The organism is Runella defluvii, from assembly GCF_014195535.1.
Classification (GTDB): Bacteria; Bacteroidota; Bacteroidia; order Cytophagales; family Spirosomataceae; genus Runella; species Runella defluvii.
On record NZ_JACIBY010000017.1, the window covers coordinates 1 to 57,316 of the forward strand.

A 57,316-nucleotide genomic window follows, 5' to 3' on the forward strand; every position below is an offset into this window, starting at 1 on the left:
TACTAACAAACGGGCATCCCCAAAAAAATGTGTCTTCTTGCGCATTTACAATATTAAAAATAAATTACGTACACTTATGGGGTTAAGGTAGGTTGTGAGAAACCCTCAACACAAATGAAAAACCCTCAACACAAGTGAGAAACCCTCAGCACCTCCTATTAATCAAAAAACAGATTTGAAATAATGACCAACAGAAAGAATACCACAATCACGATAAGGTAGTAAAACAAGTCGATAAAAGGATAGTCGTGGCGATTTAATTTATCCAACCATTTATTTAGCATAGCATTAATGAGTTAATTTTGGGGCGAGCAACCAGCAGGTTGTCGAGAAAGAGGATACTTAGCTCACAAATCTAATGCAAATTTTTGTAAATACGCCCTTCAACGAAGCGCTCCGCCACACCTTGCGCCAAGCGTTTCCTGCGGGGCATCAGTTGCTATTTAAAGTAGAACTCCCTGAGGATGAACACCGTGACGCGTTTCGTCGGGCCGATGTCATTTTGGGCAACCCACCTGCGGCGTGGTTTACGGAAGCCCCTGCTCAATTAAAATTTTGGCAACTCGAATCGGCGGGATTTGATGGGTACAAGCACCTACACCTTCCCAACGTGACGATTTGTAACCTTGCCGACTACTTCTCCGTGCCCTGTGCCGAAACCATCGTCGCAGGCATTCTCGCTTTCTATCGAGGGTTAGAAGAGCTTACCTTGTTAAAAACCGAAAAACGCTGGGTTGGCTCGCCCATTCGCTACCGTTTGGGATTACTCACAGGCAAACGAGTGGTGATTTTAGGCGCAGGGAGCATTGGCCAAACCGTCAAAAAAATGCTCTCGGGATTTGACTGTCGCCTTCAAATGGTCGCGCGCTCACACCCCGATGCCACCATTCACACTCCCGAAGCACTCCTAGCCATTCTTCCCCAAATCGACCTAGTAATCAATTGCTTACCAGGAGCGGCCAAAGGCTTTTTTACGGCAGATATGATTAACGCAATGCCTCCGAATGCTGTATTTGCCAACATTGGCCGTGGTTCTACCGTCGATGAACCAGCGTTGATAAAAGCCTTACAAGAACGGCGTCTTGCGGGAGCGGTACTTGACGTGACAGAAGTAGAGCCTTTGCCAAGTAGCCACCCGTTTTGGAGCATATCAAACGTGATTTTAACCCAGCACACGGGCGGCGGACAGGCCAACGAACAGGAAGGAAAAGTTGTTATTTTTGCCGATAATTTCCGACGCTTTACCGAAGGACAACCGCCACACAATCAAATAAACTTACAAAAAGGATACTAGGGAGTGTCGAATGCAAAGTGCAGAGTGTTGAATGTTGTCACTCGACACTCTGCACTCTCCCCTCGACATTCTGCCATCGACATTTTATAACAACGACAAGACATGGTTCTTTCCCCCGAACAAGCGCTCAAAGAAATACGCCAAAAGAAAATTCAACCGCTGTATTTTATTCACGGCGACGAACCTTATTACATTGATTTACTGGCCGATGCCCTTGAAAAAGCCGTTGTTCCCGAATCAGAAAAAGGATTTAATCAGTTTGTACTTTTTGGGAAAGATGCCGATGTTGGTACGATTCTCAACTACGCGCGTCGCTTTCCCTTTATGTCGGAGCGGCAACTGGTGTTGGTCAAAGAAGCCCAACAATCCAACGGCCTTGATACCAAAGACAAATCGGCTCTTTTGGACGACTACGCCACTCGTCCGTTGTCATCCACGGTATTGGCTTTGTGTTTTCAGGGGAATTTTGACATGCGAAAAGCCTTGCCCAAAACTTTTGAAAAACATGGCGTTTTAGTCCAGTGCAAAAAGATGTACGACAACAAACTTCCCGATTGGGTAGGTGAGCACGTACGAAGTTTAGGAGCAAAAATCAGCATCAAAGCGATTCAGATGTTGGTCGAAAATATTGGGAATGACCTCAAACGCATCACCAGCGAAATCGACAAAATCTTGCTCAACCTCACCGCCAGCGAAGAAATAACGGCGGCTGTGGTGGAAAAATACGTGGGAATTAGCAAAGAATACAATGTGTTTGAATTGCAAAAAGCGCTGATTCAACGCGACGTGATTAAGTCTAACAAAATAGCTAATTACCTCGCTGCCAACACAAAAGAAAATCCGTTACCACAGGTACTTATTATTTTGTATAACTTTTTTAGCAAAGTGCTCGTCGTTCACGGAACGCAAGACAAATCGGAAGGACACCTTGCTTCCGTGTTGGGGGTGAGTCCTTTTTTTGTGAAAGATTACCTATCGGCGGCGCGGCAGTATTCGTTGGGACACGTGGCCAAAGCCATCAAAGCCTTGCGCCAAGCCGACAATGCTTCGAAGGGGATTGAGTCAGGTTCCAAAGACGAACAAGCCATTATGCAAGAACTTGTGTTTACGATTTTGCACTAAATCAGTTGTGTGGTGTACTCGCAGTGGTGTGATTGCTCGCGATAACGTGCTCGCGGTTGCTCACAACCGCGAAAAGGGTTGCTCACAACCCAAAGAATGATAGTGGGTTGTAAGCACGATTACGGCGGGTTTTGAGAAACCCTCAGCACACAAAAAGCAGGTTTTGAGAAACCCTCAGCACGAAAAAGGCGGGTTGTGAGCAACCCGCTACACGAACAAGCAGGTTTTGAGAAACCTGCGGCACGTCAATCTTCGTCTTTGGGCAAAAGCTTAGGTTCGGCGTTTACTTCGTCATAATTGCTAAACTCCTCTAGCCGTTTTTGATTGGCTTCGGGGAGTTGCATATTTATCTTCCAATTCATAGACGCGGCCAATTGGTACATCATAAACTGAATTTGATTATTGGCAATGCGTGGTAAATCTCCCTCCAGTGCCTTTTCGTTCATAGCTTGTTTGGCATCCACCAACAAATTGGTATAATCTTCGTGGCTAAAGCGGTTCCAGATGCCATTTTCGATGTCATAAAACTTATAATCGGTATCAATGGAAAGTACCTCAGGTTCAGGGAAATACTCTATGACCATTTGGTTGGTAGTTTCATCAAGACGAAAGCGCATTTTGGCAAAATCGAAACCAACCAGCACCTTAGCTTTGGCAATCACCAAGGCTTTTTTGGAATTTTTGAACAAATACAAAAACTTTTTATCGTCCTTATAATCAAATATTTCCGTAAAGTATCCTTCAGCCATGACGACTTTAAACACCTTTTCGATCCGCTCCAGCAAAATGGTGGACGATTGGGTGGACTGACCCAATTGGGCATTTTTTCGATTGGCCACGTAAAACAAGCCATACCCCACCGCCCCGCCTAAAAGTAGGGTAATCACAAAAAACAAAAGCGTAGAAAGTCCCATAAAAAGTTGAATTTTGCGAAAGTTAAAGAAAATTTAAGTATCGTTTTTAGTCAACCAAATTTCAACCATGTTAGCATTTTTTAAACCATCCTCTCAACAAACTTACACTGATTTAGGGCTGCTTGTACTCCGCATTTTTGTATTTATTATGCTCATTCCCCACGGGTACGACAAACTACTTAGCTTCCTCGACGGCGCCAACGACTTCCCTGACCCGTTACACGTGGGGGTACGGTTCTCTCATTTTATGACCGTTTTGGGCGAAGTCTTCATTCCGTTGCTGCTCATTTTCGGGTTGTTTACGCGACTAGCAGCCGTGATCGAAATCGGACTTTTCTTGGTCATTGCTTTTGTCATTCACGGCAGCGACCCATTTGGCGACAAAGAACACGCCCTTTTGTACTTAGTCCCTTCGTTGGCGTTGTTACTCACAGGTGCGGGGAAATATTCGTTGGACGCAGCTTTGTTTAAAAAGAAATAACCCACGTCAATTCTTTGAAAGAAGCAATCGAACTAACTTAACTACTTCGATGGCTTCTTTCACGTCATGAACGCGGAGGATATTTGCGCCGTTCAGAATGGCTACCGTATTGAGGGCAGTGGTGCCATTGAGCGATTGGTCAGGCGTGATGTCGAGTTTTCGCCAAATCATTGATTTCCTAGACACACCCACCAACAACGGCACTTCCAACGCCTCAAACGCCCGCAGTTCCCGCAGCAAGACGTAGTTTTGATCTGCATTTTTGGCAAACCCAAAACCCATATCCGCCACAATGTCTTTCACGCCCAACTGACGAAGTTGGTAAATTTTAGTTTGCAATTCCCGAAGTACATCCGTCACCAAATCGTCGTATTGGTTGAGTTCTTTCATCGTTTGAGGTGTGCCACGACTGTGCATAAGAATATACGGTACGTTCAGCTCGGCGACGGCTTCAAACATCAATGGGTCGAGGTTTCCACCCGCAATGTCGTTGATAATATGCGCGCCTGCTTCAATGGACTTTCGCGCCACCGACGCCCGAAAGGTATCTATGGATATAATGGCCTCAGGGAAACGCTTACGCAGCATTTCGACCACGGGCAGCACGCGGTTAAGCTCTTCTTCTTCACTGACGGCATCGGCTCCTGGGCGGGTTGAGTGCCCACCAATGTCGAGCATCGAAGCCCCTTCCGAAAGCATTTTATCGGCTTTTTTATAGGCATCTTCTATTTGCAACACCCGACTCCCTGAGAAAAAGGAATCTGGGGTAACGTTGAGAATCCCCATCACCTGCGGAGTTGACAAGTCGAGCAACTTTCCAGCGATATTCAGCGTTTTTTTCATAATTTCGCGGCGCACACTGTGCCTTATTAACTGTTAATTGTTTTATGCAACAAACTGAGCGCGAATATCGGAGTGTTATCACTCGCTGCAAAGACATTTTTACCAAAAAGAACCAAGATTACGGCCCCTCGTGGCGAATTCTGCGTCTTCCTTCCATTACGGATCAAATTTTTATCAAAGCCCAACGCATCCGCACCCTTCAAGAAAACGGTTTTTCTAAAGTGGATGAAGGCGAAGTACCTGAATTTATCGGTATCATCAACTACTGTGTGATGGCCCTGATTCAGATACAATTAGGTGACAACAAAGGAATGGATTTTACGGCCGCGCAGCTCACCGAATTGTACGATACCCAAATGAACGAAGTACATGAATTGTTGTTCAACAAGAACCATGACTACGGCGAAGCATGGCGTGACATGCGGGTCAGTAGCATGACTGATATTATTTTGATGAAGCTATTTCGCATCAAACAAATTGAAGATAACGAAGGAAAAACGATTATTTCGGAAGGTGTAAAGTCTGGTTATCAAGACATTATCAACTATTCGGTTTTTTGTCTTATTAAACTTGGACAAGCACATTAACCTTTCATTAACAGTTACTTTTGGCTTAATTTTTGAAATTTGTAGTCAATACTGAATAGCAAACTTCCATTTTTTAGTACAAAGCAACCCAAACGAATCTAACGATAACGAATGAAAATTTTAGCCCACATTGTCCGCTTTTTAGTTGGAGGAATCTTTATTTTTTCGGGTCTAGTTAAACTCAACGACCCCGTTGGTACTCAAATCAAGCTGGAAGAATACTTCGAGGTATTTGCCACTGACATGTCATTCATGCACGATTTTTGGATGGCCTTGGTTCCGCTTGCGCTTTATTTGTCGGTGCTGATGTGCGCTGCCGAAGTTATCCTTGGCGTAGCACTTCTTGCCTCTTGGCGTTTGAAGCAAGTCAATTGGATACTGCTTGCGCTCATCGTTTTCTTTACTTTCTTAACGTTCTATTCGGCTTATTTTAACAAAGTGACCGACTGCGGTTGCTTCGGTGATTTCTTAAAACTCAAGCCTTGGACTTCCTTTACCAAAGACATTGTCTTATTGGTTTTGATTATATTCCTTATCTGGCAAAGCAAGGTATTCCGCAGCCTTCCTACAGGTTCGTTGGTGGCCTTTTCGGCTATTTTCTCCATTGCTTTGGCCATTTATGCCATTCGTTACCTCCCTCCTGTTGACTTTTTGCCTTATAAAATTGGCAACAACATCCCTCAATTAATGCAACCTTCGGAACCTCTCCGTTATAAATACATCATGGAGAAAGATGGCAAAACCGAAGAGTTTGAGAAATTCCCGACTGACACCACGTATAAGTACAAAGAAATGGTGCTTATCAACGAAAGCGCCAAACCTAAGATTACCGACTACAAGGTTTGGAACAACGAAGGTGATTTTACGCAAGAAACGTTCACGGGTAAAAAGCTCATTATCATCATCAAAAACGGCCCCGACTTGAACGTAGCAAGTTTGGCAGAAATCCGTTCGTTGATTAATTCTTTGAAAGGTACGGGGGTTGAATCCTTGATTTTAACTTCAAATAGCGACGCCGAAATTCAAGAGATTCGGAAAGCTTACGCCCTTGATATCCCTTATTACTCGGCCGATGGTACCGTTTTAAAAACCATTTCGCGTTCAAATCCAGGTATTTGGCTTATGAATAATGGTACCGTCAAAGGCAAATGGCACTACAATACCACGCCTGAGAAAGAGGAAGTGTTGGGCAAATTATAATGGTAGTCTCTAACTTCCGCTCAACTTCCCGAAAGTTTTGAACTTTCGGGAAGTTGAGCGGAAGTTCCGAAATCTGATAAATGAAAAATATTTTTTTAATAGGCCTCCCCTCTTCGGGCAAAACGACGCTCGGCAAGCAACTTGCCCGCCACGTGCGTTATCGTTTTGTGGATACGGATGTACTCATTGTCAAGGAAGAAGGAATGCCTATTCCCGATATTTTTGCCCAAAAAGGCGAAGCCTATTTTCGAGAAGCCGAAGCCCGCATTTTGCGCGCGATTCGGCCCGATTCCAAATTAGTGATTGCAACAGGCGGTGGAATGCCCTGTTTTCATGACAACATGGACTACATCAAAGCCAACGGCCTCAGTGTATTTTTGGATGTAAGCCCCGAACAAATCGTCGAACGGATTTTACGCCACTCGACCGACGACCGTCCGTTGTACCAGAAAAACGATGGTCAGTTGCTCAACAACCTACGTGAAAAATACGAATCACGCCTTGGTTTTTATTCACAGGCCGATTTTACCCTTCATGGCGATAATATTCACATTAGACAACTCCTTGACACGATTCAGCAGTATATATGATGTCAACTCTCACGGTATTTTATGTCAAATTAGTACTCGTCGTAGTATCCTCAGTCGTTATTTGGTTAGGAGCTAAAAACGACACTTTTTGGCAAAAAATCCAACAAAAACGCCAAGAGAATCGGGCCATTCTGATTGGTATTTTGGCTTTTCGTCTTCTTCCGTTTGTCATCATTTACGTATTTCTTGACCAATCGCCGCGTGGCGATGTGCCTTTTTTTTGGGGAAAAGCCACCCAAGCTTATCAGTGGAAGCTGGTTTACCGCGATTTTATTTCGTTTCACGCGCCCGTTTTTGCCTACATCATCACCTTGCCTCTTTTCCTTTGGTATAGTTCCAAAGCCATCGTGCTGTTAATGGTACTTATCGAAGCGCTCATCATTTGGCTAACTTACCTTGCCTACCAACGCCGCTCTCAGCCCGATGCCTTGAAGTCCACCTTGCTTTATATGTTGCTTTCAGGGCCGATGATTATGGTACTGCTGGGCGGCCAAGAAGATATTTGGATGTGGGGAGTTGCCGCGTGGATGATGTTGTCCTACTTGCGGAGTCACAACGACGGCTTCGGGCTAGGCGTGCGCTTTTCGACGGGACTGATTGTCATCAAAGCTACGTTTGTTTTTTGGTTTTTCCCTCTGTGGTTTTTGCTCAAAAAACGTTGGGGTTTTCTTCTCGGCATGATTGCCGTAGGCGTCCCATCCTTGGCGGTTCTCTATGCCGTTATGCAGCTTGATTTTTTGATGCCCGTACAAATGGGCACCACCAACTTGCTCACTCCCAATCTATTCACCATCTCCCGGCCGTGGCTAACGTATCTATTTGGAAGCCTCCCTACCCTCACCGTTTTTAGCTGGGCAGGCATGGTCATTACGCTATCGGTATCGGTATTGGCGGTATATCGTTTTAGAAACCTTGCCCTCGAAGATACCCTGCCCCTCGCCTATTTGGCAACTTACTTGGCCATGAGTATTTTTCAACCTACATCGGTGGGATACTACGCTTTTGCGTACTTACTTCCGTTGATGATGGAGCTGGTGGACTGGAAGAAACAACGCGATGTTGTCGTTTTGCTATTTTTAAACTTGTTGCTTGTGGTACAACCCTTTATTTTTACCCACATCAATAGTCCAACTTACGACGACTTAACGGTCTTTTCTCAACCACTTTTTATCCTCGAATACACCCTTCAAGTGCTCAATGTTGCTTGTTTTGGTTGGTATTTGTGGCAAGTGTATCGTAAAAACGTATCGTCTCCCCAACTCGCCTAACATGTTTGTCATTGTCGGAAAAACCATCATTTCATTGTTATGCGCAGGACTTGCGGGTGGGCTTATTGCGTTTCGTGCAAAAATAGAAAAGCACCTACAAAACTACGACGACCGACTTGTACTACTGCTCGCATGGGTGTTGACACGTCTGGTTCCCTTTGTTCTTATTTTTGTGGTGTTCAATCAAACCCCCTTCTCTGACCTCGATGGTTTTTTTGGACAAGCCCGCGAAGCCGTTCAGCTAAAGCTCGTTTACCGCGATTTTTATTGCATGTATTCGCCCTTCTTTCCCTACGTCAATGCCCTTGGTTTGTGGTTTTGGCTAGACAAAAAAGCCATTATTTTGGTAATGATTCTCATGGAAGGCGGCGCACTTTGGACAACCAACCGTTTTTACGCCGATACCATTTCACCTTCCGAACGGCTTTTCCGAAGCCTTTTGTACCTTTTATTGCCAGGCTCATTGGTTTTATGCGTTTTGGGAGGACAAGAAGACGTCTGGATGTGGCTCATGTTTATTGGTGCTTACCTCGTTTGGCAACGCACCCAACGTGTCGAATGGTTGGGCGTTGGGCTGGTCGTTGGGTTTTTATTTACCAAAGCCGTCTTTATTTTGGTAGGGCCTGCGTTGTTATTTCTCGTTCCCAAGCCCATTCGTTGGATTTCAGCAGCGGCAGTGGCAGGGGCTGTTTCGTTGGCCGTTCTGTACCATACCACCGAGTGGCTTTGGCTCGAACAACCCATGAACGAAGCCGCCACCCTACGCGCCCCCAACTGGCTGTCGGTGGCGAATCCCCTTACTTTTGATGTGCTGGGAGCAGGAGCCAAACGCTGGAATTGGGTAGGACTTTTGCTCACCACGGGACTTGGCACAATCCTAGCCTACCGACTCAGGCACCAGCCGTTTCCCCGTGCTTTCTCGGCGGTCTATATTGTGATTTACGGTACGATGATGATTGCGCAACAGAGTGCCTACAGCAATTACATCTTTCTGTTCCTTTTACCCTACGTTTTTCAGTGGCTCAACTTCTCTAATCGCAAGGAAGTAGGTTTATTCCTACTTTTTAACTGCCTGTGTGTGATTCACCCTTCGCTGTGGTGGCGGCTAAAAAGCCCTTATTATCACACTATTTCGGAGGTTTTCGCACAGCCTATCTATATACTCGACTATGCCCTTCAACTAGGAATTGTACTACTTACTTTCTATTTTCTTCGCCAAGTTTGGCAGAAAGCAACAGATTTTTAAGTACCTTTGCGGCTGGAAACACAAGCAAGTTCTTTTCCTTGCTGCTTATTTGCACAAACTCTCAGGACTGAATGTTAAGTCGAAGACATCTACGCATTAAGGTTTTGCAAAGCCTCTATGCTCTTCAGGCTGCCCGCGAGGCAGACTACCAATTGGCCATAGATTTCATCACGGAGTCGTTTAAGCCTGATCTCAACTCCATGACCCCTCAAGACCCCGTCAAACTAGAGGGAATGCGAAAAATAACCACGCTCTTACTCGAAGAAAATTACCGCAAAGGCACCATCCCTGACGACGACGACACGCCCGCAACGGCTGTTGTAACGGCGCGGAATGCCCTCAAGTATTACGAGGATTTGTACAAAAAAGACAAACAACGCCTTTCTCGCCAACTTACGCCCGAAGTTGAGGCCATTTATTCGGCCTATTTACTTCTGTTACAGCTATTTGTTGAGTTAAGTTTTCTTTCACAAAGCGAGCGTGAGCGTCAATACGATGACCCAGATAGCAATCCGATTGCAAAATTATCAGGGTTTGATACCAACCAAGTGGTGATTGCGTTGTCGGAAAGTAAAAAACTCGAAAGCGAATTCATCCGTCACGGTATTTCATGGGGAGAAGAAGTAACGGGGCTGATTCGTAAGATGTTCCGTGAAGTTTTTCGTCAAGACGAAACCTACCGTGCTTATTGCGCCCAAAAAACTCACACACCCGAAGAAGATCAACAATTGGTACTGTATGCGTTGAAAGAGGTGATTCTCAAAAACGAAGACGTCATCAATTTCTTTGAATTGAGAGACCTTTATTGGGGTGAAAACGGTGATTTGGCCCGTAAAATGACCAATAAAACCCTCAAGTCGGCGACAGAAGGTGGTGTGCAGATTGTCCCCCTAACCGACGACTGGGAAGAAGACCGCTCTTTTATGCAAGAATTGTTTGACGAAACCGTTAACCGTAATGATGAGTTTGAAGCGATTATCGCCGAACCACTCAAAAATTGGGACTTAGAACGTCTTTCGGCCATGGATTACTTGATTCTGAAAATGAGCGTGTCCGAAATGATTACCTTCCCTGGCATTCCAGTGAAAGTATCCATCAACGAGGCCATTGAGATTGCAAAAGATTATAGTACGCCAAAAAGTGGTAAATTTGTCAATGGAATTTTAGATACCCTCTCAAAAAACCTCATCAAAGAAGGTAAAATCCGTAAGAGCGGAAGAGGACTTTTAGACAACAAGTAAGTACAACTACCATGAATAATTCAACAAAAACATTAATTGCTTTCTTAGCGGGAGTAGCTACTGGAGCAACCATCGGAATCTTATACGCACCTGCTGAAGGACAAGTAACCCGCGACAAACTTTCGTTCCGTCTTTCAAAATACCGTGAGCAGCTTCAAGGACTTATTACTGACTTGCTCGAAGGCAAAGACTTACCCGAAAGTTTGGCCAAAGCAGAAGGTCAAAAAGTAGTGGCAGACACCCGCGAAAAAGCAGAACGCCTACTCGAAGATGTCGATCGTTTGATGGCACAAATCAAAGGACAAGCGTCTTAAATTTATCCCATTATTCACAAATCCATGAGACGTTCACTTTTTATTGTTTTGACGCTTTGGGGTTTATGGAGCTGCGGCAGTACCCAAGACCAATCGGCCTCAAGTAGCCTCGACGATAAACTCCCGAAAATTGAATTTGCCGACGATATTAAAAACGTTGATTTTGGTACCATTGCCGAAGGACAGCAAGTAGAGCGTAAATTCAAGTTTAAAAACACAGGCGATTTTCCTTTGATTATCAACAACGTGAGTGCTTCTTGTGGTTGTACCATTCCCGAATGGCCCCGCGACCCCATCGGCCCCGACGAAGAAGGAACAATCTTGGTACGTTTTAATAGCAAAGGGAAGCAAGGTCCTCAGTTTAAAACGGTGACTATTTTTGCCAATACCAATCCTGCTACCAACGATATTCAGTTTAAAGCAGACGTAACTCCCGCCCCAACGGCGGACTCAACGGCCGCCAAGTAAGACGAAAAACTTCTTAGACTTAACTTCTAACATATCACCTACGAGAATGAACAGTATTTTTTTACAAGCCGCATCTGGCCAAACTAGCATGATTTATCAGCTTGTGATGTGGGCAGGTATCATTGGAGTATTTTATTTCTTCATGATTCGTCCGCAACAAAAAAAGCAAAAAGATCAAAAGAAATTTTTGGAAGAGCTTAAAAAAGGCGACGAAGTAGTTACCATTGGTGGTTTGCACGCAACGGTTATTTCAGTATATGAAACAACCGTTACCCTTGACGTGGACGGCAAAGGCACTAAAATGAAATTCGAGAAATCTTCTATTTCGCGCAAAGCTGGAACAACTGCTTAATCGTGGCACAATTACCTGTCTCTTCAAAGCCTGCTCGTAGCCGCACCCTGATTCTTAGTCTGGTTGCGGCTACGATTATTTGGCTTTTCAACGAACTCAACAAAGACGGCTATACGCTGCGGGTTCCGTATCCTGTTAAAATTTCTTACAACGACTCGTTGTATATTCCCATTCACCCACTTCCCCAAAGTGCTAACGCCATCATTAAAGGCAGTGGCTGGACACTTCTGCGTAAATCAATCGCCTTTACCGTTCCGCCTGTTACGTACGTCATCGAAAACCCCTTGGCTACCAACTCAATCAATACCAGCGCATTAGCTGCTGCTATGAATGAGCAAGTAAAGGATGTGGACATTACACACGTAGAACTCGACAAAAATCGAATTGATTTTGAAGAACGCGTCGTCAAAACATCTATCCTTAAAGTAGATAGCTTGGGGCTCAATCTGTTTCCCAAATTTGTCGTGTCAAGTCTCATCAACCTTCGCCCCAATAAGGTGACGTTCGAGGGACCTGCGTCGTTGGTGAACGATATTGCAGATACGTTGATTGTGAAAGTTCCTGCCCAAAAAATCAGGGGGAATTACGACGAAGAACTTCCCATTCGCTATCCACAATCGCCCCTGCTAAAAACCAGCGCGGAGCGCGTTTTTGTCAGCTTTGAAGTTGCCGAATTTTTGGGAACGCCTCCTCCCGCACCCCAACCCAAAGAGCAAGAACCCGTCAAAAAGGCCACAACAAAAAAAGCCAACAAAGGGAAGAAAAAGAAATAATTGCAAAATTGTCGTCATTTGTACTTCGGCATTCATCATGGCTTTACAAATCGGAATAACAGGAGGAATAGGTTCGGGAAAAAGTATGGTATGCCGTATTTTTAAAGCACTTGGTGCGCCTTTTTACTCGGCCGATGAACGTGCCAAGTGGCTCCTCAATAACGACGAAAAGCTCAAAAAAACGGTAGAAGCGCTGTTGGGGAAAGACGCCTACCTAGCCGACGGAAGTTACAACCGCAGGTGGGTAGCGCAAGAAGTTTTTTCAAAACCCGCCCTGCTTCAGCAACTCAATGCCATTGTGCATCCAAGGGTAGGAGAAGATACCGAAGCTTGGGTAAAAAGGCATAAAAAAGCACCCTATTTGGTCAAAGAAGCTGCCATTATGGCCCGCGCAGGCCAACGCAATTCACTCGACAAAATCATCGTTGTTGAAGCCCCTGTTGCGCTTCGCGTCGCTCGGGTTTTGCAGCGAGACGCCCAACGTTCCGAAGCCGAAATCAGGGATATTATTTCGAGGCAAATATCTGATGATGAGCGACTTCAACTAGCTGATTTTGTAATCAAAAACGATGAAAGTCAACTTCTGACTCCGCAAGTGTGGGAACTCCACCAGCTATTTTGCAAAAAGCGCTAAAGGACCCATTTTTTTCAACAATTTTTGTCTCGAACTAAGCTTCTCAAAAACAAGATTTCGTCTTGCATTGATTGAATCTTACGTTCGTACAGTTCGCGCTCGCGATCCGATATCCCCAATTGCACCATCACATTACTTACTTCTTTGGCAGTAGTAGATGCCGTCTCTTTATTGGCGATAAACGAACTCCCGTCGAAGGTCAATAATTGCATAACGTCAATTTCCAGAATCTCAGCAATACGAGTGAGGTTCGAAAACGATACATCGACTTCGCCTCGTTCCAGTTTGCTGTAAGCCGTCTGTGATTTACCTAATTGAGAGGCCATGAATTCCTGTGTAAAATCACGTAATTCGCGAACTTTACGAATTTTTGTACCCACAAGTTTCATGTGAGGTACCGTTGGATGGTTTTTTAACGATATCATTTTTGGATTAGGATAGAGATTTCCTTGGTTATATACGGTTGTGTCAATTAAAAAGATTTACATGCTTAAAAAAAATTTTGGTACGTAAAAAAGTTTTCATTGGTATATAATTTGTCTAATTGAACATTATTTAGCATTCTTTATTTTCTTGGTATAATACAACAAGTACCTCCAACATTTTTCTATATTTTCTACAAATAACCCAAAAGAATGGTATGTACTTATTGGGCGTATTCGTAAAATAGTCGCTAAACGACTAAAGTAAAACCTGCGAAATTTGAATTGACACCCAAAGGCAACCATATTTGCCTTACCAATCTTCCTCTGAATATCGGCCGAATTCGCAAGGGCGTTGGTGTTTAAATCAAATAACAACCCATAAATTCAATTCAAAATGAAAACGTTAGACTTAAACTCGTACGGTGTATCTGAAATGAACAATTTCGAAATGGTAAACACGGACGGACAAACTTGCATCCCTGTTCCTACATGCGTAAACCCTGGCGCAACAGTTGGTGTGGCCATTGGCGTAGCAGTAGGTGTTACAGCTACTGTAACTGGCATCGTTGGTGGTGTAAAAGGCTCTCTTCTTGGCAAAGTGGGCAATCTCCTCGGTGGTTGCGGCTGCTAATATTTAACTTCTAAGCGAATTCCTCTTTGACTTACCCTTGGTTTGCTGAAGAGGAATTCCTCTTTTATACCCATGGCCCAGCTCCTACCCGATAGCTTTATTGACAACACAACGCACTTGTATTTACCCAAAGTAAAAGCAAGGTCGATGGTGCTGTATGCCCTTGTACTTGGCGCAGTTATAGTCCTCGGTGTTGCCGCGTTTTTTATTAAAATCGACGTTTCGTTTACATCCAGCGGTACCATTCGGTCGGTAGCCGAAAAGACGGAAGTGCGCTCGCTCGTCAGTGGTCGCGTATTGACAGCCCATGTTCGAGAAAATCAATTGGTGAAAGTCGGTGATGTCTTGCTGACCCTTGCACCCGACGCCCTTGAAGAAAAACTACGACTCAGTCACTTTCAACAATCTGAGCAACAACAACTTATCAATGACTTACACTTCCTCACCAGTCCGAAGTACGACCTAACGGACGCCTTGGGCAATCGAATGTTTAAAACATCGCTGTATGCCCAGCAGTACAATCAGCTTCAAGCCCAATTGAAGGAAAACGAAGTGCGGCGCAACAAAGTAGAAAAAGAACTCAAAGCCGATAAATATTTACACAGCGAAAAAGTGCTTGCCACCCGCGATTTAGATGCAAAACAGGCTGAATATGACCAACTTTACGAAGAATACCGTCTTTTGATTGAACGCCAAGTAAGCCAATGGGAAGCCGAGCTGAACACCGCCAAACTACTATCGGCCCAACTTAAATCCGAAGAAGGTCAGCTGGCCAAAGAGCGCCAGTTATATACCATTAAAGCGGCGGTGGCAGGCACTGTTCAACAATGGGCGGGCAAGTACGAAGGTAGCGTCGTTCAGTCGGGCGAAACGTTGGGCATCATCTCTCCCGACTCAAGCCTGCTGGTTGAATGTTACGTCAAACCATCTGACATGGGACTTTTAAAGCTCAAGCAGACCGTGCTTCTTCAGTTGGACGCCCTCAACTACCGCGAATGGGGTCTTGCCCGTGGTAGCGTGATTGACATTGCACGCGATTTTACTATGATCAACAACCAACCCGTTTTCAAAGTAAAATGCCGTCTCGATACTCCCTCCTTAAAATTACAAAATGGCTACGAAGCTCGCCTCCAAAAGGGAATGACGCTCCAAGCCCGCTTTGTGATTGTACAACGTACACTCGCGCAATTGGTCTTTGATAAAATGGAAGATTGGCTAAATCCGAATGCGAAAAGGGATTGAAATAAAACAGCACGATACCACCGACTGCGGCGCGGCTTGCCTTGCCTCAGCGGCAGCGTATTATAAATTACGAATGCCGATTGCGCGCATCCGTCAGTTTGCCCATACCGATACCCGTGGCACCAATGTAGTGGGTATGATTGAAGCCGCTAACCGCCTTGGTTTTCAGGCCAAAGGAGTCAAAGGTACGCCCGAAAGCCTCTCCAAAATCCCCAAGCCGTCGATTGCCCACGTGAGCGTTCCGTTAGTTTCTGACAGCGACGCTGGTCGTGAGGAAGAACGGGGATTGCATTACGTGGTCATTTACGAAGTGACCGACAAAAAAGTCACCTACATGGATCCTGCGGTGGGGAAAATGGTCAAAAAACCACTGAACGAATTTGTGTCGATGTGGACGGGCGTCTTGGTTCTTTTGTTGCCCAACGAGCAGTTTCAACAAGGCAACGAATCGGTGACCATCACGACTCGCTTTTGGCAACTGATTCGCCCGCACCGAACCGTGATGATTGAAGCGCTTTTTGGCGCCATTATTTATACCATTTTAGGGTTAGGCACGTCGATTTACGTCCAAAAAATCGTGGATAACGTGCTCGTTGAAGGCAACCGCAACTTGCTCAACTTGATGAGCATCGGAATGCTTTTACTCATGGTGCTCCAACTTTTTATTGGTTCAACCAAAACAATTTTCGCCCTAAAAACAGGCCAACAGATTGACGCCCAGTTGATTTTGGGCTATTATAAACACCTGCTAAAACTTCCTCAAACGTTTTTTGATACAATGCGGGTGGGCGAAATCATTTCACGCGTCAACGATGCCGTCAAAATCCGAGCCTTTATCAATGATGTTGCTCTCAATCTGATTGTCGATATTTTCATCGTCTTTTTTTCCTTTGGGTTAATGTTTACTTACGACGCCAAATTGGCATTGATGATGGCGGGTATCATTCCATTGTACGCTCTTACGTACTGGATTGCCAACCGAATCAACCGAACTACCCAGCGAAAACTCATGGAAAACAGTGCCGATTTGGAAGCACAGCTTGTCGAATCGCTCAACAACGTGGCCACTATCAAGCGTTTTGGGCTGGAAGAATACGCCAATCTAAAGACCGAAAACCGATTTGTGACGTTGCTCCGCTCGGTATATCATACTTCTACCCGCACGCTCTACCTTGGCAATGCGGCGGCGTTGATTACCAACATTTTTACCATTTTGCTCTTGTGGGTCGGGTCGGGACTTGTGCTCGACCGCCAACTTACGCCTGGTGAATTGCTCTCATTTTATGCCCTCGTTGGTTATTTTACGGGTCCCGCCGCAGGGCTTATTGGGATGAACAAAACGCTCCAAGAAGCCCTCATCGCCGCCGACCGACTGTTTGAAATCATGGATTTGGAACGAGAAACCACCGAAAATAAAGTTCCGTTGACGATTGACATGCTCGGCGACATTCGTTTTAAAGAAGTGACTTTTCGGTATGGTTCGAGAACAACGATTTTTGAGAAATTAAACCTACTTATTCCCAAAGGGAAAATTACGGCCGTCGTGGGTGAAAGTGGCAGTGGCAAATCGACGCTGTTGTCGCTTCTACAAAACTTGTATCCACTGCAAGCTGGCAATATTTACATTGGGAATTATGACATCAAGCACCTCGACAACAACAGTTTGCGCCAAATGGTAAGCGTCGTGCCCCAACAAATTGATTTGTTTGCAGGTACAGTTGTCGAAAATATTGCCGTTGGCGAATTTGAGCCCGACATGAAAAAGCTCATTTTTTACTGTAATCTCTTAGGAATCACTGATTTTATTGAGCGGCTTCCCAATGGTTTTCAGACGACATTAGGCGAACGCGGGGCCAATTTGTCGGGTGGGCAGCGGCAACGGTTGGCCATCGCCCGTGCGCTATACCGAAACCCGCATATCCTGATTTTGGACGAAGCGACCTCTGCCTTGGATTCGGTTTCAGAACAGTATGTTCAGCGTACCATTCAGCTCTTGCGTCAAGAAGGAATCACGGTTATTTTGATTGCTCACCGCATGAGCACCATCAAAAATGCCGATAAAATTGTGGTATTACACGAAGGGACGTTGGTAGAAGAAGGCACCCATCAAACGCTATTGCAAAGCCCAGTCGGCACTTATCGTCGCCTGTGGGAACAGCAAAATGGTGCTGTAATGGCCACTCACCTCAACGGCGTTGGCCATTACAGCTAACCAAAATGGCTTACCAGAAAATCCAGTAAATCAAGCTAAAAGTCACAATAACGGCAATGGCACCCATGCGGAACGATGGCGTTACGCGGAACCATTCGGTGCGTACTTCAAACGCATTTTCTTGGTTTTGGCCTTTCGATTGGGCAAGGCTAATCGCTACGTGAACCGCCGAACAAATCCAGAATACAACCCCCATACGGTTGAGGAACGGGAAGGCTGGATAAAGATTTTCAATAACCGCCGACAACGCAATACTCAACACCGCTGCGGCCAAAGCGCCATTGGCAGTGGCTTTTTTCCAGAAAAATCCGAGCAAGAAAATACTCAAAATACCTGGTGAAATATAGCCCGTATAAACCTGAATGTATTCAAAAGCTTGACCGAAATTAGCCAACAACGGACTGACAATCAAGGCAATGATAAAGGCAATCACAATTGCCACTCGCCCCGTCCATACGGTTTGTTTTTCAGTTAAGTTTTTGTTGAAAAACTTCTGGTGAATGTCTAACACGTAAATGGTTGAAATACTGTTTGCTTTCCCCGCCAAACTTGCCACAATCGCCGCCGTCAAAGCTGCAAAAGCGAGTCCTTTCAAGCCTACTGGCAATAAATTGAGCAACACAGGGTATGCATTATCGGGCTTAACGATACCGTTTTGGGTAATTCCGTTTACAATCGACGTATCGGCATTTTCTTGGAATAATACATACGCTGCAAGTCCTGGCAATACCACGATGAAAGGCATCATCATTTTCAAAAAAGCCGCAAATAACACGCCGCTACGTGCCGTATTGAGGTCGGCCCCGAGGGCGCGCTGCGTCATGTATTGATTGCAGCCAAAATAATTAAGGTTGTTTACCCATTGACCACCAATGATAAACATCATAATACCTGGAAGCTGGTTGTAGGCATCGATAAATCCACCACGCCCGTCGTGAACTTGGTATTGGCCTGGGGTAAAAATCATGTGCAAGTGGCTATCTGCTTTTTCACGAATGAGGCCAAGCCCTTCCATAATACCCGCGCCCGTTCCCACCTTGACAGAAAGCAAATCTAACGCCAAGTAGGTCGTAGCCAATCCACCAAAAATCAAACAAACGACCTGAATCACGTCGGTGTAACCAATCACTTTCATCCCTCCCAAGGTGATAATCACGGCGAAAGTGGTCAAGAAAATTGCGCAAGGCATGAATGAAAAGCCCGTCATTTTTTCCAAGCTCAATGCCCCCAAATAAATAATAGACGTGAGGTTCACAAAAATGTAAAGGAACAACCAAAATACCGCCATAATGGTAGCCAAGCGCTCATTGTAGCGCTTCGACAAAAACTGCGGCATGGTGTAAATTTTGTTGTTGAGATACATAGGCAAGAAATAAACCGCCACAATTATGAGCGCTACTCCCCCCAACAACTCATAGACAGAAATCGCAATCCCAAGCTGGAAAGCCTGTCCGCTCATTCCGATAAACTGCTCCGCCGAAATGTTGGAAGCAATAATTGAAGCCCCAATCGCCCACCACGTAAGCGAACCTTCCGCCAAGAAAAAGTCCTTGGAATCAGCGGTTTGCTTGCCTTTGTGTTTATATACCCAATAGCCGTAGCTGGATACAATGACGAAATAAATGAGGAAAATTACGTAGTCAAGGGTTTCTAGTCCTAGCGTCATAAAAAGTCAGATTGTAAGAACGGGTTCTTGATAAATGATAGGTTTACTTTTTGATTTATGTCAAAAAGACACAATTCGTTTTTTCGTACTCATTTTTCTTAAAATCATTTCAATCAGCTTTTATACTATTGTGCTTTCACACATTTCTCGGCAAACTTCGGCAATATTTTTGCATGACAAAATCCATAAACCGACCTGTGTCTTATTATTCCCAAAAATAAAAGCATTAACTTTGACCATTCTTAACTTTTTTGGCTATGAAACTTGTTCGTTTGTGGATATTTTTAGCGATGACCGTGTTGGGACTCAGTCAATGCAACGTTACTAGCACTGGCGGCGGTGATCCAACTCCCGACCCTAACATTACCAAAACGGAGCTTTTGGCAGGCAAATCCTCAAAAGCCTGGGTGTTGACAGTTTCTAAAATCAACGGAAATGATGTCTTCAATCAGACTGTTGCCTGTGTGCGTGACAACAACATGGTGTTTCGTACCGACAAAAACTATGAGTGGAACGAAGGCGCAACCAAGTGCCGTACGCAAGACGACCAAGTCTTTGAAAAAGGAACGTGGGCCTTTAACACCGCCGAAACCGAGCTTGTGCTAAACAACGAGACGAACTATAAAATCGTCAAACTCACCGAAAATACTCTCCAAGTTTCCTATACAAACGTGTTTGGAGAAACGTTGGAAATGACCTTTAAGCCTAATTAATTCTTGCAAAAACTTCTTATCGTCATTGCTGGCCCCACGGCAGTGGGAAAGACTGACTTATGCGTTCGACTAGCCCAAACGCTCGAAACAGAAGTCATTTCGGCCGATTCTCGGCAATTTTACCGCGAACTTTCCATTGGTACTGCCAAACCTTCACTGGAAGAATTGAAGGGTATTCCGCATCATTTTATCGACTCTCACTCCATTGAAACCTTGTACAGCGCGGGTTCGTTTGAACGCGATGCGCTGGCACTTTTGGAACAATTGTTTCAAACCAAAGACGTGGTGCTCCTCACGGGCGGGTCGGGTTTGTACATCAAAGCAGTGTGTGAAGGACTGGATAATTTGCCAGAAACGCCTCCCGAACTGCGCACCCAACTCATGTCCCGCCTCGAAACCGAAGGCTTGGCCGTGCTGCAAGCGGAACTCCAACAACTTGACCCCGTTTACTGCGCTACCAACGACCTTCAAAATACCCAACGGGTGGTTCGGGCGCTGGAAGTGTGTTTGCTGACGGGGAAACCTTATTCGTCGTTTCGGGAAAAACAGGTGGTTCAACGCCCTTTCCGAATCATCCAGATTGCCTTAGAACGCGACCGCGACGAATTGTATCACCGCATCGACGCCCGCATGGACCAAATGCTCGCCGCTGGCTTGGTCGAAGAAGCCCGCTCAGTCATCGCTTTTCGTGAGCACAATGCCCTGCAAACCGTTGGCTATAAAGAGATTTACGATTATTTTGACGAAGCCTACGACTACGCCGAAATGGTACGATTGCTCAAACGCAATACCCGACGCTACGCCAAACGCCAACTGACGTGGTTTAAGCACCAAGGCGATTTTCGGTGGTTTCATGCCTCCGATTTTGAAGACATTTTGTCGTATATTAGCGAGCAGCGAAATGCAGATAACGGTTAACAGATAACAATTACACGGATAACAAATCAAAGAACAAACCCTGCCATGTCAAACGAAGAAATTGTTGAAGTACTTGAACTTACCGTCAAATTAATGGAACTTCACAATGCCGATGCGTTCAAAACGCGGGCATTTGGTTCTGCCGCCTTTAACCTCGACCGCTTCAAAGACGCCGAGCTTGCCAGTCTTTCGGCCGATGAACTCACAAAAATTCAGGGAGTTAGTAAAAACATGGCGGGGAAACTCGTGCAGCTTATTGCCACGGGTCACTTGGCCGAACTCGACGAATTGTTGGCCCAAACTCCCGTCGGCGTCTTGGAAATGTTCAAAATCAAAGGCATTGGCCCCAAGAAAATTGGTACCATTTGGCGTGACTTGGGCATCGAAACCCTCGAAGGCTTGCAAGCAGCTTGCGAAAGTGGTCAAATTGCCAAATTAAAAGGCTTTGGGGAAGGTACGCAACAAAAGATTTTGGACTCGATGGCCTTCTTACGGAGTCAGGCGGGGAAACTTCGCATGGACAAAGGAGAAGCTCTTGCCACCCTTATTTTGGAAGAATTGCAGCCTCATTTTACCCAAGTGGCCATTACGGGTGAAGTAGCTCGTAAGTGCGAAATTGTGGAAACAATTCAGCTAGTAGTAGGTACCGAATCGCCCGTAGCTGCGGCCCGAATCATCGGTTCGGTGGGCTGGTTGGTACAAAATCCCAAAGAATCGTCGCCGTTTGTATGGCGTGGCAAAATCCAAGACCGCAGCCAAGCCACCGACCTTCCGCCCCAAGGCGAAGAAGTGGAAGTAAAAAAGACGCTAGAAGTAAACGTTGAAATCCAATTTGTTCAACCCGAACGCTTTGAGAACGAGCGTTTTATTTCGGACAGCGCCCCCGCTCACCTTTTTGCCAAAACCCCGTCGGGACATACATTATTATCGTTGGCCAACACCGCCCAAGCGTTTGTGTCGGCCGAAGAAATCTACCAAAGTGCAGGGCTTCCATACATCGTTCCCGAAATGCGCGAAGGCTTGGGAGAATTTGACTGGCGCAGCACCCACGCCAACGAAGACTTGGTAGAATGGTCGCACTTGCGCGGAATTTTGCACAACCACAGTACCTATTCGGACGGAAAACATAGCCTCGAACAAATGGCGCGTTTTAGTCAAGAACTTGGTTTTGAATACCTTGGCATTGCCGACCACTCCCAAACTGCGACCTATGCCCAAGGACTCAACGAAGAACGCGTAGAACAACAACACGCCGAAATCGACCGCCTCAACCAAACTTTTGCCCAAGAATTTTCGACTCCTTTTAAAATTTTGAAAGGCATCGAATCCGATATTTTGGGCGATGGCTCGCTCGACTACCCCGAAAGTATTTTGAAAACGTTCGATTTTGTGGTAGCATCTGTTCACAGCAATCTCAACATGAACCTCGAAAAAGCCACAACGCGCCTACTTCGGGCCATCGAAAACCCTTATACCACTATTTTGGGACACCCAACAGGGCGTTTGTTGTTGGCACGGGCAGGCTATCCCATTGACTACAAATTGATTATCGACGCTTGCGCCCAAAACGGAGTCGTTATCGAAATCAATGCGAGTCCGTGGCGGTTGGATTTGGATTGGCGCTGGATTCGGTACTGCATGGAAAAAGGTGTAATGCTTTCCATCAACCCCGATGCCCACGAAAAAAATGGGTATTATGACATGCACTACGGCGTGGCCGTGGGACGGAAGGGTGGTTTGACCAAAGACATGACCTTCAATGCCTTGTCATTGACCGACCTTGAAGCCCATTTAGCCAAACGTAAGAGCCGCTAAGTACTTTACTTTGATACTTTTAAAACACATAGAGCAGAATTAGAATAAACACATAGTAAACAAAGAAAGCCACAACATCGACCTTTAGATTTGTTTTCTATGTGAAAATTCTATGTGGCCTATGTGTTTTAAAATGGATGCGTAACACCTTCCCCACAACAATTTTATTTTTCTCGCATCATTTTCGCCCGATAACGCGTTACTACTAAAAGAAAACTATCTTTACGTAAACGTAAACTCCTGGCACAATGAAAAAGCTATTCTTCGGGCTTTTGATTTTCGCAACTGCGCTACAGTCTTGCAAAACCGACCCAGACCCCAACGAAAAAAATACGCTTACCCTGTCTTTTGCCAATAAAGTAGGCACGCAAGACGTGGTGTTGGGCAAAGAGTCGTACCAAAATGCCGTGGGCGAAACGTTCGGCGTAACTACCTACAATTATTTTATCAGCAACATTTCCCTCAAAAAATCGGACGGAACGCTCTATACTGTTCCGCAAGATTCGAGTTATTTTCTTATCAAAGAGTCTAATCCTGCCTCCAAAAAAGTAACCCTGCGAGGCGTTCCAGCGGGCGACTATACCGAACTTCGCTTTATGATTGGGGTCGATAGCCTTCGCAACACCATGGACATCAGCCGCCGCACGGGCGTGCTTGACCCTGGCGACGCTACCCACGATGGCGACGGGATGTATTGGTCGTGGAACTCGGGCTATATTTTCCTCAAAATGGAAGGAACTTCACCTCAAGTGGTCGCCGATGCCGCAGGAAACCGCAAATACCGCTACCACATTGGAGGATTTGGAGGTTATAATGCCAAAACATTCAACAACCTACGTACCGTAACGCTGCCGTTGGGAAGCGTAGCCGCAACCGTTGGCCCCAACCAACAACCCGTGATTGAGGTAGTGAGCGATATTTCTAAAATTTTTAACGGTACGCAAAAAGTAAGCCTCGCCCAGTACCCCACGGTGATGTTTGCCGATTATTCCAGTACAGTTGCCAACAACTACGCCAGCATGTTTAGCATCGGCAGTGTAAAAGATTAACCACGCATGAACAAGTCGTTTCTCGTTGTCGGTGCTATGGCTTTGTTTGGATGGGCGGCGTGTCGGCAATCGTCGTCACCCACGCCCGACCCCACTACGCCCACGACCGAGACGCTGGAACTGACTCAGCCGAGTTACTTCCCACCGCTGGTGTATGACCTCAAGGCCAACCCGCTTACCTACGACGGGTTTCAGCTAGGTCGCTCGTTGTTTTACGATGGACTTTTATCAAGAAATGGCACGATTGCCTGCGGAACCTGTCACCAACAAGCCGTGGCTTTTACCCACCACGGGCACGATTTGAGCCACGGCATTGACGATAAAATTGGCATGAGAAACGCCCCGCCCATTCAAAACATGGCGTGGGCTAAAGAGTTTTTCTGGGACGGAGGCGTGCATCAGTTGGATTTGTTTCCGATTGCCCCCATTGAAAACCCCGTTGAAATGGACGAAAAGCTACCGAATGTCCTCCAAAAACTCCGCGATAGTAAAAACCCCAACTACCCCGAACTGTTCAAAAAAGCCTTTGGCAGCACCGAAATTACCACCGAGCGGTTTACCAAAGCCTTGTCACAATTTATGGTCTTTTTGGTGTCCAACAATTCCCGTTACGACCTTTACCTGCGCGGTACAACCAACGCCCTCACGGCGACCGAAAAAGAAGGATTGGCCTTGTTTAAACAAAAATGCGCGACTTGCCACGCGGGTGAATTGTTTACCGACCAATCGTTTCGTAACAATGGCCTCGACAACAGCCGCAGCAGCGACCAAGGGCGGTTCCGCATCACTCAAAACCCCGACGACCTCTTTAAATTTAAAGTTCCTAGCCTACGCAATGTCGGCTACACCTCCCCTTACATGCACGACGGCCGTTTTAGTACTCTCGAACAAGTACTAAACCACTACACCACCAACGTCCAAAAAACCGCTACCTTAGACCCAACGCTGCAAGCCAACGGCCAACTCGGCATTGCGATGACCGACGACGAAAAGGCCAAAATCATTGCCTTCTTAAAAACCCTCTCCGACGAACAATTTGTAAAAGACTACCGCTTTGCCGACCCAGGTTTTGGAAAGGCTTTTTAGCTATAATCAGCTATATGTAGGTGTTTTGTACACGATTTAGCTGATTATAGAGTTATACTGAGCTAAATCCTATTAATTTTGCCTACTTATAGCTCCGTATAACTACTATGAAAACACTTATTGGTCGAGAAGTTGAACAAACTATCTTAAAGAAAGTGAGCGAAAGCCCTCATTCTGAGTTTGTAGCGGTCTATGGGCGCCGACGCGTTGGTAAGACGTTTTTGGTGAAACAGTTTTTTGACCAAAAATTTGTTTTTTACTTGACGGGTACGGCCAATGTTGGCATGACGTATCAATTGGCCAACTTTTATACCGCCTACAACCAATACACCAAGGTTCCCCTTTCTCATGCCCCCAATAACTGGTTTGAAGCCTTTGAGGCTCTACGACATTTAATTGAGCAATCAGCTGCTCCACAAAAAGTGGTTTTTTTGGACGAATTACCTTGGCTAGACACTCCCAAAAGTAATTTTATTGCCGCCTTAGAGTATTTCTGGAACAGTTTTGGAGCCTCTCACGCCCCTTTAAAACTCATAGTTTGTGGCTCAGCTGCTTCGTGGATGCTCAACGAATTAATCAAAAACAAAGGAGGCTTACATAACCGTGTCACCAAACGCATTTCGTTAAAACCGTTTACGCTCAAAGAAACTGAAGCGTTTTTAGCGGCTAAAAACGTTGTTCTCGAACGTTACCAAATCGTACAGATTTACGCCGTTATGGGCGGAATTCCCTACTACTTAAATGAAATTGATACAGGACAAAGTGCTGCCCAAGTAATTGATAATGTTTGCTTTAGTGAAAACGGGCTACTCCGCGAAGAGTATCATCAATTGTACCATTCACTCTTTCAAAAAGCCGAAAGGCATACAGCGATTGTGGAAGCCCTCAGCAGCAAAGCCCAAGGTTTGACGCGGGAGGAATTAGTCAGTAAAACCAAAATTGCCAACGGAGGGACTTTTACTAAACTTCTTGACGAGCTGGAAATAAGTGGTTTTATCAAAAAATATACGCCTTTTCAGAAAAAATCAAAAAACAGCCTCTACCAGCTTACCGACCCTTATTCATTATTTTACCACAAATTCATCAAAAACTCAAAAGCAACTGGCTCCAACAGTTGGCTCAACCTCCTAGACAGTTCGACCTACCGCGCGTGGAGTGGCTATGCGTTTGAGTCGGTTTGCCTAAGTCACATCGACTCAATCAAAAAGGCGCTGGGCATTTCGGGAATTTACACCGAAGAGTCGTCTTGGCGAAGCCAAACCAGTGACAATGGTACTCAAATCGACCTGTTGATTGACCGAAAAGACGGTATTATCACCATTTGCGAGATGAAATTTAGCAACCAAGAATACGAAATCACCAAAGAATATGCAGCTAAATTGAGAAATAAAATGAATACCTTCAAAACCGAATCTAATACCCGCAAAACCTTGTTTTTAGCCATGGTAACTACGTTTGGCGTAAAACCCAACCAATACGCCTTGGGCCTAGTACAACACCAACTTGTACTTGATGATTTGTTCGCCTAAAAAAACCAACTCATTCGCTTTTTAAAGCGTGTACTGTCCTTTCAACCGAATGGTGACCACGATGTCTTTGGCACTCTTATTCTTAAAATACCAACCGTGTCGGCCTTCGTAGGGTGCACAAAAAGTACCAATAATATTGTTGGAATATGCTTCGGTGTAGCTCTCAAAAAACTCGTCCTTTTTAGGGTCAGGATGCTCCTCTTTTACTTCCCCGTGAAAATCCGAAAACAATACGCCATGGTCGGTCACCCATTCGTATTTTACCTTTCCATATTTTAACACATTCATCTTAAACTCAATGCCTTTACCTGCCAATACCCGTACAGTCACGCTGTCTTCGCGTTCGTTGTATTGTTTTTCGGGGGCAGGGTTATTGGCTTCTTTCGGCATCGGAATAGATGGGTCAGAGCCCGCATCCGCCATTGTCAATATTGGGTACGTAGGCGCACTTTCTACCGTATGAACGTGGTGATGATGCCCCTCAGGTTGATAAAGACTACTGAGCCCTAGCAACTTTCCCGTTCCCAACGGGTCTTTGCCGTATTCGGCGGGCAGTACTGCTCCAGTAAATACAATTGCCCCTAACACAAGGGCGGCGAGGACTGCTTTACCAATTTGTGGTGCTTCTAAGCGAGGTGGATTCATAGCGATGATGTTTGAAAATCGTTTATTGTAAAAAATAACCAGTAAGTTGATACGCCAGCAACACAAAACCTGCGGCCATTAAAAGGGTGTTTGTTAGCGTAGAAAAACGCTGAAAGCTCGCGTAGTTTCTCCAAATACGCAGAAGCAGAAGAACAAAAATGAGCGCCAAAAACTGACCAATTTCTACCCCTAAGTTAAAGCCAATCAAGTTGGCAAATAGCCCTTCTTTGCCCATTTCAAACTCTTGAAGTTTGGTTGCCAACCCAAATCCGTGAAACAATCCAAAAACCAACACCGCGATTTTGGTGTCGGGCTGAACGCCAAATAGGGCTTTAAATCCTCCCAGATTGTCAAACCCTTTATAGACAATAGAAAAAGCAATGATGGCATCAATCAAATAGGCATTGATTGAAATTTTGGCTAAAACCCCCAGCAAAAGGGTAAGGCTGTGCCCAACGGTAAAAAGGCTGACGTAAATCAAGATGTCTTTGGGACGATAAAGGAAAAAAATGACCCCGAGTAGGAAGAGAATGTGATCGTAGCCTGTCAGCATGTGTTTGGCTCCGATGTAAAGGAAAGGGACAAAAGCAACGCCTTCGTTGGCCAACAAAAACGACTTGGTTTTATCGTCCACCCCGTGGGCGCAAACGACCAAACTTGTCATGCACAGCAGCAACATCAGCCCTATGTTGGCTCGTTTTTTATACTTCATAGAAAAGTGGGATTTAATGGGCTACCAAATTACGACTTTGATTGGGATATTCATCGAAATTTTTCCAAACCCTGTGTGACTTTTATCACATAAATTTTAATTCATTTTACGGGCGAAATAGATTTCCCCCTATCTTTGCGTTCGATTAGTTATTCCACCCATGAACGGCAAAAGAGTCATAGCGTACTTTTTATTGACACTTATCAGCTTTAAAATGCTGGCTAGTCCGTTTGTGTATCTTGACTTTGAGCTGCGTAAAGAGTTCATTATCAAAAACCTTTGCGAAAACCGCTTCAAACCGCAGCTTCATTGCGATGGCAAGTGTTACCTCGCCAAACAACTTCATAAAGTAGCAGAAGACAACGCAGCTAACGAAGCTCAAAAACAAGGAGAAAACATTAAAAAAGTGCTTGAGGAAGTTTTTGAAGACTCCACAGGACAACAAACAAGCCCTTTTTCTCCAAAACGCATTACTTTTTCTGTCTGCGTTTTTAAGCCCAATTTTTACATTTCGGACTTCAGTTTAGTGCTGCTACAGCCTCCCGCCTTTACGGCTTAATCCCTTTTTCTCGATGCTGTACTGATACAGATGGGTGAATTGCGCCTGTCTTACTCTGCCGTATCCCATACTCCTTTTACTTTCTTATTTTCCAACCATTTGTCCAATGAAAAAGACGTACGTTTTCGCATGTCTGGTATCACTGGGTTTGACAAGTGCATTGCTTTCTTGTCATAATCATCATGAAATCGATCCCAATGATACCAATGATCTTTTACTCGAATTTGATAACCGAGTCGGTTCTCAAGAATTGGAGTTAAAAAATAAAACCTACAAAAACGCGCTTGGCGAAGAGTTTACCGTCACGAAGCTGAATTATTTTGTGAGTAACATCAAACTCAAAAAGACCGACGGTACAGAGGTCAAATTCTCTGAACAGTATTTTCTGACCCGCGAAGAAGACCCAAAAACGTTGTTGGTTTCGCTCAAAGATGTTCCTGCGGCCGATTACACAGCCCTGAGTTTCACCATTGGCGTCGATAGTTTACGTTCTACGGCGGATATTTCACAGCGGAAGGGTGTTTTGGATGTTGCCTCTTATGGCGACGACGCCATGTACTGGTCGTGGAACTCGGGTTATATTTTTCTCAAATTTGAAGGACTTTCGCCAGTGGCTCCACTCCGAACCAGCGGTGAAAAAAAAGTAGAAGTTCATATCGGTGGGTACGGAGGCTACACGGGGCGTACGGTTAATAATTTACGAACCATAACACTACCGCTCCCTACAACAGCGGAAGTACGCAAAAAACATACGGCCACCATTCATTTGTTTGCCGATGTCCTCAAGCTCTTTGAGGGAAAAAACGCCATCAGTTTTGTCACTACAAATTCTGTCCATAGCCCAGGAGCTGGCGTTGCGGCGGCCGATAATTCTGTGAATATGTTCACGGTTGACCATGTCCACAATGGCCATTAAATTTTTGAGTAACTGTTTACGAATGAGGAGGATGAAAAAAGTAATTTATACCCTGTTGTTGTTCTGTGCCGCTTGTCATTCTACTGCAACAAAAGAAGAGCCAGCCCCAACAAACCCAACAGACAAGAAGCTATTTAACGTACCTACCAACTTCCCTGCACCTGTTTACGAGGAAGATAAATCGCCCGTGACCGAAGCTGGCTTTCTTTTGGGACGTACGTTGTTTTATGATGGCCGGCTTTCGCGCGATGGCACCATTTCTTGTGGCGAATGCCACCGTCAGGAATATGCCTTTACCCACCACCAGCACGACGTAAGCCACGGGATTGATAATCAGTTGGGGGAACGCAATGCGCCGTCTGTTCAGAACATGGCATGGCGGAAGGAGTTTTTTTGGGATGGAAGCATTCAAAGCCTTGACTTAGTACCAATTACGGCCATCGAAAGCCCCGTTGAAATGGGTGAAACGATGGATAATGTCCTCGAAAAATTACGAAAAATCGAAAAATATCCGCCTCTCTTTGAGAAAGCCTACGGCAGCAAAGAAATCAACCAAGAGCGGTTTTTGAATGCCCTTTCTCAGTTTGTACTTACCCTTACTTCGAGCAACTCAAAGTACGACAAAGTGATGCGGAACGAAGGCGCAACATTTACGACCGACGAAGGCGCTGGTTTTGAACTATTTAAGCAAAAATGCCAAAGTTGCCACGCTGGAGAGCTCTTTACTGACCAAAGTTACCGCAACAATGGGTTGGCACTGGATGTGACTCGTCAGGTAGTTGTCAATGGCAAAATTGAAACAAAACGCTTCTTCGACGAAGGCCGATACCGCGTCACAAAGCAAGAAAAAGACCGCTTCAAATTTAAAGTACCCAGCTTACGCAATGTAGGCGTGACCCGACCTTACATGCACGACGGGCGCTTTTGGATACTGGAAGATGTGCTCGACCACTATGCCGAACGCATGACTGACAACGGAATTGTAGATGAAGTGCTGAAAACCGACGGAAAGGCAGGGCTGAAATTATCTCACGAAGAAAAAATGAAAATCATTGCCTTTCTGCACACCCTCACCGACCGCAATCTTTTGTTAGACCCCAAATTTTCTGAACAATGAGCGTTTCCACCATTCGTCTTTTCGTTACTAGTTTTTTGATTTTCACCGCCTTGTCGGCTTCGGCCTGTGAGGTGTGTGGCTGTGCCAATGCAGGCTCCTATTTTGGTATCATGCCCCAAGTAGGCCGTTCATTTGTTGGACTGCGCTACCGAACGGCTTCCTTTGATTCCCATTTGAGTAATCCAATGCTCCAAACGCGTGAGCAGTTTCAGAGTGTGGAGCTATGGGGGCGTTTTTATCCTTTGAAGCGCATTCAACTCATGGCTTTTGTGCCTTATTTCTTCAACCATCAAGCCGAAGTAAAAACGGGTGTAAACCGTCGTTTGAATACCTTAGGCGACGCTTCTGTCGTAGCCAATTACAACCTTTTTAACACATTTTGGGATAGTACTTACCACGGAAATATTCAACATAGTCTTTTGGTAGGCGGTGGGGTAAAACTCCCTACTGGGCGTTACGAATACGATATTGCGGGCCTAACCGACGTCGCCAACCCCAATTTTCAGCCTGGCACGGGCAGTACCGACTGGTTTGTCACGGCCCTTTATTCCATGCGTTTTGGCCCGTGGGGCTGGAATACCGACCTTACCTATCGGCACAACGGCCTCAACCCCAACCGTTATCGCTTTGGAAACCGTGTCACGGCCAATACCCTTTTATTTTATAACAAAGAACTAAAAAACCTTACCCTCATGCCTCATGCGGGACTCTATACTGAAATCGCCGAAAAAGACTTCAACCGCCGAGAACGAGTTGAACGAACTGGCGGCTATATCAGCACTGCTAACCTTGGAATGGATGTTTTCCTACAACGCTTTACCGTAGGAGCAACCTACCAACAACCCATCGCACAAAATTTGGCCGTTGGTGAAATTCGCGCCAGCGCCCGCCTCACGACTCACATCACTTTTATGTTTTAAGCAATGAAAAAAATCATCATCGTAAGCATCGCATTCTGTCTTGTCGCGCTTTTTTCTTGTCAGACGACAACGGAAGCGCCCGTTCAACCCGAAGAAACAAAAACGACGGGCACTTTGGCCATCAAATTCGACAATGTAGTTGGCAATCAAGACCTCAAACGCAACTCGCCCTACATTAATCCCGTAACCAACGAGGATTTTCAGGTCTATACCTGCAACTATTTTATCAGCAACATTAAACTTAAAACTTCCGAAGGCAAAGAGTACGTAGTGCCGCAAGAAGAAAGCTATTTTTTGGTGAGTGAAGGGTCGGAAGAGTCCCAAACCATTAAAATCAACAATGTACCTTTTGGAACCTATTCTGAAGTTACGTTTACCATTGGCGTCGATAGTACGCGCAGCGCCGCAGGTCTATCCAACCCAACGAAGGGGCTACTTTCGGGAATCAACCAAGGGATGTATTGGAGCTGGAACACGGGTTATATCTTCTTTATGTTTGAAGGTACGTCGTCGTTGCTCAAAGGCAATCACCAAGACGGCGAAGATTTTATGTACCACATTGGCGGTTACAGCGGAAGCATCAACAACATCCGCAAAAAAACCTTTGCGCTGGGTTCGTCAACTGCCCTTGTTTCGGCCACAAAAACACCTGAGATTTTGTTCAAAACCGATTTACTGAAAGTCTTTAATGGTAAAAACCAGTTGCGGATTGCCAAAAATTCGGTGGTGATGTTTGACCCCTACTCGGTCGAAATCATGGCCAATATCGAACAAGCTATTTCATTGGAAAACGTCAAAAACCCTTAATTCCTCGTCCATCGTTTGAAGAAATTTGTTTCCATAGGGCTCATTTTGGCAGTTTTGCTACAACCATTCTATCGGTTGTGGATTGTCGTGACGTTCCAAATCAACCAAGATTTCATCGCAGCGACATTGTGCGAGGAGCGAAATACGCCTGAAAACGATTGCCAAGGCCATTGCTATTTATGCAAGCGCCTCCACCAAGCCGACGAGCGCGAGAAGCAAATTCCTATACTGGTCAAACTGGCCGAGGCAGTTCTTTATGTTCAAGAAAATCATACTGAATGGCTTCCTAGCCCCATTTGGCATTGGCTATTCCCTATTCCTCTTCAAACCCTTTTCCTTCACTACAATTTTCTAGGTGTTTATGATTTTTTAGACCCACCCGAAGCCACCGTCTGCTAATCCAATCGGGCCTAAAGCCCTAACAAATCATTTCACCAAAATTTACATTTATTTTTTTAAAACATTAACATGAAAAAAGTTTCATCACTCGTAGTTGCTGCCTCGGCGGCATTGGCATTCACTTTGGCAAGTTGTACCAAAGAAGTTGAGAAAATCGTTGAAAAAACAGTTTTTGTCAACCAAGACTTTGATGCAACAAAAGGCGTTGTAAAGCTTGACATTAAACATACGTTCAACGGTCAGCCTTTTGAAATCCGCAAAAATTTTACGGATGTGGCAGGAAATACGTTTCGTTTCGACGAAGTTCGTTATTGGTTGAGCAACGTTGAGTTTGTAAAAGCCAACGGCGAATCGGCTAAAATTCCGAACAGCTACTATTTAGTCGAAGACCGTGATACCTTGTTTTACTACGGAACCACTGCCGCAAGTACTACGCGCAACTTCTCTGCCCCTAAAAAACGTACCGAAGTATTGGTAGGAAATGTGCCTGCTGGCGAATACACCAAAGTGCGTTTTGCCATTGGTGTTGACCCAACTTACAACAACAACTTTGCATTAAGTGCGGGCGAATTGGACATCAACCAAATGGCACAAGTAGCGTCTTGGGCGTGGCAAACTAGCTATATTTTCCTTCGTACCAAAGGGATTTTCTTGGCCAAAGGCGCAGATGCGCTCTCAGGAAGTGTACGTTTTGTGGCCGAAACTGGCGGAAACGATAGCTACCGCACCGTTGAGTTCACACTCTCTACGCCTGTTATTTCTAAAGCAGGCCAAGTATCTAACTTGGCCCTGTCTTCTGAGCTTGCCAACTTGTTTAGTAACCTAAACGTGGCAGCTTTCAAAGGAACAAAGCCTGCGGGATGGGCAGCTGACCCGAACTTGACAAAATATGATAAGTTCTTGAATGCTGGTTCATTAGACGACATGGTGAAGTTGGCTGACAACTCTAAAACTGCTTTCGTAAAAGCAGCTGCTAACTAAGCAATATTCTTACGCTGGTGGCCCCAAAAAGCCACCAGCTTTTTTCTTTTTATCCCTAATTTTTATCAAAATGTCATTCGCAATCAACACCTTTCGCATCAACTATCTAAAAATCGCGCCCTCACTTTTGCTGGGCTTGACATTGGGTATGGGAGCTTGTCAACCAACGGAAGATATTGACCCTACCGCCAACGATGGCGTGAGCGAATTGATGAAAACACCTACTCATTTTCCCGTGTTACCCGATGTGCCTTACAATCGACAAACGGTAGAAGGCGTGCGTTTAGGGCGTAAACTATTTTTTGAAACGAGCCTATCGGGAAATAATCAAATAAGTTGTGCCACTTGTCATTTGCAAGAAAAAGCATTTACCGACGGAGTTGCACTTACCACAAAGGGACAATCGGGCGCTGCATTATCCCGCAATACGCCTGGACTCACCAACTTGGCTTGGGCGACCAATGGTTTGTTTTGGGACGGTGGAGCTACCAATTTGGAATCGCTATCTATTGGCCCTATCACGCATTTGGACGAAATGGCGCAAAATATTTTGGAATTACCCTCCGAACTTGGGGCAAAAGAAAACTATATCCAACTCTTTGAGGCGGCTTTCCCCGACGAAAAAGCGACAGGCATTACTACTCCCAAAGTGTTGAAAGCATTGGCTCAATACATGCGAACGCTTAATTCGGGTGATGCCCAATACGACCGATTTGTGCAAAAAAACGTTCAGCTTACGGAGGTAGAACAACGCGGAATGAACATTTTTGATGCCAAATGTGCGACTTGCCATCAACGCACCCAACATTTGTTTACCGACAACGTCTTTCACAACAACGGGCTTGATAGTGAGTTTACGGACATAGCGCACGAACGCGCGGCTCAGGGAAGGTTTCGTATTACGTTCAAAACCGAAGACTTAGGAAAGTACAAAACACCGACTTTACGCAATCTGTCATTTACGGCGCCTTATATGCACGATGGTCGTTTTAAAACACTTGAGGAGGTATTGGAACACTACAGCTCAGGTATCAAAAACTCTCCTTCACTTGACAATAACCTACGTAATTTCACCTTGAGTAATCAAGAGAAAAGTGACCTTTTGTCGTTCCTGAAAACACTTGATGATGAGAATTTTACTAAAAACAAAAACTTCAAACCCCTCTAAAATTACCTTCCTTTTTGACCCAATTTTCGGATCTTCTTCCATCAGTATTTCGTTCGCGTTTTTAATTTTAATGTGACTTTTGTCATACAACTTACATAATCTTGTCTTTACCTTTGTGGCGTTTTCAATAACAATCCATGAACGGTAAGAGGATAATCGCCTACTTTTTATTCGCTCTCCTCAGCATCAAAATGCTGTTGGTGCCGTTTGTGTATCTGGATTTTGAGCTGCGTAAAGAGTTCATTATCAAAAACCTCTGCGAAAATCGCTTCAAACCTGAGCTGCATTGCGACGGGAAATGTTACCTCGCCAAACAGCTCACCAAAGTAGCCGAAGGCCACGCCCGCGAAGAAGCCCAAAAACAACAAGATACCTTCAAAAAAATCACCCAAGAGGTGTTTGATGAGCTTACGTTTGTGTTTTTACCCGTTCAGATGACAAATGCTGAACGTGTGCTCAATACGCACTACTTACCCCCTATCACTTCTGAATTTACCACTACATTGCTCCGCCCCCCTGCGGCACTGTCGTAATTCTTCCTTTCCTAAGACGTTCAAACGTCTCTAAGCGACTTATTATTTTCCATTAACCGCTCGGGCAGTCCCGTTGCGCTTTAACACATACTTTCCAATGAAAAAGTCTTTCTTATTTTCAGCGCTTATGGCGTTGACCGTGTCTTTTATTTTTGTTTCATGTACCAAAGAAGAAGAAATCGGACCTAATGATAAAAATTCCCTCAGCATCGAGTTTGACAACTACGTAGGGGGTGAAAAACTGGTTTTAGGCAGCAAGTCTTATAAAAATTCGTTGGGCGAAGACTTTACCGTATCAACCCTCAACTATTTTGTCAGCAACTTTTCGCTCAAAAAAGCCGACGGAACTGAAGTTAAATTCCCCAATCAATACTTTTTGATTCGCCAAGCCGATACCAAAACCTTGACAGTGACTTTGCCTGATGTGCCTGCGGGAGATTACACGTCGATGAGCTACATGATTGGCGTCGATAGCCTAAAAAGCATCTCGGACGTAGCGCAACGCACGGGCGTGCTTGACCCTGCTTCGTACGGCACCGACAACATGTACTGGTCGTGGAACTCTGGTTATATTTTCTTCAAAATGGAAGGAATTTCTTCGGCGGCTACGACAGCTACGAAGTTGTTTCAATTCCACATTGGAGGCTTTGGCGGGCGCACGTCGGTGACGGCCAACAACCTCCGCACCGTAACGACTTCGTTTGGCACAACCACTGCGCAGGTTCGCAAAAACATTGCTCCTACTGTACACGTAGTGACGGACGTGCTGCAAACGTTCAGCCAAGGAACGAGTATTGCCAAAACAAGCGTGATGATGAACCCTGCGGCGTCTAAACCTTTTGCCGACGGGTACGCTAAAATGTTCAAGGTAGAGCATATTCACAACGACAAAATGTAATCGAATGAACAGCACACGCTGGCGGCTTTTGGCCGTATCGTTGAGTTTTATGGGTTGGCTTGCTTCTTGTTCCCTTTTGGGAGGGGAAGCAAGCCCCGAACCCCTTTTTTCGGTGCCCGCTACTTTTCCGCAACCGACTTACGACCTGAGTAAAAACCCCATCACCAGCGACGGCGTTGCGTTGGGAAAACAGTTGTTTTTTGACGGTATCCTGTCGCGCGATGGCAGCATTTCTTGCGGCGAATGTCATAACCAAAGTCACGCTTTTACCCACCACGGTCACGGGTTTAGCCACGGCATCGACAACCAAGAAGGCACCCGCAACGCCCCTCCGCTGATTAACTTAGCTTGGCAAGATTCGTTCTTTTGGGATGGCGGAGTATTCGATTTGGATTTATTTTCGATTGCCCCCATTGAAAATCCGCTCGAAATGGATGACAAAATCGGCAACGTTCTCCAAAAATTACGGACGTCGAAAGAGTATCCCAAACTCTTCAAAAAAGCCTACGGCACCGAAGAAATTACGACTGAACGCTTTTTGAAGGCATTGTCTCAGTTTATGTTGACCTTGGTTTCGGCCAATTCCAAATACGACCAGTTTTTGGCAGGGAAAGCCCAACTTACCGCCGACGAAACGGCTGGCTTGCAACTATTTAAGGACAAGGGTTGCGCCAAATGCCACAGCGGCGCGCTTTTTACCGACCATAGTTTCCGTAGCAATGGCCTGCTTCCCGAATACACGGGCGATTTGGGCCGTTACCGCATTACCGAAAACGACGCCGACAAAAACAAATTCAAAGTACCGACCCTCCGCAACATCGAAGTGACCTACCCGTACATGCACGATGCGCGTTTTTTTAACCTTGAGGCCGTACTCAAATTTTATGCCGAAGGAGTCAAAGAAACGGGCAGCCTCGACCCGCTGTTGAAACAAAACGGCCGTTTGGGCATCCCGATGACCGCCGATGAACAACAAAAAATCATCGCTTTTCTCAAAACACTCACCGACCAAGAGTTTTTGACCAACCCCCGATTTGCAGCACCATGAAAAAGTCATTTTACGCATTTTTACTGCTAAGTGCTGAAGCACAAGTTAACCGTTATTTGTTAACTGTTAACCGTTCAAAATCAACGAACTACATCAAAGCAACTACCCTAAAGCTTTTACTTTACTACTTACTAGCTACTTCCCCAAGTCACGCTTGCGATATTTGTGGCTGTGGCAATGGTGGCTCATTTTTTGGCATTTTGCCACAGTCACATTTACGTTTTGCAGGGGTTCGTTACCGCGTTAAAAATTACGAATCGCACCTCAATAGCACGTTTTTTCGCGCCCGAGAAAACTTCCAAACGGCCGAACTTTGGGCGCGTTTTTATCCCTTGAAACGCACGCAGCTCATGGTATTCGTCCCGTACAACTGGAATACCCAAACGCTTTATCGCACCGAAACGCCCCAGAAAATCAGCGGATTGGGCGACGTATCGGCTCTTTTCCATTACAATATTGTGAATACCTTTTGGGATTCAACCACGCACAAAATTGACCAAACACTGCTCATAGGAGGCGGCATTAAAGCCCCAACGGGCAAGTTTCGGTACGTGGAAGATGGCACCGAAGTAGCCAATGCCAACTTTCAACTCGGAACGGGTAGTGTTGACTTTGTGTTGAACGCTATTTATAACCTGCGTTACCAAAAATGGGGTTCCAACGTGGACGTTTCCTACAAAATCAACACAACCAACCCCACTCATTATCGGTTTGCCAACCGCCTCAGTGGTTCGGTTTCGGTATTTCGGACGTTGTCGCTTTCCTCCCTTACCGTTATGCCCAACGCGGGCGTGTATGTAGAGCATTTTGGGTACGATACCAAAAACGGCCAAAAGAACACGTTCACGGGTGGAACGCTAAGCACGGCAAACGCGGGACTTGAAGTCTATTTTAAACGAATTTCGGGAGGAATCACCTACCAATCCCCTCTTTATCAGCGCCTTTCGGGCGGAGATTTAAAACTCAGAAATACCCTTTCAACGCATTTAACCCTTTTATTTTAGTATGAAACGTTACCTATTTTTAGTCCTTTTGTGCGCGTCGGTAGTAGCAAATGCTCAAAACCGTACGGCCGAACTTCGCCAAGAACTCATCGACGCGTTTGACATGTCGGAAAAGTACAGCCTTAAAATTTGCGACCAAATGCCTGCTGAATTTTATCAATTTAAGGCCACGGATTCTGTAATGACCTTTGCCGAACAGTGGCGTCACTGTGTCATTTTTTCAATCAACCAACTTGCGGGGCGTACGGGCGTGGTGAACCCACTCAAAGAGCGAAAGTTGCCTAAAGTCATGAACAAAGAGCAGGTGGTCAGCGAAGTAAAAGCCATGTATGCGTTTATCCGAAAAACCGTTCGAGAACTTCCTGAGGCGAAACTGTACGAAAAAACGGGCTTCACCAACGGCGAAATCCCGATGTGGCGCCTGATTTATGCCGTTGAAAACCACATCATTCACCACCGTGGACAAGTCATTGTGTATTTACGCTTAAAAAATATCGTTCCCGAAGGTTATGTAGGCTGGTAATTTGTACTTTTGTTACAACCTTTCCGCAATCCCCCATGCTGTTCCGTTTGCGAATAGATATTTCCAAATTAACCCGTCGTCAGATTCTTCGTCTGCGGGGGTGGTTGCTTGTCGCCATTGTGGGGGTCATGTTCATGCAAAGTGTTCTCACCGCTTTGCTCGTGTTTTCCATTGACAATCCGCTTACGTTTCAGGAATCTTACGCCCAATCGGAACAAACAGTTAGCCAATCCCACGAACTCGCCAAACAACAGCTCTTGTCGTTGTTGGATTTTGGACAAGAACCCACCAAGAAAAAACAGGCTTCGCTGAACCTCTACGTTTTTAATCTTTTTGTAGAAGAAGTTGCCATCGAAGTCCCCCCCTGCCTTCCAACGGACGTTGCTTCCAACGCCGATTTTGCCTATTTGGCAGGAAAAGGGCTGTTGTTTCACCAAAAAATTCCGCACCCTCCACGTACCGTTTAATGTCCATTTGATACGCTGCTCCGTCGTTCGGGGTAGCGCTTCATTGTTTCGCTCTGCCGCATTTCAGCAGGGCAGAAGCCCCGTATCTCTATGGTTTCATTAAACACTTTATTCTCGTGGATTTTCCAATCTTTCACCTCGATTTTATTGGCAATCGGGCTTTGATTGCCATTATTGCCGTCCTCCATGCCGTCATCAATCATGCCTTGGCGGTTGGACTTATGCCCGTTGTGGCTATGCTCGAAATCAAAGGGTTTAGGCTTCTAAAAACCAACCCCGAGCTAGCCGAAAAGTGGGACGCACTCGCGTACCGAATTTTGTTTGTTGCCTTTCTCATCACGACCACCATTGGTGCCATGACGGGCGTTGGTATTTGGTTTTCGGCCTCGTTGGTCAACCCCGCCTCCATTGCCAGTCTCATCCGCGTTTTCTTTGGCGCATGGTTTGTCGAATGGCTCGTTTTTGTGACCGAAGTCGTGCTTATATTGTTTTATTTCTTAACGTGGAAAAAACTAAAAGCCAACCTGTTACAAAAATTCAAACACGTCAAATACGGGCTATTTCTGAGTTTTTTCTCGTGGATTACGATGGCGATTATCGTGTCCATTTTGTCGTTTATGATGGATACGGGCAACTGGAACAACGACCGCACCTTTTTGTACGGTTTCTTAAATCCCGTGTATTTGCCTCAATTGTTTTTCCGCACACCCCTCGCCATGACGATGGGCGGTATGATTGCGATGTTTTTAACGCTGATTTACACCCGCAAAGACCTCGAATTTCGTAAAGTAGCCCTCCGTTCCATCAGCAAATGGGTATTGATTTGGGGGCCGTTGGCGGCCGCAGGAGCCATGTTGTACTACTACATGATTCCCAAAAGCTTGGTCGGCAACTTGCCCGTGGCGATGGGAACGCTTGAGTTTCAGAATTGGTACAGCCAAATCGTGGTCATTGTCATCGTCGCCATCGGATTGGTGATTGGCATGGCCAATTGGTCGTATTTTCGTCCACAAACTGCTCCTGCTTGGTTGGCTGGAGTGAGTATTTTGCTCGTTGTGGGCTTGATGGGTCACTTTGAACGCCTGCGCGAGTTTATCCGCAAGCCTTACGTCATCGGCGAATACATGTATTCCAATGGCTTACGGGTCGAAGACTATCCCCTTCTACAGCGCGACGGCGTACTGAAACACGCCAATTTTGTGGCAAGCAAAGAAGTGACCGATGACAATATGTTAGAGGCAGGTCGAGATGTATTTATCCTGACTTGTAGCCGTTGCCACACCACCAATGGCGCTGTGAACCCTATGACGGGAAAATTTACGGATATGTTTGGCACCAAACCTTGGGAAACGGCGCAGTTGAAAGGGTACATCAAAAACATGCACTCTGCGCGGTATTTTATGCCGCCTTTCCCAGGCAACGACCGCGAGTTGGACGCCCTTTGCGCCTACATCAAAGAGCTACAAACCAACCCGCAGCCCGTTTCGGGGGCGCAAGATGGCCTTGGTTTTAACAAACCCAAGCCTTCGCAACCCGTAGCTGCTGTCCGTTAATCAACCTTCCATTCTAACGATATTCATCATGTTTTTGAACATTCTTTTGCAAACCCAAACCATTGTCCAAAAGGACATTCCGCTTCCCTTGCCCGTGCCCGAGTGGGTGTTGGTTGTGGTGTTGGTATCTATGTTTTTGGTACATATTTTATTTATCAACTTCATGGTTGGTGGTTCTATTCTGACGTTGGTGTATCAATTGCTCGGTCTTCGCAAGCCCGATTACGATAAACTTGCCTACGAAGTGGCCCAAACCATTACGGTCAATAAATCCATGGCCGTTGTAATGGGAATCGCGCCGTTATTGGCCATCAATACGGTCTATACCACGTACTTCTACACGGCCAATGCCCTCACGGGTTTGATGTGGATTTTGATAATTCCGCTGGTGACGATTGCCTTTTTGTTGCTCTACGCTCACAAGTTTTTGTGGCACAAGCTCGACAACAACAAGTTTTTGCACATCAGCATTTTGGCAACGGCCGTGGCCATTTTCTTGTTTGTCCCCCTCATTTTTTTGACCAACGTCAATTTGATGATGTTCCCCGACAAATGGTCGGTAGTAGAAGGGTTTTTGTCGGCGTTGGTGTTGCCCAACGTTTTTCCCCGTTACCTCCATTTTCTGAATGCCTGCATGGCCGCGTCGGGGTTGTTGTTGGTTTGGTATTTTGGTCGAAAAGACTTCGATTTTGAAGAAAAATTCCCCATGTTAAGCCGCTACAATGTCCGCAAAAACCTCTACACCGTCACGTTTTATGGGTCGGTTGTGCAGTTTTTGGTGGGTCCGATTGTCCTCGTTACCCTTCCCAGTCAAGGCTTGGGCTGGAATGTCTTGCTGGTTATTTTCACGGGAGCGTCCATTGCCATTGTGGCGATGGTTTGGTTGTGGAAAGAAATCACGGGTCCAGCGGCTCAGTTTGGGCGTCATTTCACCAAAATTGCCCTGACGATGGGTGTGGTTGTACTTTTCATGGGCTCGGGGCGGCAATTGTACCGTTCCAACGTCATTGACCCACACCGTAAGTTGGTAGCCAAAAAAACGGCTGAATACGAAAAACTGGTCAAAGAAGCCCAAGCGGAGGCGCTCAAGCCCAAAACCACCGAAACCGCCGCCGCTACCCACCCTGGAGAAGCCATTTTTCAGATGAACTGCGTGGCTTGTCATCAGGTAAACGACAAGCTCGTTGGGCCAAGCATGGTAGAAGCCGCAGGGATTTACAAAGGCAACCTCGACGGGTTGATGGGTTGGATTCGTCAGCCTGGCAAAAAACGAGAAGGCCCCGCTATGCCTGCCCAAGCGCATCTGGGCGACGACAAAATCAAACAAGTGGCAGAGTGGGTTTTGACGCTGAATAAATAGTAGTTTCATTTTAATCAATTATACCAATGAAAAAGTACGTGTTAATCTTAGGTTTGTTGAGCTATGGAATAGCCAATGCCCAAACCAAAATTCCCGCTGACGTGGAGAAACTTTTGCAGAAAAATACCTGCTTGGCCTGCCACAATGCCGACAAAAAAGTGGTAGGTCCTGCTTACAAAGAAGTGGCCAAACGCAACTATACAAAAGACCAAATTGTAGAGTTGATTTATAAACCCAAACCTTCCAATTGGCCTGGGTATCCTCCAATGGCAGCCCTCCCTAACGTACCTCGTAGCGAAGCACTCAAAATAGCTACTTGGATTACTTCTTTAAACAAGAAAAAGTAAAAATCAACTTCTGCGAGGGTGGGTTCCATCCTCGCAGTTTACAAACGCAACCCATGCAAACTACCACAAAAACCACTTGGACAACGCGCCTTCAACACAAATGGGGGCTTGAGAATACCTTGCAAGTTATCGCCGTTTTGATGACGTTTACGTTGGCAGGCACTTCGGTCGTATGGCTTCGGAAGGGGCTTTTTTGGCTACTTGGCTACGATGCGAACACCCCATTTTGGCTCAAAGCCATTACCTATTTGCTCTTTATTTTCCCAACGTACCAAACTTTGTTGTTGCTGTACGGGGGGCTGTTAGGTCAGTTTTCATTTTTTTGGGAAAAAGAAAAAAAGATGTGGTTATGGCTAAAAAGCAAGTTAAACCGAAGATAAGTCGCAGCAAAGCACCTCGCTGGAAACAGTGGAGTACCATGTTGCTTTTGCTGTTGCTTTTGCTAAGTATGATTCTTGTCTTGAATCGCTTATAGTAAGCTCATTTTCAAGCATTCATGTCTAGTTTTATCATCATTTGACACGATTTATCTACCTTTGTGTCGGCCGTTATCAATATGTTCAAAAAACAACACATAGCACTTTTGTTATTTGCCCTTGTAAGCATCAAGACCTTACTTGTGCCTGTGGTGTATTTGGATTTTGAACTACGTAAAGAATACATTATCAAGAACCTTTGCGAAAACCGTTTCAAGCCTCAGCTTCACTGCGACGGGAAGTGTTACTTAGCCAAACGACTGCAAAAAATTGCCGAAGACAACGCCACCAAAGAAACCCAAAAACACGCTTCTCACCTCAAAAAAATGGTGGAAGATTCGTTTGAAGAATTGTCTATTTCCTTCAATATTCCTTACCAAACTACCTTTATTACGGTCATTGTGAGTGCTTGTGCGCACTTCCTTCTTCCAAAGCACACCCAAGTACCTATCAAACCTCCCATCGGTTAAGCCCTTTTTTGCAGTTGTGATTGCCTTCCCTCTCCTCCTGAGTGGAAGTAAGCACTTATTTTCCAAGTTTTCATTCTTGACACATTTTTCTATGTTGACCGACGATCAACTTGGCGAATTGTTGCGCGGTACTGGCGTAACACGAGCAAACCATTCACCCTTTGAATTTTCCCCTCAAAGCCGATTTTACGTGGCACTTGGTATCATTTTTATCCCATCCCTCGTACTCATATCTCTCTTAACTTTTTGATTATGAACGACAATAGTAAATTTTCAAACATTCCGCCAAAGCAACTCAATCGGGTGGTTCAGTTGGTGGCTTACAGCATTATTGCCGCATTAGTAGGAGTTATTTTCACGGCAATAGTCCTCCTGATAGGTCTTGTTCTACATGCCTAGCGGGAGTTTATTAATCAAGATGAACTAATACTAACAGCCTCGCTTCTTTGAGGCGAGGCATTGTTTAAAATCTTGGGTTTTCAGTCTATTCAAATTTGGACTGATTTGGATTGTACTTGTTTTTATTTTCTTTTTTGCCGTAGTGGCCATCTCGACACAAAAATAATACAACTCCCTAATTTTCAATTATTTACAAATAAAAATCCAACACATGTACCCAATAAAAGTAACCATACAAGTCCTTCTGTTTTGCATTTTAGGTAGTTATGCTATCGCTCAAACCCTCAAAGGAACTGTCAAAAGTACCACAGGTGAAAACGTTGCCTTTGCTACAATAACACTGCTCAATAGCCCCAAAGGCACCGTAGCCGACAAAAACGGCAGCTACCAACTCACCCTAACCCGTAGGAAATATGAAGTATCCGTCAGTGCTGTAGGCTACGCTACTCAAATTCAGCAGGTAACGATGACCGATAAAAATACCGAACTAAATTTCAGCCTTAACCCAAGTACACAAGATTTGGGAGAAGTCGTTGTAACGGCCGATAAAACCGAGCAAAATCTGTTAACTATTCCCATTGCAGTTTCATCGCTGTCGGCTAAGAAAGTAGAAGACGCTCGTATATGGGAGTTGGCCAACCTGACCGCGATTGTCCCCAATTATCTCTACTCCGAATTGGGCGTGGCGTTTCAACAAATCCAGTCCATCAGAGGCGTGCAGGTGTTCAGCGAAAACCCTGCTGTAGCTACTTACATTGACGACGTAAACGCCTTAGATATCATCGGCGGGGGCTTTCAAATGGCTGACATCGAACGCGTTGAGGTACTTCGTGGGCCACAAGGAACGCTTTTCGGTCGCAATGCCATGGGAGGTGTGGTCAATATCATCACCAAAAAACCTACCAACCGCACCAATGGTTTTGCTGAACTAAGCCTCGGCAACTTGGGGTTACAACGCTACAATGCAGGTTTTAAAACCCCGATTGTGAAAGACAAATTGTTCTTTGGTATCAATGGAGTATATAGCAAACGCAATGGATTCTTAAAAAATGATACGACTGGACTCGGAAAAACCGACAAAAACATTCAGGGCGCACGGGTAGGCGATGAAGAAAGCCTCTACGGCAACGCCTATTTGCGCTGGTTTCCGAGCAGTAAATTCAGTGCGACCCTCAACGTAAAAGCACAAATGGATAAGTCGGACGCCACGGGTTTTATGCTGAGTGTGGGCAATGAAAAATTAGCGTTTGCCAACCCTGATAAGATTTACCTGACGCGTATCGGCACTCACCAACGCAACATCGTCAATACGTCTTTGAACCTAAAATACTACGGTTCGGGCTATACGCTCACGTCGGTTTCGGCTACCCAAGCCATTGGCATGGCTTACAAAGACGTTGATTTTCCTGGCTATTATCACACGTTCAGAGAAAAAGAAATTGGCGAAATGTTACCTCCACAAAAGGTATTTACCCAAGAGTTCCGAATCAACTCCAACGCAGTTGACTCCAAACTGAGCTATTCGGCAGGAGTTTTCTATTTTAACCAAACGGGCTACGAACCCACCACCAATTTAGCCTACGAACTAGCGCCAGGGATGTACGCGGCTTTCCGCAACAAAACAGTCAACAACGGTTTGGCGGTATTTGGACAAATAGGTTACAAAATCACGCCATCGCTCGAACTCACCGCAGGGTTGCGTTACGACAACGAAAACCGCAAAGCTATCTTTAACGGTTTCGGCGATGCAGTTTTCACGAATAATGTGCTGACATTCGTTCGGCCCGACTCAACCGTCACGGGCAAATATACTGCCGTTTCACCAAAGGTCGCCATCAACTACATTATCAACTCAAAATCAAGTATTTACGTAAGCTATACGCGTGGCTTTAGAGCGGGTGGTGTCAATTCACAACGTTTGCCCAAAGGCATCTCTCAAACGTTCCAACCTGAGTTTTCGGATAACTTCGAAGCGGGCTTGAAGGCCACGGGCATGGAAAACAAACTACGAGTAGGGCTTACGGCCTTCTTAATCAATTGGAAAGACTTGCAGTTTTACAATTTGGTCGCTCCTTTCACTTACGCCCGCGAGAACTTAGGCGATGTCCAAACCCGAGGACTTGAGTTTGATGCCACCATGATTCCAGTTAAGAACCTTGAGTTGGACGCAAGCCTTGGCCTCAACAGCGGCAAATACCAAGATTTCAAACTGACACGGGTGGATTTTGCCACAATGGCCGAAACCAAAATTGACGTGACGGGTAAAAAATTAGCCAACGCCCCAAATCATACCTTTTATTTGGCGGCTCAATACGGTATCCCATTAGCCAAAACGGCTAAATTGAGTTTACGCGGCGAATACCGTTCGGTAGGGCAATTTTATACCGACTTGCAGAATACCCTAAAACAACCCACTTACAGCCTCATCAATACCCGAATAAACCTCCAAGTAGGCAAATTAAATGCGGCTTTCTGGGTGCAAAACTTGGCTAACACTCGCTATCTGATTTATGGTTCGGGCGATACCAGCTTTGGCCGCAGCGTTCGGATGGCTTCCCCTCGCACGTTGGGCATTACCCTTAATTATGGTTTTTAATGATGTCTATTATGTCCTCGAAACTAATCACCAAGTCCATAACAGCGATGCTGTTATGGACTTGCCTCAGTTGTAACTTCAACTCCAAACCGCTGCCCATCTTGGGCGAACCTGAGATTGTTCAAAAAGTAGTCGATGGTAAAACCATTGAAGAGAAAGTCTATCCGACCATTCCTGAGTTTGCGTTTAGGAGTCAATACGGCGATACCATTACCTCCAAAAACTTCAAAGACAAAATCTACGTGGCTGATTTTTTCTTTGTGACTTGCCCCAGGATTTGCCCCGTGATGAAGAAAAATATGCTTAAAGTCTATGAGGCTTTCAAAGACGACCCGCGCGTCGGCATTCTCTCCCACACCATTGACCCCGACCACGATAGCGTGCAGGTCTTGAAAACCTACGCCGATGATTTGGGTTTAAAAGGTCGAACGTGGTTATTTGTGACGGGCAATCGCGAAAAAATCTATGAAATTGGAGAAAAGCATTATCTGGTAACAGCCCAAGCCGACGACCAAGCGCCTGGCGGCTATATCCACAGTGGGGCTTTTGTGCTGATTGATAAAAACAAACACATTCGCGGCATGTACGACGGAACTGAAGAAAAAGAAGTGCAGCTGATGATACGCGACATGAAGACGTTGCTGGAGGAAAGCAAGTAATTTTGCTATTTCTTAACCTAGCATAGTTCTATTGAATTCTTTCGACGTATTACCTTTGGTATAATCAATCAACAATACACCAACCATGCGAAGAAGAGATTTTTTCAAGAATGGCTCATTGGCCGCTATCGGAACCCAACTTTTCAACCCATTTACCCCTGCGGATACCATCAAGAAAAAACGGGGCAAAGTAAAAAATATCATCTTTATGGTGAGCGATGGCATGAGTACGGGCACGCTCAACATGGCCGACCTCATGCTGCAACGCCAACAAGGCCGCCATAGCCTTTGGATTCAATTGATGCACGAAAACCGCATCAAACGGTCTTTTATGGATACAGCTTCGGCCAGTTCGCTCGTCACCGATTCGGCAGCGGCAAGCTCGTCGTGGGGAGGGGGAGTTCGGGTTAAAAATGGCGTTCTCAACATTGGCCCCAACGGCGAAAAGTACAAACCCATTTTGCACAAATTTAAAGACGCCCGCAAAGCCGTCGGGTGCGTCACTACGGTGCCGATTACCCACGCTACTCCCGCTGGATTTTGTGTCAACTCCGATAGCCGAAGCATGGAACCCATTGCGGTTCAGTATTTGGACCTAAAGTTTGACGTTTTGATGGGCGGTGGTACCAATACTTTTTCCAAAGAAGGCCGCAGCGACAAACGCGATTTGTTGCAGGATTTCAGAACGGCAGGTTATCAAGTGGCGCTTAACCGCACTGAAATGGCTGCTTTGACCGCTGAAAAACCCATTTTAGGGGTATTTCACGACGATGGGCTTCCCTACGCCGTTGACCGCGCGCAGAGCGAAACGCTCAAAGCTACGACGCCGACGTTGGCCGAAATGACCCAAAAAGCAATTGAGATTATGCAAAAAAATCCGAACGGTTTTGTTTTACAAATCGAGTCGGGGAAAGTGGACTGGGCCGCCCACGCCAACGATGTAAGCGCGCTCATTGGCGAGCAAATTCAGTTTGACGACGCCTTAAAAGTAGCCATTGATTTTGCCGAAAAAGACAAAAACACCCTCGTTATCTTTACGACCGACCACGGCAATGCTGCTCCTGCCCTGCTGTCGGGGTCAAAAGCCAACGCTAATTTTGATAAAATAGCGACATACAAACAGTCTAACGAGTGGATTTTGAACGGTATTACCAAAGATTTTACGCCCGCCCAAATCATCGAGCGCATTGAGGCAGCCCAAGGAATTGTTATCAAACCCGAGGAAGCATTAACGATTTTGAGTAATTATTATTTGTTGGGAGAAGGCGGCATTTACAACGCCCGCAAGTTACCTTTCCAAAAATTAGCCCAAATCCAAACGCCTTTTTCTTCCGTAGGATGGGCAGGAACAGACCACACGGCAGAGTTTGTAGAATTATCGATGTTTGGCCCAGGCAGTGAGTTGCTCAATCCGTTTGTAAAAAACACCGACCTCCATAATTTTATGCTGGATGTAACCGAAGTAAAAGCCTAATTTACAAGCACTTATTTACAAAGCACGGTATCGTTTAGCATCAAACAGAGTTCATCGATGCGATTGGCATTCAGCCGTATGCGTTATAGCTCCCGTAAAACAACGTTTTTCAGCGATACGCATACGGCTTGCTTTTTTTCCTTACTTTTGCGCCGTCATTTTACTGATTCTATGATTTTTAAACGGTACATAGCGCTATTTTTATTGGTTTTGGTCAGCATCAAAACCTTGCTAGTGCCATTTGTTTATTTGGATTTTGAGCTGCGCAAAGACTACATCGTTCAGCAACTTTGCGAAAACCGCTTCAAGCCTGAGCTTCATTGCGACGGAAAATGTTATTTAGCCAAACAACTCCACAAAGTAGCCGAAAATAACGCCTCCAAAGAAGCCCAAAAACACGCTTCTTTTCTCAAAAAAATCGTAGAAGATACCTTTGAAGAACTCACCTTTACGGTTGAGTTTCCTCCTCATTTTATTGGTATCAATGTGCCCCAAAGTGCCACTTCGCACTTTCTTCTTCCTGAGCACGACCAAGTGCCCATTAAGCCCCCTATTGGGTAATTTCTTCTTGTTGCGGATACTCTTTACCAATCCCTCTTTCTGAGCGATTGGATGCCTTTTTTATCCATTTTTTCCTGACACATTCCCTATGTTGACCAGCAAACAACGTAGCGAATTGCCGCACTTGTAAGAGTTGTTTTCACCGCGATAGTCCTCCTTCACCATTTCAGCTGAATCACAACATAAAGTCTCAAACAATCTTTTTAAGATGAACAAATACACCTTATTATTTTTAAGTCTTTTCATGGCGAGTCATCTATTGGCTCAAAACCTCAAAGGAACCGTCAAAAACCAAGCAGGAGTAGGTCTTAGTGGTGCTAGTATCCTGTTGTTAAATAGCAGTCAAGGAAGTACTGCCGATAAGGATGGCACTTTCTCCCTCAACTTAAAAGCAGGAAAATATCAAGTACAGTTTAGTGCCGTTGGGTACGCTACTAAAATTCAGCAAGTAGAAATAACCAACACAACCATCGCCTTAGAGGTAACTTTATTGGATAATACGCAAACACTGGGCGAGGTAGTCATTACAGCCGACAAGGTCGAGGCAAATTTACAAAAAACGCCTTTGGCCGTTACCTCCTTAAATGCCAAACAATTAGAAGAATATAGAGTCTGGACAATCAATGACCTGACTGCATTAGCACCAAGTACCTTCACGGTAGAGCATGGCAATAGTACAGGTTCTAGCTTTTTGAACATCAGGGGCTCGATGGGTTTTTCAAATGACCAAGCGGTGGCTACGTATGTCGATGGCGTTTATCAATTTGACTACTTCTCGGCACCGCTCAATTTCAGTAATATCGAACGAGTTGAAATTTTGAGGGGACCTCAAGGCACGCTCTACGGCCGAAATGCCTTTGGTGGTGTACTCAATGTGATTACCAAAAGACCCAACAACAAGACCAGCGGGTTTGCCGAAATAGACCTGGGAAATTATGGACAACAGCGTTATAGCGCGGGTTTCAATACACCTTTGATAAAAGATAAGCTATTTATCAATGCAGGTTTCCAATCAAACGGTCGCGGAGCGATTTATGACAATCCGACTTTGAATACGAAAGATTTTGACAAGCACAACGCTTACATCGGCAATGTAAACCTAAAGTACATTGTATCAGACAAATGGACTATCGACTTGAATACAAGATACGAAAACGACAAAGACAAAGGCGCCTATCCTTGGTCGGCGACAGATAGTATCGCCAGAGCCAATCCTTATACTGTTTACGGGAATTGGGATAACACCGAGCGAAGAACTAATTTCAACACTTCTGCCGCCGTAAAATATTTTGGCAACAACTTCAATTTTACCTCCATTACGTCTTTTGTAGATTACCACATTTGGCTTCCAGGACGATTTGATTTTGATTTTAGCCCTGCGGAGCTTATTAGCTTTACGACTTGGTCGAAGCAAAACCAATGGACGCAAGAATTGCGCTTTTCTTCTCCCGCCAATACCAGTGCATTAAAATGGACGGTGGGTTCCTTTTTGTTTGGCGAAAAAAGCAAGAATAGTAGTACGACTTACTTCGACAAAGATTACGCCTTGTTTGACCCGAATGCACCTTATGCTTCTATTGGTAACGGAAAAAGAAATGCGTACGGCGTGGCTTTTTTTGGACAAGCTACGTATGCCATTACGCCCAAATTTGATATAACTGTCGGAGCAAGGTATGACATTGAACACCGCGAGCTTACCCAAAATTCAGCGTTTGAAACAGGAGGAGTTGTAATGCCTCTAACAACAGACAGTACTGCCAAGAAAACGTTCAATGCCTTTACTCCTAAAGTGATTTTAAGTCAAAAGTTGACAGAAAATTCGATAATTTATGGTTCTTATGCCAAAGGATTCAGGGTCGGAGGTTTCAATTTTGGAAATGCAGCAAACCCTACTTACAATCCTGAAAAATCAGATAATTATGAGGTGGGCGTTAAAAATACCTTCCTAAACAACCGACTTAAAATCAACCTTACGGCTTTCTATTTTCAACAAAAAGACCAGCAAGTTTCGACCTCACAAGACGGCATAAACTACGCTACGCTCAATGTAGGTGACATGGATAATTATGGATTGGAATTGGAGGCTTCGGCACTTCCTGTCAAAAACCTACAGATTGATTGGACGGCCAGCACGTCGCATAGTGAGTATAAAAAATTAGAACTTTTTGATGCGGCATCCAATACTGTCATCAACTACAAGGGCAACAAAGCGATTAATAATCCCGCTTTGCAATCTATGCTGGCGGTTCAGTATGGTTTGCCTTTATCAAAATCCGCCCAAAACCTCAAAGCTTTCGTCAGAGGAGAATTGAGATACATCGGAGAGTATCAATTGGATTTTGTGAATGCTTATCATCAGGATGCTTACAGTATGATAAACGCCAGAGCAGGTGTAACCAGCAATCATTTTGATGTGGCTATTTGGGCACGCAACCTCAGTGACGTACGCTATATGGCTTTCGGATATGGCTCCTACATGATGGGTACACCAAGAATGTGGGGAATAACATTAACTGGTAAATTATAGGTCAGACGATAGTCAGACCGAGTCGCGCATTTTTGGGGTCTGACTGTCGTCTGACCTTGTGCACGGCTCTATTACATTTCAACAAATCTGTCACAATGAAACACTTAACAATTATTCTTATACTGATGTATGCTGCTTGCATCAGTGCAATTGCTCAAACCTCCGAAGCCGATTCAACTGCCAAACGTCACGATGAACTCATGCAAATCATTATGACCAAGCCTAAAGTCCCCATCAAAACCATTGGGGTCTATGTGTATGACGGCTACAATACCCTCGATGCCATAGGGCCGTATCAGGTGCTGTCGGAGCTGATGAGCGTCAACATTTTTTTTGTAGCCAAAAACAAAGGCTTCGTCAAAAATCAACGTGGGCTCGAAGTGAAGGTAGATAAGTCAATCGCCGAGGTGGAGCAATTAGACATTCTCATTATTCCAGGGGGTGCCAAAGAGACATTTTTCCAAACCCAAGACCAAGAAGTACTAGATTGGATTCGGAAGATAGACCAGAAGTCTGTTTATACGGCTAGCGTCTGTACTGGGGCGTGGATTTTGGGGGCAACGGGGCTGCTCGAAGGCAAAAACGTTTCATCCAACTGGTACCGAGCCAGTGAAATCATGGGTATGTACGGTGCCAAATACCAACCCGAACGCTTCGTGCGAGACGGCAAGTATTGGACTTCGGCAGGCGTAACGGCAGGTATGGACATGGCGCTGGGGATGATTAACGAGCTCATGGGCGACAAGTACACCAAAGCCGCTCTGCTTGACCTCGAATACGACCCCAAGCCTATCTATCCTGATGGCAACGCCACCAAAACCGAACCCATCGTCAAAGAAATGTTGATGCAAATGTATGACATGGGTCTGAAACCGTTGATTGATGGCGAGAAAAGCAAAAAAGAAGAATTGGCCTTAGAGAAGAAAAAACAGGAAAGTTGGCCAGAACTCGACGACTATCATGCTGTCATGGCCCAGACCTTCCACCCTGCCGAAGAAGGCAATTTGAAGCCACTTTACGCCAACGCCGAACAATTAGCGGCCAAAGCGAGCATCCTAAAAAAATCGGTTGTTCCTGCCAAATACCAAAAACCTGGCGTCAAAGAAAGCGTAGAAGCGCTTGAGAAAGAATCGGTTGCTTTGGCTAAAATGGTCAAGAAAAAGAAATCGGAAGATGAACTTAAAAAGGCGATATTTGCCTTACACGACCGTTTCCACGAGGTCATGGAAAAGTGCCATCACTAACAAACTATACCAAAATGAAAAAACTGTTTTCCTTGCTCTTACTTTTTGTCGCTTCCAGTTTGTTTGCCCATGAGTTTTGGCTCATGCCAAGTAAGTTCAAATTAAAAATTGGCGAACTTTTTGATTTGCAGCTATTTGTAGGCGAAGATTTTATGGGAGACATTTGGGCAAATCGTAAAAAACGGTTGTTAAAACTGACTCATTTAACAGAGCAAAATAGGCAAGATTTAACTTCCATTGCCCTCAAAAGCGATTCGTTGCCAATTCCGTTAAAATTCAATTCCGAAGGCACTCACTTATTGACCATGGAGTCTAAAAACTCCTTCATTGCCCTCGAAGCCGACAAATTCAACGATTATTTGAAGGAAGATGGCATTGAAAACATCTATGAATTGCGCAAAAAGCAGGGGCAGCTTACCCAACCTTCCAAGGAGTTGTACCGTCGTTGTGCCAAAACGTTGATTCAAGTGGGGAACAAATACAGCGATACATTTAAGAAAAACACCCAAATGCCGCTGGAAATTATTCCCCTCAACAACCCTTATCAAATGAAGGCTGGGGAAGCAATAACAGTCAAGGTTTTGTTTAAAAATCAACCACTTAGCAACAAAATGGTGGTGGCTTGGCACAAAACAGCCACCCAAAAAACGACCCACCGTAAGCTTACCACCAACGCCGATGGTTCGTTGAAAATCCCCCTTGACAAAGCGGGCTATTGGATGATTAGTACCGTTCACATGGTGGAAGTCAAAAATAACCCTGAGGCCAATTACCAAAGTTACTGGGGCAATCTAACCTTTCAATTGCCATGATAAAAAACGTGAGTCGCGTTCTTTTTCGCCTCCATAGTTGGTTTGGCCTCATTACGGGAGTATTTCTACTTTTGCTAGGACTGAGCGGGTCTATTTTGGTATTTATGGAAGAACTTGACCCCATTATTTACCGCCACTCCCTGACCGTCAAACCTACGGGTGCGCCTTTGCCGATCGATAGTTTGTACCGAATCATCACGGCCGAATACCCCAACCTCGACGGAATCGCTTGGCTTAACCCCGAAGCCACTCCCGAGCAATCGTACCATTTTCGGCTGTACATGAACGATACTCGCCTGATTTCGTACGATTTGGGTGCCATCAATCTCAACCAATACACGGGTCAAATTCTTCGCAAAGGCCGCAGCGACGACCTCGAAGTGGGCTGGATTGAATGGATTTTTCAATTCCATTTTTCGTTTCACCTCGGGATGCCTGGCGCGGCACTTACCGCCATTTTTGGCCTAACCATGCTCGTTTCTATTCTTACGGGCTTGGTGGTGTACCGTAAGTTTATTTGGAAAGTGCTGGCCTTTAAGGTGAAAATCAACCGTAAAAACTGGCGAACCATTTCCTCTGATCTACACCGCATCGTGGGGGTTTGGTCGCTGGCGCTCAATGTCATTGTCTTCTTCACGGGCTTTTGGATGAATCTTTTTGCCTTTGAGAAGAAAACGTGGGACAACGAAATCGTACCGACTCCCGCCAATACATTGGCCAACGTATCGCTCCAAAGCTTGTACCAACAAGCCCTTGAAAAAGCGCCAAATTTTACGCCCAACTACGTTTATTTGCCCACCCAACCCCATCGTAAGTTCAACGTAAGGGGGTATTATAAGGATGAAAACAGGCTGTTTTCGAGTCGAAATGCCATTGTTTTTGATGCTTATACGGGGCAATTTGTGGGAATAACCCGTTATGCCGACTTATCGACTTGGGAAAAAATCGAAGCAACTTTTCATCCCCTCCACGTCGGGAATTTTGGAGGAATTTTTGTCAAAATCTTGTACGTCATCCTTGGGCTTACCCCTGGCGTTTTGTCAGTGACGGGCTTTTTGCTCTGGTGGCGTCGAAATCGTAAAAAAACTAACATTCACAAACAGACCAATCAAACGACTTTTGCACAATGAAAAATCTTCTTTTCGTGGTAGGACTTCTAATGTGTTCGCCACTCTTTGCCCAAAAAACAGGCTCGCTTACCCTCCAATTTCACAATAAAGTGGGTACGGAAGAGGTCGTTCTGAAAGACAAACAATACACCAATGCCTTGGGTGAGTCGTTCAACATCACCTTTTTGCAATACTATGTTAGCAACCTTCGCTTGCTTCGCAAAGACGGCAGCGAATACGTGGTTCCCCAAGACGAAAGTTACTTTTTGATTCGCCAACAACATCCAGAATCACAGAAAATTACCCTCAACAACGTCCCAAAAGGTGACTACGTTGGGCTGAGCTTTGTGATTGGCGTTGACAGTCTTCGCAGTGCTTCCGAAGTAAGCAAACGCAAAGGTTGCTTAGACGTGGGCGGCGATGGCAAAGACATGTACTGGGCGTGGAATTCGGGCTATATTTTTGTTAAAATGGAAGGAACTTCACCCCAAATTCCACTCACGGGCAACCGCAAAGAGCCTATTTTCTTGTACCATATTGGTCTTTTTGGTGGAATGGGCGACAAGAAAACGTTGAACAATATCAAAGTAGCATCGTTGAATTTTGGCAAAGAAAAAGTAAAAATCAAAGCCGATAAAAACGTGGCGCTTGGCATTACTACCGACGTTTCTAAGCTATTTACGGGTACTACGAACGTAAGCTTTGCGGTGAATTCGACGGTGATGGCGGGGCCTTATTCGGCCAAAATTGCGGACAATTATGCTTCCATGTTTTCGTACGAAGGCATTCAAAAATAAGATGAATACGCGTATTACCCTTGTTTTCTCTGCCTTTGGCTTTTTGTTGTTGTCGTTTTGCCGCAACCGCCAGGACGAGCTTTTTACCAAACCGAGCCACTTTCCCGAACCCGTCTATAAGTTTCAGGAAAACCCGCTCACGCCAGCGGGAGTTGCGTTGGGAAAAACGCTTTTTTACGACGCTTTACTCTCCAAAGACAACACCGTCAGTTGCGGCAGTTGCCACCAACAATCGGCAGGTTTTACCCAACATGGACATCCATTGAGCCACGGCATCAACGATTTATTGACCAAACGAAATTCGATGCCGTTGTTCAACTTGGCGTGGTCAACCGACTTTGGCTGGGACGGCGGCGTACATCATTTGGATTTATTCGCCATTTCTCCCTTGCAAAACCCCGCCGAAATGGACGAGTCGTTACCCAATGTGTTGGAAAAACTCAGGTATTCAAAAACCTACCCCGCCCTGTTTGAAAAAGCCTTTGGTACCGACGAAATCAACACCGAACGTTTCCTCAAAGCCTTATCTCAATTTATGTTGACGATGGTTTCGGCCAATTCACGCTACGATAAATGGATGCGAAACGAAGGCGGTGCGCTGACCGAAACCGAGCAAGAAGGGCTTGCGCTGGTAGAACAAAAGTGCGCCCCTTGTCATTCGGGGGTGCTATTTTCGGATTTTAAGTATCGAAACAATGGCCTTCCTACGGCCGTCAACACCGACGAAGGGCGCTACGACATTACGCTTCACGACGAAGACCGTTTTAAGTTTAAAGTACCGAGTTTACGGAATTTAGCCTTTACGGCTCCTTACATGCACGACGGGCGATTGGGCACCCTCGAACAAGTGCTTGAACATTACAGTTCGGGCATCGAAAAAAGTGCGACGGTGGACCCGCTTTTGGTAAAAAATGGGCAAAAAGGAATTGCGTTGACGGCAGAGGAGAAACAAAAAATCATTGCTTTTCTCCAAACCCTCAACGACGAATCGTTCGCAAAAGACCCCCGCTTTTCGGAGTCAGACGCGGCACCCGCTCCTGAACTCGCCGAATTTGCCAATACCGATTGGGAAAAAGTTGACTTACGAACTGACAATCCCGTCATCAAATCAACCCTCGCCAAAGCCCTGAGTTACTACTGGGGAATCAAACAAGGGCTGTTGACAGACAATGGAAAAGAATCGTCGCGCTCGGCCAAGTTGTTACTCAATTTGCTCGAGAACATCGACCTTTCCACCGCTGCTCCCATCCAAAAAGCATTTTACCTAAAAGTATATCAAGACCTTGGGTTTGATACCGAACACGTGGCTGAAACCGAGTCGGTGGCCCACCAACGCGACCACTTTGGTGACCTAAGCAAGAACTTATTCCGACTTATCAAATCGTTCAAAACCAACGACAAACCATTGTACTATTACACCTGCCCCAAGGCCGCCAACGGCATCGGCGGGTTTTGGCTATCAGAAATCAACGACGAAAAGGGAAATCCGTTTTTTGGAAAAAATGACAAAAAATGCGGCCAAATTGTAATGACGGCGTTGGAGTAAGCCTGACATTTATCATAAAATTACTCAGAAATACTACTCAATTTGTTTGTTGTTTTCAAAAACGATAGACAAATGG

Annotated in this window: 60 protein-coding genes (1 of these 60 cut by a window edge); 53 read left to right on the plus strand and 7 right to left on the minus strand. The window is 45.3% G+C overall.

The annotated features are described in order from the left end of the window. Positions 1-158 precede the first annotated feature (158 nt). Entirely contained in the window at positions 159-284 is a 126-nt protein-coding gene (locus tag FHS57_RS32005; protein WP_262889965.1) for a hypothetical protein, read from the minus strand. 74 nt (positions 285-358) lie between these two features. On the opposite strand from FHS57_RS32005, the gene FHS57_RS26565 reads away from it, so the two are divergent. Continuing rightward, positions 359-1,294, plus strand: a complete 936-nt coding sequence (locus FHS57_RS26565; protein ID WP_183979042.1) for a D-2-hydroxyacid dehydrogenase — start codon at positions 359-361, stop codon at positions 1,292-1,294. Between the two features lie 102 nt (positions 1,295-1,396). Further along, positions 1,397-2,416, plus strand: a complete 1,020-nt coding sequence (gene holA / locus FHS57_RS26570) for a DNA polymerase III subunit delta (protein ID WP_028526755.1) — start codon at positions 1,397-1,399, stop codon at positions 2,414-2,416. Between the two features lie 245 nt (positions 2,417-2,661). On the opposite strand, the gene FHS57_RS26575 is transcribed toward holA, so the two are convergent. Then, the gene (locus FHS57_RS26575; RefSeq protein WP_122931303.1) at positions 2,662-3,330 is read right to left on the minus strand and encodes a DUF4230 domain-containing protein; all 669 of its coding nucleotides are present in this window, start codon (positions 3,328-3,330) and stop codon (positions 2,662-2,664) included. A gap of 67 nt (positions 3,331-3,397) precedes the next feature. Here FHS57_RS26575 and FHS57_RS26580 point away from each other — a divergent pair, with 67 nt between their 5' ends. After that, entirely contained in the window at positions 3,398-3,811 is a 414-nt protein-coding gene (locus FHS57_RS26580; RefSeq protein ID WP_183979044.1) for a DoxX family protein, read from the plus strand. A gap of 6 nt (positions 3,812-3,817) precedes the next feature. Here FHS57_RS26580 and folP read toward each other — a convergent pair whose 3' ends face one another. Further along, on the minus strand, positions 3,818-4,654 hold the full coding sequence (folP, locus tag FHS57_RS26585; protein ID WP_183979047.1) for a dihydropteroate synthase: 837 nt from the start codon (positions 4,652-4,654) through the stop codon (positions 3,818-3,820). A 44-nt stretch (positions 4,655-4,698) separates the two neighbouring features. On the opposite strand from folP, the gene FHS57_RS26590 reads away from it, so the two are divergent. The 11 genes from FHS57_RS26590 (at position 4,699) to coaE (ending at position 13,327) form a co-directional block, all read left to right on the plus strand. Continuing rightward, positions 4,699-5,241 (plus strand): DUF1599 domain-containing protein, encoded by a 543-nt coding sequence (locus tag FHS57_RS26590; protein WP_183979049.1) that lies wholly within the window; start codon positions 4,699-4,701, stop codon positions 5,239-5,241. A 111-nt stretch (positions 5,242-5,352) separates the two neighbouring features. Then, entirely contained in the window at positions 5,353-6,441 is a 1,089-nt protein-coding gene (locus tag FHS57_RS26595; RefSeq protein ID WP_183979051.1) for a BT_3928 family protein, read from the plus strand. A gap of 80 nt (positions 6,442-6,521) precedes the next feature. Beyond that, positions 6,522-7,031 (plus strand): shikimate kinase, encoded by a 510-nt coding sequence (locus tag FHS57_RS26600; protein WP_183979052.1) that lies wholly within the window; start codon positions 6,522-6,524, stop codon positions 7,029-7,031. Then, positions 7,028-8,299: a DUF2029 domain-containing protein gene (locus tag FHS57_RS26605; RefSeq protein ID WP_183979054.1), complete on the plus strand. Its 1,272-nt coding sequence runs from the start codon at positions 7,028-7,030 to the stop codon at positions 8,297-8,299. Before FHS57_RS26600 ends, FHS57_RS26605 begins: the two co-directional genes overlap by 4 nt. A gap of 1 nt (position 8,300) precedes the next feature. Continuing rightward, a complete protein-coding gene (locus FHS57_RS26610) occupies positions 8,301-9,545 on the plus strand; it encodes a hypothetical protein (protein WP_183979056.1) in 1,245 nt (414 codons plus the stop codon). 71 nt (positions 9,546-9,616) lie between these two features. Next, entirely contained in the window at positions 9,617-10,786 is a 1,170-nt protein-coding gene (gene nusB, locus FHS57_RS26615) for a transcription antitermination factor NusB (protein WP_183979057.1), read from the plus strand. Between the two features lie 11 nt (positions 10,787-10,797). After that, positions 10,798-11,100, plus strand: a complete 303-nt coding sequence (locus tag FHS57_RS26620) for a YtxH domain-containing protein (protein WP_028526765.1) — start codon at positions 10,798-10,800, stop codon at positions 11,098-11,100. A 24-nt stretch (positions 11,101-11,124) separates the two neighbouring features. After that, entirely contained in the window at positions 11,125-11,568 is a 444-nt protein-coding gene (locus FHS57_RS26625; RefSeq protein WP_028526766.1) for a DUF1573 domain-containing protein, read from the plus strand. Between the two features lie 46 nt (positions 11,569-11,614). Next, positions 11,615-11,920 (plus strand): preprotein translocase subunit YajC, encoded by a 306-nt coding sequence (yajC, locus tag FHS57_RS26630; RefSeq protein ID WP_183979058.1) that lies wholly within the window; start codon positions 11,615-11,617, stop codon positions 11,918-11,920. Positions 11,921-11,922: 2 nt separating this feature from the next. Further along, on the plus strand, positions 11,923-12,693 hold the full coding sequence (locus tag FHS57_RS26635) for a YbbR-like domain-containing protein (protein ID WP_183979059.1): 771 nt from the start codon (positions 11,923-11,925) through the stop codon (positions 12,691-12,693). 37 nt (positions 12,694-12,730) lie between these two features. After that, entirely contained in the window at positions 12,731-13,327 is a 597-nt protein-coding gene (gene coaE, locus FHS57_RS26640) for a dephospho-CoA kinase (protein WP_183979060.1), read from the plus strand. A 14-nt stretch (positions 13,328-13,341) separates the two neighbouring features. Here coaE and FHS57_RS26645 read toward each other — a convergent pair whose 3' ends face one another. Beyond that, a complete protein-coding gene (locus FHS57_RS26645; protein WP_183979061.1) occupies positions 13,342-13,752 on the minus strand; it encodes a helix-turn-helix domain-containing protein in 411 nt (136 codons plus the stop codon). 394 nt (positions 13,753-14,146) lie between these two features. Between FHS57_RS26645 and FHS57_RS26650 the strand changes: the two genes are divergently transcribed. The 3 genes from FHS57_RS26650 to FHS57_RS26660 all read left to right on the plus strand — a co-directional run bounded on the left by FHS57_RS26650 (position 14,147) and on the right by FHS57_RS26660 (position 17,837). After that, positions 14,147-14,383 carry a hypothetical protein gene (locus FHS57_RS26650; RefSeq protein ID WP_183979062.1) on the plus strand — a complete coding sequence of 79 codons (237 nt, stop codon included), beginning with the start codon at positions 14,147-14,149 and terminating at the stop codon, positions 14,381-14,383. A gap of 72 nt (positions 14,384-14,455) precedes the next feature. Next, positions 14,456-15,625 (plus strand): HlyD family secretion protein, encoded by a 1,170-nt coding sequence (locus FHS57_RS26655; RefSeq protein ID WP_183979063.1) that lies wholly within the window; start codon positions 14,456-14,458, stop codon positions 15,623-15,625. Then, entirely contained in the window at positions 15,609-17,837 is a 2,229-nt protein-coding gene (locus FHS57_RS26660) for a peptidase domain-containing ABC transporter (protein WP_183979064.1), read from the plus strand. The genes FHS57_RS26655 and FHS57_RS26660 overlap by 17 nt, the downstream gene beginning before the upstream one ends. Before the next feature lie 10 nt (positions 17,838-17,847). Here the strand turns inward: FHS57_RS26660 and FHS57_RS26665 are convergent, their stop codons facing one another. Beyond that, on the minus strand, positions 17,848-19,503 hold the full coding sequence (locus FHS57_RS26665; RefSeq protein ID WP_183979066.1) for a sodium/sugar symporter: 1,656 nt from the start codon (positions 19,501-19,503) through the stop codon (positions 17,848-17,850). 257 nt (positions 19,504-19,760) lie between these two features. Here FHS57_RS26665 and FHS57_RS26670 point away from each other — a divergent pair, with 257 nt between their 5' ends. The 6 genes from FHS57_RS26670 (at position 19,761) to FHS57_RS26695 (ending at position 26,613) form a co-directional block, all read left to right on the plus strand. Beyond that, entirely contained in the window at positions 19,761-20,216 is a 456-nt protein-coding gene (locus tag FHS57_RS26670) for a DUF5004 domain-containing protein (RefSeq protein ID WP_183979068.1), read from the plus strand. A 3-nt stretch (positions 20,217-20,219) separates the two neighbouring features. After that, positions 20,220-21,134, plus strand: coding sequence for a tRNA (adenosine(37)-N6)-dimethylallyltransferase MiaA (gene miaA / locus FHS57_RS26675; RefSeq protein WP_183979070.1), 915 nt, complete (start codon positions 20,220-20,222; stop codon positions 21,132-21,134). Between the two features lie 45 nt (positions 21,135-21,179). Next, entirely contained in the window at positions 21,180-22,949 is a 1,770-nt protein-coding gene (locus tag FHS57_RS26680) for a DNA polymerase/3'-5' exonuclease PolX (protein WP_183979072.1), read from the plus strand. 248 nt (positions 22,950-23,197) lie between these two features. After that, complete coding sequence (locus FHS57_RS26685) at positions 23,198-23,998, plus strand: MbnP family protein (RefSeq protein WP_183979074.1); 801 nt, start codon at positions 23,198-23,200, stop codon at positions 23,996-23,998. 6 nt (positions 23,999-24,004) lie between these two features. Then, positions 24,005-25,084, plus strand: a complete 1,080-nt coding sequence (locus FHS57_RS26690) for a cytochrome-c peroxidase (protein ID WP_183979076.1) — start codon at positions 24,005-24,007, stop codon at positions 25,082-25,084. Between the two features lie 107 nt (positions 25,085-25,191). Further along, positions 25,192-26,613, plus strand: coding sequence for an AAA family ATPase (locus FHS57_RS26695; protein ID WP_183979078.1), 1,422 nt, complete (start codon positions 25,192-25,194; stop codon positions 26,611-26,613). Between the two features lie 21 nt (positions 26,614-26,634). Here the strand turns inward: FHS57_RS26695 and FHS57_RS26700 are convergent, their stop codons facing one another. Together FHS57_RS26700 and FHS57_RS26705 are read right to left on the minus strand one after the other, a co-directional pair. After that, a complete protein-coding gene (locus FHS57_RS26700) occupies positions 26,635-27,258 on the minus strand; it encodes a hypothetical protein (protein WP_183979080.1) in 624 nt (207 codons plus the stop codon). 22 nt (positions 27,259-27,280) lie between these two features. After that, positions 27,281-27,970 (minus strand): HupE/UreJ family protein, encoded by a 690-nt coding sequence (locus tag FHS57_RS26705; protein WP_183979082.1) that lies wholly within the window; start codon positions 27,968-27,970, stop codon positions 27,281-27,283. A 160-nt stretch (positions 27,971-28,130) separates the two neighbouring features. Between FHS57_RS26705 and FHS57_RS26710 the strand changes: the two genes are divergently transcribed. From FHS57_RS26710 to FHS57_RS26860, 30 genes are all read left to right on the plus strand, one after another. Next, on the plus strand, positions 28,131-28,529 hold the full coding sequence (locus FHS57_RS26710; protein ID WP_183979084.1) for a hypothetical protein: 399 nt from the start codon (positions 28,131-28,133) through the stop codon (positions 28,527-28,529). A gap of 106 nt (positions 28,530-28,635) precedes the next feature. Further along, on the plus strand, positions 28,636-29,445 hold the full coding sequence (locus tag FHS57_RS26715) for an MbnP family protein (RefSeq protein WP_183979086.1): 810 nt from the start codon (positions 28,636-28,638) through the stop codon (positions 29,443-29,445). Between the two features lie 31 nt (positions 29,446-29,476). Then, positions 29,477-30,562: a cytochrome-c peroxidase gene (locus FHS57_RS26720; protein WP_183979088.1), complete on the plus strand. Its 1,086-nt coding sequence runs from the start codon at positions 29,477-29,479 to the stop codon at positions 30,560-30,562. Further along, on the plus strand, positions 30,559-31,482 hold the full coding sequence (locus FHS57_RS26725) for a hypothetical protein (RefSeq protein WP_229601464.1): 924 nt from the start codon (positions 30,559-30,561) through the stop codon (positions 31,480-31,482). Before FHS57_RS26720 ends, FHS57_RS26725 begins: the two co-directional genes overlap by 4 nt. 3 nt (positions 31,483-31,485) lie before the next feature. After that, a complete protein-coding gene (locus FHS57_RS26730; RefSeq protein WP_183979090.1) occupies positions 31,486-32,289 on the plus strand; it encodes an MbnP family protein in 804 nt (267 codons plus the stop codon). Between the two features lie 15 nt (positions 32,290-32,304). After that, a complete protein-coding gene (locus tag FHS57_RS26735) occupies positions 32,305-32,688 on the plus strand; it encodes a hypothetical protein (RefSeq protein ID WP_183979092.1) in 384 nt (127 codons plus the stop codon). A 69-nt stretch (positions 32,689-32,757) separates the two neighbouring features. After that, positions 32,758-33,669, plus strand: a complete 912-nt coding sequence (locus tag FHS57_RS26740; protein WP_183979094.1) for an MbnP family protein — start codon at positions 32,758-32,760, stop codon at positions 33,667-33,669. Between the two features lie 70 nt (positions 33,670-33,739). Next, complete coding sequence (locus FHS57_RS26745) at positions 33,740-34,837, plus strand: cytochrome-c peroxidase (protein WP_183979097.1); 1,098 nt, start codon at positions 33,740-33,742, stop codon at positions 34,835-34,837. 137 nt (positions 34,838-34,974) lie between these two features. Continuing rightward, entirely contained in the window at positions 34,975-35,370 is a 396-nt protein-coding gene (locus tag FHS57_RS26750) for a hypothetical protein (RefSeq protein ID WP_183979099.1), read from the plus strand. A 97-nt stretch (positions 35,371-35,467) separates the two neighbouring features. Continuing rightward, the gene (locus FHS57_RS26755; RefSeq protein ID WP_183979101.1) at positions 35,468-36,268 is read left to right on the plus strand and encodes an MbnP family protein; all 801 of its coding nucleotides are present in this window, start codon (positions 35,468-35,470) and stop codon (positions 36,266-36,268) included. 4 nt (positions 36,269-36,272) lie between these two features. Continuing rightward, positions 36,273-37,316: a cytochrome-c peroxidase gene (locus FHS57_RS26760; RefSeq protein WP_183979103.1), complete on the plus strand. Its 1,044-nt coding sequence runs from the start codon at positions 36,273-36,275 to the stop codon at positions 37,314-37,316. After that, positions 37,313-38,320 (plus strand): hypothetical protein, encoded by a 1,008-nt coding sequence (locus FHS57_RS26765; protein ID WP_229601465.1) that lies wholly within the window; start codon positions 37,313-37,315, stop codon positions 38,318-38,320. The genes FHS57_RS26760 and FHS57_RS26765 overlap by 4 nt, the downstream gene beginning before the upstream one ends. A 1-nt stretch (position 38,321) precedes the next feature. Beyond that, entirely contained in the window at positions 38,322-38,843 is a 522-nt protein-coding gene (locus tag FHS57_RS26770) for a DinB family protein (RefSeq protein WP_183979105.1), read from the plus strand. 35 nt (positions 38,844-38,878) lie between these two features. Beyond that, positions 38,879-39,310, plus strand: coding sequence for a hypothetical protein (locus tag FHS57_RS26775; RefSeq protein WP_183979107.1), 432 nt, complete (start codon positions 38,879-38,881; stop codon positions 39,308-39,310). Between the two features lie 116 nt (positions 39,311-39,426). Further along, the gene (locus tag FHS57_RS32120; protein WP_183979109.1) at positions 39,427-40,863 is read left to right on the plus strand and encodes a cytochrome c; all 1,437 of its coding nucleotides are present in this window, start codon (positions 39,427-39,429) and stop codon (positions 40,861-40,863) included. Positions 40,864-40,891: 28 nt separating this feature from the next. Then, positions 40,892-42,223 carry a c-type cytochrome gene (locus FHS57_RS26785; protein ID WP_183979111.1) on the plus strand — a complete coding sequence of 444 codons (1,332 nt, stop codon included), beginning with the start codon at positions 40,892-40,894 and terminating at the stop codon, positions 42,221-42,223. A gap of 26 nt (positions 42,224-42,249) precedes the next feature. Further along, positions 42,250-42,570: a c-type cytochrome gene (locus FHS57_RS26790; protein WP_183979113.1), complete on the plus strand. Its 321-nt coding sequence runs from the start codon at positions 42,250-42,252 to the stop codon at positions 42,568-42,570. 53 nt (positions 42,571-42,623) lie between these two features. After that, complete coding sequence (locus FHS57_RS26795; RefSeq protein ID WP_183979114.1) at positions 42,624-42,950, plus strand: DUF6787 family protein; 327 nt, start codon at positions 42,624-42,626, stop codon at positions 42,948-42,950. A gap of 203 nt (positions 42,951-43,153) precedes the next feature. Beyond that, on the plus strand, positions 43,154-43,516 hold the full coding sequence (locus tag FHS57_RS26800; protein ID WP_221225740.1) for a hypothetical protein: 363 nt from the start codon (positions 43,154-43,156) through the stop codon (positions 43,514-43,516). Between the two features lie 610 nt (positions 43,517-44,126). Next, positions 44,127-46,511: a TonB-dependent receptor gene (locus FHS57_RS32010; RefSeq protein WP_183979117.1), complete on the plus strand. Its 2,385-nt coding sequence runs from the start codon at positions 44,127-44,129 to the stop codon at positions 46,509-46,511. Between the two features lie 11 nt (positions 46,512-46,522). Beyond that, complete coding sequence (locus tag FHS57_RS26815) at positions 46,523-47,170, plus strand: SCO family protein (RefSeq protein WP_183979118.1); 648 nt, start codon at positions 46,523-46,525, stop codon at positions 47,168-47,170. Between the two features lie 85 nt (positions 47,171-47,255). Further along, positions 47,256-48,644 carry an alkaline phosphatase gene (locus FHS57_RS26820; protein WP_183979119.1) on the plus strand — a complete coding sequence of 463 codons (1,389 nt, stop codon included), beginning with the start codon at positions 47,256-47,258 and terminating at the stop codon, positions 48,642-48,644. 57 nt (positions 48,645-48,701) lie between these two features. Continuing rightward, complete coding sequence (locus tag FHS57_RS26825) at positions 48,702-49,205, plus strand: hypothetical protein (RefSeq protein ID WP_183979121.1); 504 nt, start codon at positions 48,702-48,704, stop codon at positions 49,203-49,205. A gap of 208 nt (positions 49,206-49,413) precedes the next feature. Further along, complete coding sequence (locus tag FHS57_RS26830) at positions 49,414-51,732, plus strand: TonB-dependent receptor (RefSeq protein WP_183979123.1); 2,319 nt, start codon at positions 49,414-49,416, stop codon at positions 51,730-51,732. A 95-nt stretch (positions 51,733-51,827) separates the two neighbouring features. Further along, a complete protein-coding gene (locus FHS57_RS26835; protein ID WP_183979125.1) occupies positions 51,828-52,976 on the plus strand; it encodes a DJ-1/PfpI family protein in 1,149 nt (382 codons plus the stop codon). A 14-nt stretch (positions 52,977-52,990) separates the two neighbouring features. Further along, entirely contained in the window at positions 52,991-53,788 is a 798-nt protein-coding gene (locus FHS57_RS26840) for a DUF4198 domain-containing protein (protein WP_183979127.1), read from the plus strand. Next, on the plus strand, positions 53,785-54,918 hold the full coding sequence (locus FHS57_RS26845; RefSeq protein WP_183979130.1) for a PepSY-associated TM helix domain-containing protein: 1,134 nt from the start codon (positions 53,785-53,787) through the stop codon (positions 54,916-54,918). The genes FHS57_RS26840 and FHS57_RS26845 overlap by 4 nt, the downstream gene beginning before the upstream one ends. Beyond that, complete coding sequence (locus FHS57_RS26850) at positions 54,915-55,694, plus strand: MbnP family protein (RefSeq protein WP_183979132.1); 780 nt, start codon at positions 54,915-54,917, stop codon at positions 55,692-55,694. The genes FHS57_RS26845 and FHS57_RS26850 overlap by 4 nt, the downstream gene beginning before the upstream one ends. A gap of 1 nt (position 55,695) precedes the next feature. Next, positions 55,696-57,240 (plus strand): cytochrome c peroxidase, encoded by a 1,545-nt coding sequence (locus tag FHS57_RS26855; RefSeq protein WP_183979133.1) that lies wholly within the window; start codon positions 55,696-55,698, stop codon positions 57,238-57,240. A 72-nt stretch (positions 57,241-57,312) separates the two neighbouring features. Beyond that, on the plus strand, positions 57,313-57,316 hold the 5' end (the start) of the coding sequence (locus FHS57_RS26860) for a Crp/Fnr family transcriptional regulator (protein WP_183979135.1). It continues 596 nt past the right edge of the window; only the first 4 of its 600 coding nucleotides appear in the window; the start codon lies at positions 57,313-57,315; its stop codon lies beyond the right edge, outside the window.

What these genes read in the sequence shown, in the direction of transcription:
- holA (WP_028526755.1), top strand. Translation starts at nt 1,397, where the DNA reads ATGGTTCTTTCCCCCGAACAAGCGCTCAAAGAAATACGCCAAAAGAAA.
- FHS57_RS26825 (WP_183979121.1), top strand. Translation starts at nt 48,702, where the DNA reads ATGCGATTGGCATTCAGCCGTATGCGTTATAGCTCCCGTAAAACAACG.
- FHS57_RS26660 (WP_183979064.1), top strand. Translation starts at nt 15,609, where the DNA reads ATGCGAAAAGGGATTGAAATAAAACAGCACGATACCACCGACTGCGGC.
- FHS57_RS26690 (WP_183979076.1), top strand. Translation starts at nt 24,005, where the DNA reads ATGAACAAGTCGTTTCTCGTTGTCGGTGCTATGGCTTTGTTTGGATGG.
- FHS57_RS26730 (WP_183979090.1), top strand. Translation starts at nt 31,486, where the DNA reads ATGAAAAAAATCATCATCGTAAGCATCGCATTCTGTCTTGTCGCGCTT.
- FHS57_RS26755 (WP_183979101.1), top strand. Translation starts at nt 35,468, where the DNA reads ATGAAAAAGTCTTTCTTATTTTCAGCGCTTATGGCGTTGACCGTGTCT.
- FHS57_RS26795 (WP_183979114.1), top strand. Translation starts at nt 42,624, where the DNA reads ATGCAAACTACCACAAAAACCACTTGGACAACGCGCCTTCAACACAAA.
- FHS57_RS26830 (WP_183979123.1), top strand. Translation starts at nt 49,414, where the DNA reads ATGAACAAATACACCTTATTATTTTTAAGTCTTTTCATGGCGAGTCAT.
- FHS57_RS26790 (WP_183979113.1), top strand. Translation starts at nt 42,250, where the DNA reads ATGAAAAAGTACGTGTTAATCTTAGGTTTGTTGAGCTATGGAATAGCC.
- FHS57_RS26745 (WP_183979097.1), top strand. Translation starts at nt 33,740, where the DNA reads ATGTCATTCGCAATCAACACCTTTCGCATCAACTATCTAAAAATCGCG.
- FHS57_RS26835 (WP_183979125.1), top strand. Translation starts at nt 51,828, where the DNA reads ATGAAACACTTAACAATTATTCTTATACTGATGTATGCTGCTTGCATC.
- FHS57_RS26785 (WP_183979111.1), top strand. Translation starts at nt 40,892, where the DNA reads ATGTTTTTGAACATTCTTTTGCAAACCCAAACCATTGTCCAAAAGGAC.
- FHS57_RS26620 (WP_028526765.1), top strand. Translation starts at nt 10,798, where the DNA reads ATGAATAATTCAACAAAAACATTAATTGCTTTCTTAGCGGGAGTAGCT.
- FHS57_RS26740 (WP_183979094.1), top strand. Translation starts at nt 32,758, where the DNA reads ATGAAAAAAGTTTCATCACTCGTAGTTGCTGCCTCGGCGGCATTGGCA.
- FHS57_RS26565 (WP_183979042.1), top strand. Translation starts at nt 359, where the DNA reads ATGCAAATTTTTGTAAATACGCCCTTCAACGAAGCGCTCCGCCACACC.
- FHS57_RS26715 (WP_183979086.1), top strand. Translation starts at nt 28,636, where the DNA reads ATGAAAAAGACGTACGTTTTCGCATGTCTGGTATCACTGGGTTTGACA.
- FHS57_RS26840 (WP_183979127.1), top strand. Translation starts at nt 52,991, where the DNA reads ATGAAAAAACTGTTTTCCTTGCTCTTACTTTTTGTCGCTTCCAGTTTG.
- FHS57_RS26765 (WP_229601465.1), top strand. Translation starts at nt 37,313, where the DNA reads ATGAAAAAGTCATTTTACGCATTTTTACTGCTAAGTGCTGAAGCACAA.
- FHS57_RS26700 (WP_183979080.1), bottom strand. Translation starts at nt 27,258, where the DNA reads ATGAATCCACCTCGCTTAGAAGCACCACAAATTGGTAAAGCAGTCCTC.
- FHS57_RS26855 (WP_183979133.1), top strand. Translation starts at nt 55,696, where the DNA reads ATGAATACGCGTATTACCCTTGTTTTCTCTGCCTTTGGCTTTTTGTTG.
- FHS57_RS26695 (WP_183979078.1), top strand. Translation starts at nt 25,192, where the DNA reads ATGAAAACACTTATTGGTCGAGAAGTTGAACAAACTATCTTAAAGAAA.
- FHS57_RS26685 (WP_183979074.1), top strand. Translation starts at nt 23,198, where the DNA reads ATGAAAAAGCTATTCTTCGGGCTTTTGATTTTCGCAACTGCGCTACAG.
- FHS57_RS26590 (WP_183979049.1), top strand. Translation starts at nt 4,699, where the DNA reads ATGCAACAAACTGAGCGCGAATATCGGAGTGTTATCACTCGCTGCAAA.
- FHS57_RS26845 (WP_183979130.1), top strand. Translation starts at nt 53,785, where the DNA reads ATGATAAAAAACGTGAGTCGCGTTCTTTTTCGCCTCCATAGTTGGTTT.
- FHS57_RS26705 (WP_183979082.1), bottom strand. Translation starts at nt 27,970, where the DNA reads ATGAAGTATAAAAAACGAGCCAACATAGGGCTGATGTTGCTGCTGTGC.
- FHS57_RS26850 (WP_183979132.1), top strand. Translation starts at nt 54,915, where the DNA reads ATGAAAAATCTTCTTTTCGTGGTAGGACTTCTAATGTGTTCGCCACTC.
- FHS57_RS26725 (WP_229601464.1), top strand. Translation starts at nt 30,559, where the DNA reads ATGAGCGTTTCCACCATTCGTCTTTTCGTTACTAGTTTTTTGATTTTC.
- FHS57_RS26720 (WP_183979088.1), top strand. Translation starts at nt 29,477, where the DNA reads ATGAAAAAAGTAATTTATACCCTGTTGTTGTTCTGTGCCGCTTGTCAT.
- FHS57_RS26665 (WP_183979066.1), bottom strand. Translation starts at nt 19,503, where the DNA reads ATGACGCTAGGACTAGAAACCCTTGACTACGTAATTTTCCTCATTTAT.
- FHS57_RS26650 (WP_183979062.1), top strand. Translation starts at nt 14,147, where the DNA reads ATGAAAACGTTAGACTTAAACTCGTACGGTGTATCTGAAATGAACAAT.
- FHS57_RS26625 (WP_028526766.1), top strand. Translation starts at nt 11,125, where the DNA reads ATGAGACGTTCACTTTTTATTGTTTTGACGCTTTGGGGTTTATGGAGC.
- FHS57_RS26605 (WP_183979054.1), top strand. Translation starts at nt 7,028, where the DNA reads ATGATGTCAACTCTCACGGTATTTTATGTCAAATTAGTACTCGTCGTA.
- FHS57_RS26670 (WP_183979068.1), top strand. Translation starts at nt 19,761, where the DNA reads ATGAAACTTGTTCGTTTGTGGATATTTTTAGCGATGACCGTGTTGGGA.
- FHS57_RS26820 (WP_183979119.1), top strand. Translation starts at nt 47,256, where the DNA reads ATGCGAAGAAGAGATTTTTTCAAGAATGGCTCATTGGCCGCTATCGGA.
- FHS57_RS26645 (WP_183979061.1), bottom strand. Translation starts at nt 13,752, where the DNA reads ATGATATCGTTAAAAAACCATCCAACGGTACCTCACATGAAACTTGTG.
- folP (WP_183979047.1), bottom strand. Translation starts at nt 4,654, where the DNA reads ATGAAAAAAACGCTGAATATCGCTGGAAAGTTGCTCGACTTGTCAACT.
- FHS57_RS26655 (WP_183979063.1), top strand. Translation starts at nt 14,456, where the DNA reads ATGGCCCAGCTCCTACCCGATAGCTTTATTGACAACACAACGCACTTG.
- FHS57_RS32010 (WP_183979117.1), top strand. Translation starts at nt 44,127, where the DNA reads ATGTACCCAATAAAAGTAACCATACAAGTCCTTCTGTTTTGCATTTTA.
- FHS57_RS26610 (WP_183979056.1), top strand. Translation starts at nt 8,301, where the DNA reads ATGTTTGTCATTGTCGGAAAAACCATCATTTCATTGTTATGCGCAGGA.
- FHS57_RS26760 (WP_183979103.1), top strand. Translation starts at nt 36,273, where the DNA reads ATGAACAGCACACGCTGGCGGCTTTTGGCCGTATCGTTGAGTTTTATG.
- FHS57_RS26600 (WP_183979052.1), top strand. Translation starts at nt 6,522, where the DNA reads ATGAAAAATATTTTTTTAATAGGCCTCCCCTCTTCGGGCAAAACGACG.
- FHS57_RS26595 (WP_183979051.1), top strand. Translation starts at nt 5,353, where the DNA reads ATGAAAATTTTAGCCCACATTGTCCGCTTTTTAGTTGGAGGAATCTTT.
- FHS57_RS26710 (WP_183979084.1), top strand. Translation starts at nt 28,131, where the DNA reads ATGAACGGCAAAAGAGTCATAGCGTACTTTTTATTGACACTTATCAGC.
- FHS57_RS32005 (WP_262889965.1), bottom strand. Translation starts at nt 284, where the DNA reads ATGCTAAATAAATGGTTGGATAAATTAAATCGCCACGACTATCCTTTT.
- coaE (WP_183979060.1), top strand. Translation starts at nt 12,731, where the DNA reads ATGGCTTTACAAATCGGAATAACAGGAGGAATAGGTTCGGGAAAAAGT.
- nusB (WP_183979057.1), top strand. Translation starts at nt 9,617, where the DNA reads ATGTTAAGTCGAAGACATCTACGCATTAAGGTTTTGCAAAGCCTCTAT.
- yajC (WP_183979058.1), top strand. Translation starts at nt 11,615, where the DNA reads ATGAACAGTATTTTTTTACAAGCCGCATCTGGCCAAACTAGCATGATT.
- FHS57_RS26815 (WP_183979118.1), top strand. Translation starts at nt 46,523, where the DNA reads ATGTCCTCGAAACTAATCACCAAGTCCATAACAGCGATGCTGTTATGG.
- FHS57_RS26775 (WP_183979107.1), top strand. Translation starts at nt 38,879, where the DNA reads ATGCTGTTCCGTTTGCGAATAGATATTTCCAAATTAACCCGTCGTCAG.
- FHS57_RS26580 (WP_183979044.1), top strand. Translation starts at nt 3,398, where the DNA reads ATGTTAGCATTTTTTAAACCATCCTCTCAACAAACTTACACTGATTTA.
- FHS57_RS26750 (WP_183979099.1), top strand. Translation starts at nt 34,975, where the DNA reads ATGAACGGTAAGAGGATAATCGCCTACTTTTTATTCGCTCTCCTCAGC.
- FHS57_RS26575 (WP_122931303.1), bottom strand. Translation starts at nt 3,330, where the DNA reads ATGGGACTTTCTACGCTTTTGTTTTTTGTGATTACCCTACTTTTAGGC.
- FHS57_RS26770 (WP_183979105.1), top strand. Translation starts at nt 38,322, where the DNA reads ATGAAACGTTACCTATTTTTAGTCCTTTTGTGCGCGTCGGTAGTAGCA.
- FHS57_RS26680 (WP_183979072.1), top strand. Translation starts at nt 21,180, where the DNA reads ATGTCAAACGAAGAAATTGTTGAAGTACTTGAACTTACCGTCAAATTA.